This is a genomic window from Saccharothrix syringae (genome assembly GCF_009498035.1).
Lineage (GTDB): Bacteria > Actinomycetota > Actinomycetes > Mycobacteriales > Pseudonocardiaceae > Actinosynnema > Actinosynnema syringae.
The window spans coordinates 7279561-7337231 of record NZ_CP034550.1; the positions used below are offsets into that span (position 1 = coordinate 7279561).

The 57671-nt window shown below is 73.8% G+C and carries 48 protein-coding genes (2 of these 48 only partly in view); 21 read left to right on the forward strand and 27 right to left on the reverse strand.

Annotated features, from left to right (window positions below):
• On the forward strand, positions 1–1114 hold the 3' end of the coding sequence (locus tag EKG83_RS30770; RefSeq protein ID WP_153278557.1) for a non-ribosomal peptide synthetase. It extends 7790 nt beyond the left edge of the window; the window shows 1114 of its 8904 coding nt (coding positions 7791–8904); its start codon lies off the left edge, out of view; it ends in the stop codon at positions 1112–1114.
• Between the two features lie 40 nt (positions 1115–1154).
• Here the strand turns inward: EKG83_RS30770 and EKG83_RS30775 are convergent, their stop codons facing one another.
• Positions 1155–1712, reverse strand: coding sequence for a TetR/AcrR family transcriptional regulator (locus tag EKG83_RS30775; protein WP_033432029.1), 558 nt, complete (start codon positions 1710–1712; stop codon positions 1155–1157).
• Between the two features lie 111 nt (positions 1713–1823).
• On the opposite strand from EKG83_RS30775, the gene EKG83_RS30780 reads away from it, so the two are divergent.
• Positions 1824–2555 carry an MBL fold metallo-hydrolase gene (locus EKG83_RS30780; RefSeq protein ID WP_033432030.1) on the forward strand — a complete coding sequence of 244 codons (732 nt, stop codon included), beginning with the start codon at positions 1824–1826 and terminating at the stop codon, positions 2553–2555.
• A 30-nt stretch (positions 2556–2585) separates the two neighbouring features.
• On the opposite strand, the gene EKG83_RS30785 is transcribed toward EKG83_RS30780, so the two are convergent.
• The 12 genes from EKG83_RS30785 to pabB all read right to left on the reverse strand — a co-directional run bounded on the left by EKG83_RS30785 (position 2586) and on the right by pabB (position 17489).
• Entirely contained in the window at positions 2586–3596 is a 1011-nt protein-coding gene (locus EKG83_RS30785; RefSeq protein ID WP_033432031.1) for a 3-oxoacyl-ACP synthase III family protein, read from the reverse strand.
• A gap of 15 nt (positions 3597–3611) precedes the next feature.
• On the reverse strand, positions 3612–5708 hold the full coding sequence (locus tag EKG83_RS30790; RefSeq protein ID WP_033432032.1) for a 2-oxo acid dehydrogenase subunit E2: 2097 nt from the start codon (positions 5706–5708) through the stop codon (positions 3612–3614).
• Positions 5705–5935 carry an acyl carrier protein gene (locus tag EKG83_RS30795; RefSeq protein ID WP_033432033.1) on the reverse strand — a complete coding sequence of 77 codons (231 nt, stop codon included), beginning with the start codon at positions 5933–5935 and terminating at the stop codon, positions 5705–5707. The genes EKG83_RS30790 and EKG83_RS30795 overlap by 4 nt, the downstream gene beginning before the upstream one ends.
• Positions 5932–6843 (reverse strand): thiamine pyrophosphate-dependent dehydrogenase E1 component subunit alpha, encoded by a 912-nt coding sequence (locus EKG83_RS30800; RefSeq protein ID WP_051766178.1) that lies wholly within the window; start codon positions 6841–6843, stop codon positions 5932–5934. The genes EKG83_RS30795 and EKG83_RS30800 overlap by 4 nt, the downstream gene beginning before the upstream one ends.
• Positions 6844–6845: 2 nt before the next feature.
• Positions 6846–7664: a DUF5602 domain-containing protein gene (locus EKG83_RS30805; protein ID WP_033432034.1), complete on the reverse strand. Its 819-nt coding sequence runs from the start codon at positions 7662–7664 to the stop codon at positions 6846–6848.
• A 17-nt stretch (positions 7665–7681) separates the two neighbouring features.
• Positions 7682–8371 carry a class I SAM-dependent methyltransferase gene (locus EKG83_RS30810; RefSeq protein WP_194282952.1) on the reverse strand — a complete coding sequence of 230 codons (690 nt, stop codon included), beginning with the start codon at positions 8369–8371 and terminating at the stop codon, positions 7682–7684.
• Between the two features lie 109 nt (positions 8372–8480).
• A complete protein-coding gene (locus tag EKG83_RS30815; protein WP_211269147.1) occupies positions 8481–9935 on the reverse strand; it encodes an FAD-dependent monooxygenase in 1455 nt (484 codons plus the stop codon).
• Between the two features lie 5 nt (positions 9936–9940).
• Positions 9941–11758 (reverse strand): ABC transporter ATP-binding protein, encoded by a 1818-nt coding sequence (locus EKG83_RS30820; RefSeq protein ID WP_084716607.1) that lies wholly within the window; start codon positions 11756–11758, stop codon positions 9941–9943.
• Positions 11755–13509 carry an ABC transporter ATP-binding protein gene (locus EKG83_RS30825; RefSeq protein ID WP_051766181.1) on the reverse strand — a complete coding sequence of 585 codons (1755 nt, stop codon included), beginning with the start codon at positions 13507–13509 and terminating at the stop codon, positions 11755–11757. Before EKG83_RS30825 ends, EKG83_RS30820 begins: the two co-directional genes overlap by 4 nt.
• Entirely contained in the window at positions 13506–13913 is a 408-nt protein-coding gene (locus EKG83_RS30830) for a hypothetical protein (protein ID WP_051766182.1), read from the reverse strand. The genes EKG83_RS30825 and EKG83_RS30830 overlap by 4 nt, the downstream gene beginning before the upstream one ends.
• A gap of 40 nt (positions 13914–13953) precedes the next feature.
• On the reverse strand, positions 13954–15420 hold the full coding sequence (locus EKG83_RS30835; RefSeq protein WP_033432036.1) for a 4-hydroxyphenylacetate 3-hydroxylase family protein: 1467 nt from the start codon (positions 15418–15420) through the stop codon (positions 13954–13956).
• A complete protein-coding gene (pabB, locus tag EKG83_RS30840) occupies positions 15417–17489 on the reverse strand; it encodes an aminodeoxychorismate synthase component I (RefSeq protein ID WP_051766183.1) in 2073 nt (690 codons plus the stop codon). The genes EKG83_RS30835 and pabB overlap by 4 nt, the downstream gene beginning before the upstream one ends.
• Before the next feature lie 188 nt (positions 17490–17677).
• On the opposite strand from pabB, the gene EKG83_RS30845 reads away from it, so the two are divergent.
• The 3 genes from EKG83_RS30845 (at position 17678) to EKG83_RS30855 (ending at position 21661) form a co-directional block, all read left to right on the forward strand.
• Positions 17678–18370, forward strand: a complete 693-nt coding sequence (locus EKG83_RS30845; protein WP_033432037.1) for a GPR1/FUN34/YaaH family transporter — start codon at positions 17678–17680, stop codon at positions 18368–18370.
• A gap of 142 nt (positions 18371–18512) precedes the next feature.
• Positions 18513–20105 (forward strand): FAD-binding oxidoreductase, encoded by a 1593-nt coding sequence (locus EKG83_RS30850; RefSeq protein WP_033432038.1) that lies wholly within the window; start codon positions 18513–18515, stop codon positions 20103–20105.
• Positions 20106–20158: 53 nt separating this feature from the next.
• Positions 20159–21661 carry an MFS transporter gene (locus tag EKG83_RS30855; protein WP_033432039.1) on the forward strand — a complete coding sequence of 501 codons (1503 nt, stop codon included), beginning with the start codon at positions 20159–20161 and terminating at the stop codon, positions 21659–21661.
• Between the two features lie 95 nt (positions 21662–21756).
• On the opposite strand, the gene EKG83_RS49860 is transcribed toward EKG83_RS30855, so the two are convergent.
• Positions 21757–24240, reverse strand: a complete 2484-nt coding sequence (locus EKG83_RS49860) for a tetratricopeptide repeat protein (protein WP_033432040.1) — start codon at positions 24238–24240, stop codon at positions 21757–21759.
• 84 nt (positions 24241–24324) lie between these two features.
• Between EKG83_RS49860 and EKG83_RS30865 the strand changes: the two genes are divergently transcribed.
• Complete coding sequence (locus tag EKG83_RS30865) at positions 24325–25014, forward strand: hypothetical protein (protein WP_033432041.1); 690 nt, start codon at positions 24325–24327, stop codon at positions 25012–25014.
• Here EKG83_RS30865 and EKG83_RS30870 read toward each other — a convergent pair.
• Positions 24994–25350: an ester cyclase gene (locus tag EKG83_RS30870; RefSeq protein ID WP_033432042.1), complete on the reverse strand. Its 357-nt coding sequence runs from the start codon at positions 25348–25350 to the stop codon at positions 24994–24996. The genes EKG83_RS30865 and EKG83_RS30870 overlap by 21 nt on opposite strands.
• Positions 25351–25772: 422 nt before the next feature.
• Positions 25773–26561, reverse strand: a complete 789-nt coding sequence (locus EKG83_RS30875) for an arylamine N-acetyltransferase family protein (protein WP_033432043.1) — start codon at positions 26559–26561, stop codon at positions 25773–25775.
• 91 nt (positions 26562–26652) lie between these two features.
• On the opposite strand from EKG83_RS30875, the gene EKG83_RS30880 reads away from it, so the two are divergent.
• From EKG83_RS30880 to EKG83_RS30895, 4 genes are all read left to right on the forward strand, one after another.
• Positions 26653–27564, forward strand: a complete 912-nt coding sequence (locus EKG83_RS30880) for an SDR family oxidoreductase (protein WP_033432044.1) — start codon at positions 26653–26655, stop codon at positions 27562–27564.
• Between the two features lie 315 nt (positions 27565–27879).
• On the forward strand, positions 27880–28710 hold the full coding sequence (locus EKG83_RS30885; protein WP_170191868.1) for an aminotransferase class I/II-fold pyridoxal phosphate-dependent enzyme: 831 nt from the start codon (positions 27880–27882) through the stop codon (positions 28708–28710).
• Positions 28707–30296 carry a methylmalonyl-CoA mutase family protein gene (locus tag EKG83_RS30890; RefSeq protein ID WP_051766185.1) on the forward strand — a complete coding sequence of 530 codons (1590 nt, stop codon included), beginning with the start codon at positions 28707–28709 and terminating at the stop codon, positions 30294–30296. The genes EKG83_RS30885 and EKG83_RS30890 overlap by 4 nt, the downstream gene beginning before the upstream one ends.
• Positions 30275–30706: a cobalamin B12-binding domain-containing protein gene (locus EKG83_RS30895; protein WP_051766186.1), complete on the forward strand. Its 432-nt coding sequence runs from the start codon at positions 30275–30277 to the stop codon at positions 30704–30706. The genes EKG83_RS30890 and EKG83_RS30895 overlap by 22 nt, the downstream gene beginning before the upstream one ends.
• Here EKG83_RS30895 and EKG83_RS30900 read toward each other — a convergent pair.
• The 7 genes from EKG83_RS30900 to EKG83_RS30930 are packed head-to-tail and all read right to left on the reverse strand — an operon-like array spanning position 30681 to position 38920.
• Entirely contained in the window at positions 30681–32948 is a 2268-nt protein-coding gene (locus tag EKG83_RS30900) for an ATP-binding cassette domain-containing protein (protein ID WP_407690795.1), read from the reverse strand. The two genes, EKG83_RS30895 and EKG83_RS30900, sit on opposite strands and share 26 nt — an antisense overlap.
• On the reverse strand, positions 32948–33715 hold the full coding sequence (locus tag EKG83_RS30905; protein ID WP_033432047.1) for a cyclase family protein: 768 nt from the start codon (positions 33713–33715) through the stop codon (positions 32948–32950). Before EKG83_RS30905 ends, EKG83_RS30900 begins: the two co-directional genes overlap by 1 nt.
• 2 nt (positions 33716–33717) lie before the next feature.
• Entirely contained in the window at positions 33718–34125 is a 408-nt protein-coding gene (locus EKG83_RS30910; RefSeq protein WP_033432048.1) for a Rieske (2Fe-2S) protein, read from the reverse strand.
• A gap of 28 nt (positions 34126–34153) precedes the next feature.
• Positions 34154–35767, reverse strand: coding sequence for an FAD-dependent monooxygenase (locus tag EKG83_RS30915; RefSeq protein WP_051766187.1), 1614 nt, complete (start codon positions 35765–35767; stop codon positions 34154–34156).
• On the reverse strand, positions 35764–37035 hold the full coding sequence (locus EKG83_RS30920) for a tryptophan 2,3-dioxygenase (protein WP_063741361.1): 1272 nt from the start codon (positions 37033–37035) through the stop codon (positions 35764–35766). Before EKG83_RS30920 ends, EKG83_RS30915 begins: the two co-directional genes overlap by 4 nt.
• Before the next feature lie 2 nt (positions 37036–37037).
• Positions 37038–38207, reverse strand: a complete 1170-nt coding sequence (locus EKG83_RS30925) for an aminotransferase class V-fold PLP-dependent enzyme (protein ID WP_051766188.1) — start codon at positions 38205–38207, stop codon at positions 37038–37040.
• A complete protein-coding gene (locus EKG83_RS30930) occupies positions 38204–38920 on the reverse strand; it encodes a tryptophan 2,3-dioxygenase family protein (protein WP_033432049.1) in 717 nt (238 codons plus the stop codon). The genes EKG83_RS30925 and EKG83_RS30930 overlap by 4 nt, the downstream gene beginning before the upstream one ends.
• Positions 38921–39091: 171 nt before the next feature.
• Between EKG83_RS30930 and EKG83_RS30935 the strand changes: the two genes are divergently transcribed.
• From EKG83_RS30935 to EKG83_RS30945, 3 genes are all read left to right on the forward strand, one after another.
• Positions 39092–40159 (forward strand): glycerophosphodiester phosphodiesterase family protein, encoded by a 1068-nt coding sequence (locus tag EKG83_RS30935; RefSeq protein WP_051766207.1) that lies wholly within the window; start codon positions 39092–39094, stop codon positions 40157–40159.
• 151 nt (positions 40160–40310) lie between these two features.
• A complete protein-coding gene (locus tag EKG83_RS30940; protein WP_033432127.1) occupies positions 40311–43061 on the forward strand; it encodes an alpha/beta fold hydrolase in 2751 nt (916 codons plus the stop codon).
• Entirely contained in the window at positions 43058–43918 is an 861-nt protein-coding gene (locus tag EKG83_RS30945; RefSeq protein ID WP_051766189.1) for an ABC transporter permease, read from the forward strand. The genes EKG83_RS30940 and EKG83_RS30945 overlap by 4 nt, the downstream gene beginning before the upstream one ends.
• Positions 43919–43953: 35 nt before the next feature.
• Here the strand turns inward: EKG83_RS30945 and EKG83_RS30950 are convergent, their stop codons facing one another.
• Positions 43954–44463 (reverse strand): flavin reductase family protein, encoded by a 510-nt coding sequence (locus EKG83_RS30950; RefSeq protein ID WP_033432050.1) that lies wholly within the window; start codon positions 44461–44463, stop codon positions 43954–43956.
• A gap of 137 nt (positions 44464–44600) precedes the next feature.
• On the opposite strand from EKG83_RS30950, the gene EKG83_RS30955 reads away from it, so the two are divergent.
• The 4 genes from EKG83_RS30955 to EKG83_RS30970 all read left to right on the forward strand — a co-directional run bounded on the left by EKG83_RS30955 (position 44601) and on the right by EKG83_RS30970 (position 48977).
• Positions 44601–45671 carry a GNAT family N-acetyltransferase gene (locus EKG83_RS30955; RefSeq protein ID WP_033432051.1) on the forward strand — a complete coding sequence of 357 codons (1071 nt, stop codon included), beginning with the start codon at positions 44601–44603 and terminating at the stop codon, positions 45669–45671.
• Entirely contained in the window at positions 45671–46963 is a 1293-nt protein-coding gene (locus EKG83_RS30960; protein ID WP_051766190.1) for an MFS transporter, read from the forward strand. The genes EKG83_RS30955 and EKG83_RS30960 overlap by 1 nt, the downstream gene beginning before the upstream one ends.
• Entirely contained in the window at positions 46960–47967 is a 1008-nt protein-coding gene (locus EKG83_RS30965; protein WP_051766191.1) for an aspartyl/asparaginyl beta-hydroxylase domain-containing protein, read from the forward strand. The genes EKG83_RS30960 and EKG83_RS30965 overlap by 4 nt, the downstream gene beginning before the upstream one ends.
• 74 nt (positions 47968–48041) lie before the next feature.
• Entirely contained in the window at positions 48042–48977 is a 936-nt protein-coding gene (locus tag EKG83_RS30970) for a GNAT family N-acetyltransferase (protein WP_051766192.1), read from the forward strand.
• A gap of 47 nt (positions 48978–49024) precedes the next feature.
• Here the strand turns inward: EKG83_RS30970 and EKG83_RS30975 are convergent, their stop codons facing one another.
• Entirely contained in the window at positions 49025–49810 is a 786-nt protein-coding gene (locus EKG83_RS30975) for a S1 family peptidase (protein ID WP_153278559.1), read from the reverse strand.
• A 288-nt stretch (positions 49811–50098) separates the two neighbouring features.
• On the opposite strand from EKG83_RS30975, the gene EKG83_RS30980 reads away from it, so the two are divergent.
• Positions 50099–51328 (forward strand): glycosyltransferase, encoded by a 1230-nt coding sequence (locus EKG83_RS30980; RefSeq protein WP_033432053.1) that lies wholly within the window; start codon positions 50099–50101, stop codon positions 51326–51328.
• Between the two features lie 57 nt (positions 51329–51385).
• Complete coding sequence (locus EKG83_RS49220; RefSeq protein ID WP_033432054.1) at positions 51386–54271, forward strand: ATP-binding protein; 2886 nt, start codon at positions 51386–51388, stop codon at positions 54269–54271.
• 27 nt (positions 54272–54298) lie between these two features.
• On the opposite strand, the gene EKG83_RS30990 is transcribed toward EKG83_RS49220, so the two are convergent.
• Positions 54299–55087 carry an MOSC domain-containing protein gene (locus tag EKG83_RS30990; protein ID WP_033432055.1) on the reverse strand — a complete coding sequence of 263 codons (789 nt, stop codon included), beginning with the start codon at positions 55085–55087 and terminating at the stop codon, positions 54299–54301.
• A gap of 97 nt (positions 55088–55184) precedes the next feature.
• On the opposite strand from EKG83_RS30990, the gene EKG83_RS30995 reads away from it, so the two are divergent.
• Positions 55185–56321: an FAD-dependent monooxygenase gene (locus tag EKG83_RS30995; protein WP_033432132.1), complete on the forward strand. Its 1137-nt coding sequence runs from the start codon at positions 55185–55187 to the stop codon at positions 56319–56321.
• Between the two features lie 66 nt (positions 56322–56387).
• A complete protein-coding gene (locus tag EKG83_RS31000; protein WP_033432056.1) occupies positions 56388–57470 on the forward strand; it encodes an alpha-hydroxy acid oxidase in 1083 nt (360 codons plus the stop codon).
• Here EKG83_RS31000 and EKG83_RS31005 read toward each other — a convergent pair.
• Positions 57454–57671 carry the end of an alpha/beta hydrolase gene (locus EKG83_RS31005; protein WP_033432133.1) on the reverse strand. It continues 727 nt past the right edge of the window, so only the last 218 of its 945 coding nucleotides appear in the window; its start codon lies beyond the right edge, outside the window; it ends in the stop codon at positions 57454–57456. The genes EKG83_RS31000 and EKG83_RS31005 overlap by 17 nt on opposite strands.

Consider the following 57671-nt stretch of genomic DNA (forward strand, 5'->3'; position numbering starts at 1 on the left):
CACCCTCGCCCCGAACAACGCGCTGGACCTCATCCCCTCCCCGACCGACTTCCAGCACATCACGCTGATCAACACCGTCCCCTCGGTCGCCCGCGAACTACTCGCCGCCGACGCCATCCCACCCCACGCCCACACGATCAACCTCGCCGGCGAACCGCTACCGCCACCCCTGGTGCGCGAGCTGTACGCACACCCGACCATCACCACCCTGCACAACCTCTACGGCCCCAGCGAGGACACCACCTACAGCACCCACGCCATCACCAACCCCACCGACGACCGCACCCCCATCGGCCGCCCGGTCCACGGCACCCAAGCCCTCATCCTCGACAGCGAACTGCGCCCCGTACCGCTCGGCACCATCGGCGAGCTGTACCTGACCGGCCTGGGCATCACCCGCGGCTACCACAACCGCCCCGCCACCACCGCCGAACGCTACCTACCCAACCCCCACGGCCCCGGCCGCCTCTACCGCACCGGCGACCTCGCCCGCTGGCGACCCGACGGACAACTCGACTACCACGGCCGCACCGACAACCAACTCAAACTCCACGGCCACCGCATCGAACCCGGCGAAATCGAGACCACCCTCCGCCGGCACCCGGCGGTCACCGACGCGGTCGTCGCCGCCGTCAACGGGCGGCTCATCGGCTACGTCGTCGGCGCCGCGGACCTGGACGACGTCACCGCCCACGTCCGCAAGTCCCTCCCCGAGCACATGGTCCCCAAGCAGCTCGTCCCCCTCGACGAACTGCCCCTCACCCCCAACGGCAAGGTCGACCGCAACGCCCTGCCGACCCCGACCCCCGCCGCGGCCACCCGCCACGAACCGCCCAGCACCCCGACCGAGAAGCTGCTGGGCGAGATCTGGACCGAGCTGCTGGGCCACGGCGAGATCGGCGTGCACGACGACTTCTTCGCCCTGGGCGGCCACTCGCTGCTGGCCAGCCGCATGGTGAGCCGGGTGGCCACCCGCACCGGGGTGGCGCTGGACCTGCGCCTGGTCTTCGACCGCCCGACCATCGCCGAACTGGCCCGCAGCCTCCCGGAGCTGCCGGAGCACACCGAGCAGAAGCCGATCCCCCGCCTCCGCCGCACGCTCGGGAGGTCGTGACCGGGCGCTGTCGTGACCGGGCGCTGTCGTGACCGGGCGCTCACCCCTTCGCCAGCGAGTCCGCGATCCGGGCGATCCCGTACTCGAAGGCGCGCTCGACGTCCCCGCCCAGGTTGAACGCGTCCGCCAGCTCCATGCTGACGAAGCCGTGCGCCCAGGCGGTGATCGTGCGCGCCGCCTCCAGGGCCTCCTCGGGGCCGGCCAGCTCCGCCGCGACCCGCAGGACGGGGGCCGCCGCCATGGCGAACAAGCCGACATCCGGCTTGCCCGCCCCGGAGTCGGCGAAGACCAGGCGGTAGCCGGCCGGGTGCGCGTGCGCGAACGCCCGGAACTCCCGGCACAGCTCCCGCAGGTCCGCGCGGGCGTCCCCGCCGACCGGCACCGCGTCGAACCGCTCGCCCAGGTCGCGGATGGCGGCCTCGGTGACCAGCCGGACGAGGTCGTCGCGGTTGCGCACCCGCTTGTAGAGCGACGGCGCCCGCACGCCGACGCGCGCGGCGACCGCCTGCATGGTCAGGTTCGCGAGCCCTTCGCGCTCCAGGATGTCCCGGGCCGCGGCGACGATCTCCGCGAGCGAGGTCCGTTCGGGCGTCGGCATCCGCACTCCTCCGGTCGGCGATGGTGTCATCCCATCATAGCTATGGACATTAGCCATGATGGCTATGTACCGTAGCCATCACCACCGCCCCACCGAGGAAGAGGCACCGTCGTGAAGCTCGGCAGCCACCTGCACCGCATCGGCAACGACATCGTCGCGGTCCACCTGGTCGTGACCGACGAGGGCGTCACCGTCATCGACGCCGGGCTGCCCGGCCACTGGCGCGAGCTGACCGCCGAGCTGGCCGCGCTGGGCCGTGCCACCGGCGACATCCGCGGTGTCGTGCTCACCCACGGCGACAGCGACCACCTCGGCTTCGCCGAACGCCTGCGCCGCGACCACGGCGTCCCGGTGTACGTCCACGCCGCCGACGCCGCCCGCGCCCGGGGCGAGACGAAGAGCAGGGCCTCCGGGGGCCCCGTGAAGCTGGGCGCGACGGCCCGCTTCCTCGGGTACGCGGCCCGCAAGGGCGGCCTGCGCACCACCTACCTCACCGAGGTGGTCGAGGTGGCGGACGGCGACGTGCTCGACCTGCCGGGCGCGCCCCGCGTCATCGGGATGCCCGGCCACTCGCCCGGCAGCATCGCCGTCCACGTCCCCGCCGCCGACGCCGTCTTCGCGGGCGACGCCCTGACCACCCGCCACGTGCTGACCGGCAGGCTCGGCCCGCAGCCGGCCCCGTTCACCGACGACCCGGAGCAGGCCCTCGCCTCGCTCGACCGGCTGGCCGACGTCGACGCGACCTGGCTGCTCCCCGGCCACGGCACCCCGTGGGACGGCGGCCTCGACGAAGCGGTCCGCCGGATCAGGGCGACGGCCGCCACCGAACCGAAGGCCCGCTGAGCAGGCCCCCGAGCGCCGCGGGCCTGCCGGCTACCAGGACAGCAGCGCCGAGGCCCAGTGCATCCCCCGCCCGTTCGCGGCCAGCGCGACCAGGTCGCCGGCGGCGGGCTCGCCGGACTCGTGCAGGGCGGCCAGCACGAACAGGTGGTCCGCGGCGCCGAAGTGCCCGTGCCGGGTGGCCCAGTCCAGGTTCGTCCGCTCCGCCGGCACCCCGACCAGGTCGGCCTGCTCGGTCAGCACGCGCGGGTTGTCGTTGAGCAGCACCAGCCAGCCCAGGTCGTCCTCGGTGACGCCGGCCCGCTTGCACGCCCGGTGCACGGCGCGCGCGGTCCGGTCGTTGATCTCCTGGGCGAAGGCGCTGAAGCGCTCGGTGTCGTACTCGAAGTGCTGCATGACGTCCCACGCGTCGCGCGTGGTGGGCGGCTCGGCGCCGGCGGTGAAGGGCGCCGCGGCGCCGCCCACGTCCATGCGGAAGAAGTCGGCGTAGCGGCCGTCGGTCTCGGCGTGCGAGGCGAGCCAGCGCAGCGAACCGGCGTGGCGGGTGGCGACCGCCGCGGCGGCGCCGTCGGAGAACAGCAGCGAGTTGGTGTCCAGTCGGTTCCAGTAGGTCTCGGCGGTGCGGTTGGCGCCGATCACCAGCGCCGTCCGGTGGTCGGGGTGGGTGGCGAAGCGGCCCGCCACCGTGTCGAACGCGGTGACGCCGCCGACGCACCCCTGGTCCACCAGCACCGCCTCGGCGCGGCGCAGGCCCAGGCGGTGCGCCACGGCGGCCGCCGCGTCCCAGTACAGGTACTCGGTGATGTCGGTGACCGCCAGGACCAGCAGGTCGACGTCCCGCGCGGCCACGCCCGCGCCGGCCAGGGCCGCGCGCCCGGCCTCGGCGGCCAGGTCGGTCAGGCCGACGCCGGCCGGTGCGCGGTGGATGTGGTCGTAGCCGTAGCCGAGCACGCGCTCGACGTCCTCCGTGTACTCGGCGACGACGTCCTTGACGGCGACCTCCTCGCCGAACGCCGTGCCGAACGCGACCATGCCGTACGCCACCGAGACCTCCCGGGCTCACCCGACCAGCTTCTCCAGGCGGTCCGGCCTGCGCAGGCCGTCCGCGACGAACTTCAGGAAACCGACCGCGTCGGTGCCGTTGACCACGCGGTGGTCGTAGGCCAGGCCGAGCACGACGACGGTGGCGGCGACCGGCGCGCCGTCCTCCAGCACCACCCGCTCGCGCAGGCCGCCGACGGAGAGCATGCACAGCTGCGGCCACATCACGATCGGCTGGACCAGCAGCACGTCGTCGTCCGTGTTGAGCGACACCGTGATCGCGCCGCCGGTCAGCTCGGACGAGGTGAACTCCGCGCGCCACGCCTTCATCCGGAAGTCCATCATGTCGTCGGCGACGTCCGCGATGGACCGGCCGGCGCAGTCGCGGACCACCGGGGTGAACAGGCCGCGCCCGGCGTCCAGGGTCACGGCCACGTCGGCGGTGTCGACCAGCGCGACCGTGCGGTCGTCGACGAGGCTGCCGAACAGGTGCGGGAAGTCGGCGTGCGCCGAGCCGACGGCCTTGACCACGACCTCGGCCAGCCCCACGTCGGCGCCGGTCTCCTCGGACAGCCGGCGCAGCCGCTCCAGCAGCTGGTCGACCCGGACCTCGACGGCGGTGAACGCGGCGGGCACCTCGCGGTGGGCGCGGCTGACGACGGCGGCCGTGCCCTGCTGGACCCGGTCGAGCGCGTACGTGCGGGGCGCGGGGACCGCGGCGACCGGGGCCCGGGGAGCGAGCACCCGCGGGACGGGCTCGCGGGGCGCGGGCACGGCGGGCATGACGGGCGCGGCGGGCACTGCCCGCGCGGCACCCGGGGCCACCACCTCGGCGATCAGCGCGCCCACCTCGACCTCGGCCCCGGACGGCACGACGATCCGCAGCACCCCGCCGTGCTCGGCCTCGATCTCCTCGATCGCCTTCGACGTCTCCAGCTCCACCAGCGGCGTTCCGGGCTCGACCACCGCGCCGTCCTCGACCAGCCAGGCCGCCACCAGGTACGTCGCGTCGTTGTTGTTCAGCTTCGGCGCGGTGACGGGCACCCCGGCCAGCGGCGCCGCGCCGGGCACGACGGCCTCCGGCGCGGCAGCGCCCTCCCCGCGCACCTCCAGCGCGGCCACCACGGCGTCGACGATGTGCCGCTCCCCCAGCAGCACCCGCTCCTCCAGGTGCCGGGCCGTGGGGATGATCGAGTCCGCGGACGACAGCCTCAGCACGGGCGCGGCCAGGCGCGACCACAGCCGCTCGTGCAGCACGGCCGCGACGTCCGCGCCCCACGTGCCGCCGGCCGTGCTCTCCTCCGCCACCACCACGAGCCCGGCCGCGGCCACCAGCTCCAGCACCGGCGCCACGTCCAGCGGGTACAGCAGCGCGGGCACCAGCAGGTGCGCGGTCACGCCGCGCTCGCGCAGGGCGTGTGCCGCGGCGAGCGCGCGGTGCGCGACCCCGCCCGGGCACAGCAGCACCACGTCGGCGGGCGCGCCGTCGACGGGCGTCACGTGCGCCCAGCCCGGTGCCGCCCCGACCAGGGAGAAGCGGTACGACGCGTCGACCACGCCGTCCCGGTGGAGCCGCCGCGTGTAGAGGACCTTGTCCTCGAACAGCATCGCGGGCCCGTGGTCCAGCGCGTGCGCCACGAGCGGGTACGCGTCGTGGAACGGGGTGGTCTCGTAGAGCGAGAGGTTGGGGATGCCGAGGAAGTGCTTCTGCACGCTCTGGCTGTGCGTGGGGCCGTAACCCCGGTTGCCGCCCACCGGGCAGCGGAACAGCACGCGCATCGGCTTGCGCTTGCCGTACATGGTCACGGACTTCGACACCAGGTTGAGCACCTGGTCGAACATGAGCGAGGCGAAGTCGCCGAACATCGCCTCCACCACGACCTGGTCGCCGGCCAGCGCGAGGCCGCCCGCGACCCCGGCGATCCCGGCCTCGCTCAGCGGCGTGGCCAGCACCCGGTCGGGGTGCGCGGTCGACAGGCCCTTGGTGACCTTGAACGCGCCGCCGTACGGGTCGAGCACGTCCTCGCCGAGCAGGTACAGGTCGGGGCGCTCGGCGAACAGCCTGCGCAGCGCCGAGTTCAGGTTCTCCACCACGCGGGGCGGGAGGGCGGTCACGGCGTGACCCCCTTGCCCACCAGGACGTCGCGCAGCGCCCGCACGGACCGGCAGGACCGGGCCTCGCGCGGGGTGAGGCGGACGCCGTAGGTCTTCTCGACGCCGACCACGATCTCCATGTGCCGCAGGCTGCTCCACGCGGACGTGGTCGCGCTGCCCGTCTCGTCGTCGACCTCGTCCGCCGGGACCCGCAGCACCGCCGCCACCAGGCTGACCAACTCGCTCACCGCGACACCCCCGCCTCGACCAGGTCCGCCCACTCCGCGGGCGGACGCGCCTCCACCTCCGCCACCACCCGCTCGACCTCGGCCCGCACCCGCTCGTCGACGGCCCGGAACCGCTCGCCGAGCGAGGCGGCCAGCTCGCCGTACCAGTCGGCCGCCCGCAGCGCCTCGACCTCCTCGGGCGACCGCGTGTCGTCACCCTTGCTGTGCGGGCCGAGCCGGCGGGTGGTGAACTGCACGACCGCGGGCCGGTGCTCGTGGCGCACCCGCGCCACCACCGGGGCGAGCACCGACCGGATGGCGGGCACGTCGTGCGTGGTGATCTCGACGAAGTCCACGCCGAACGCCCGCGCCCGGTCCCCGATGGTGCCGGCCAGCTGCGCGCCGGTCGGCGTGGACTGGGCGATGCCGTTGTGCTCGACCACCACGAGCACCGGCACCCGCCACAGCGAGGCCATGTTCAGCGCCTCGTACACCGAGCCCTCGCCCCAGGTGCCGTCGCCGATGTAGGCGGCGGCCACCCGGTTCGCGCCGGTGCGCTTGTAGTGCAGGGCCAGCCCGACGGCCAGGGGCAGGCTCTGCCCCTGCACGCCGGTGGACAGGAACCCGTCCCGGTGGACGTGCTGGCTGCCGCCGACGCCCGAGCACACGGCGCCCGCCCGGCCGGTGATCTCCGCGAGCAGGCCGGCCGGGTCGCGGAAGCTCGCCAGGTAGTGCCCGTGCCCGCGGTGGTTGCTGAGCACGAAGTCACCGTCGAGCAGCGGTGCCAGCGCCACCGGGACGTACTCCTGCCCCAGGCAGGTGTGCGTGGTCCCGTTGACCTTGCCCTCGCCGAACACGCGCAGCAGGGCCAGCTCGAAGTGCCGGATGCCGACCAGCAGCTCCACGTCCTCGTCCGACAGGGCGTTCATGGTCAGGACGCCTGCCGCAGGACCATGTCGCCGATGGAGATCACGTACTCGTCGGTCGGCTCGTCGTAGCGGATGGTGTACTCGGTCGGGTAGTAGCCGCCCTTCTGGTACGCCTTGGGCTGCTTGACCGGCGCGACCACGTTCGGCTTGGTCAGCAGGAACTTCCGGGTGGCCAGCGGCTCCAGGAAGATGTGCTTGCCGTCCCACGAGCCGTTGACGAAGACCTCGGTGAACTCCGGCTTGCCGGGCCCGAACTCGCGGGTCTTGTCCAGCCAGTGCAGGCCCATCTTGGCCACGGTCTTCTCCACCGGGTCGCCGGGCTCGGGGATGTAGTCCTCGGCGACGTACTTGTCGTCCAGCAGGTGGGTGGCCTTGGCGGGCTCGGCCTTGGGGTCGATGGTCATCGCCTCGTTGGCGTCGACGGTGTAGAAGTGGAACGCGATCTGCGGCTCGCCGAAGATCTCGGCGGGCTTGCGGCCCTTGGGGTACCAGTTGACCATCGCGTTCTCCACGACGGTCGGCCCGGCCTCCTCGGGGAAGGTCACCATCCAGTGCGTCGGGGTCTCGCCCTGCGGCAGGCCGTTGAGCGCCGCGGCGGTGACCCGGATGCCGACCTCGGTGGGCTTGCCCTCCTTGTCGACGGTGACGTAGGGCTTCATCATGCCCAGGCCCATCGCCACGGTGTCGCCCAGGACGGTCAGGTTGCCGTCGCCGTCGGTGCTGGCGCGGCTGGGCGCGCACGCGGCGATCCCGGCCGCGGCGGTGCCCGCCGCGAGGACCAGGGCGAGGCCGCGGCGGGCTCGTCTGCGTGAGGTGGTCATGGGAGCCTTCCCCTCTTTCAGTTGGTGCCGTAGACGGAGATGTGCCGGAGGTCGCCCGGCGTGTAGTCGGCCTTGCGCCAGTCCGAGTAGCGCTCCAGCAGCCGCAGGCCGGCCTGGTCGGCCATCTCGTCCAGCTCGGCCGCGGTGTAGTAGCGGAACTTCACCGGGTACAGCTGGATGCCGTGCTGGCTGAGCAGGACGTTCTGGATGCTCAGCAACTGCTGCTCGGGCTCGCGGATCGCCGCGCTGAGCACCACGTGGGTGACGTCGAGCAGCGACGTGGTGACGTACTGGTCGTGGGTGAAGCGGGAGTCGTCGACCTCCATCGTCTCCACGACCAGCCGGCCGCCGTCGGCGAGCTGCTTGCGCGCCGACTTGAGGAACTGCCGCTGCGCGTCGGCCTCCAGGAGGGCGCCGAACGTGCCCTGGGCGAGGTAGACCAGCGAGAACTCCCGGCCGAAGTCGACGTCGTTCATGTCGCCGACGGCGACGGTGATCTTGTCGGCGCCCGGCTTGGCCAGCAGCTGGTCCACCATGTCCTGGCTGATGTCGACGCCGTAGAGCTCGACCCCGGAGGCGGCCAGCGGGAGGCCGATGCGGCCGGTGCCGATGCCCGCCTCCAGCACCGGGCCGTCCCCGGCGACGCCGCGCAGGAAGTCCACGATGCCCGCCACCTCGACCGGGTCGTCGTTGACGATGTCGAACACCGCAGCGATGGCCTCACCGTACGATTCCGCGGAATAGTGCTGCATGCTGCGTCCCCTTACGTTCTCGGTGGCCCTGCGCTTCCCCTCCGAAGTGTTCGCGCGGGGAGTCTCAGACGTCTCTCGACGCGTACCGCCGCGCGGGCTCGCCGCACCACCGGCGCAGCGCGTCCGCCAGCTCCGGGCCCGCCTCGGGGCCGGCCCAGGCGACGTAGCCGTCCGGGCGCACCAGCACGACCGCCGGGCAGCGGCGGGCGATCGGCTCGACCAACTGGGCCTCGCGGACGCGGTCCGACCACTCCCCGGCGGATGCGCCGATCAGCACGAACCGGCCGTCCCGGAAGCACTCGTGCAGCCGGCCGCCGACCACGGGCCGGTCGGGCACCCGGCGGCCAGCCCACGCGCCGCCGTCGCCGCGGGGGTAGGACAGCGTCAGCCCGGCCAGGTGGGCGAGGTTGAGCCGCTGCAGGGCCTTCACCCGGACGAGCTTGGTCACCACCCAGCGCACCAGCCGGGCGCCGACGCCGTTGGACGTCTCGAAGCGGAACGACAGGTCGGTCTTGCGCAGGGTCTCCGCCGCGATCGGGTAGCGCTCGGCCTCGTAGCTGTCGAGCAGGCCGGGCGGCGCCCAGCCCTCGATCTCGGCGCGCAGCTTCCAGCCGAGGTTGATCGCGTCCTGGATGCCGGTCTGCAGGCCCTGGCCGCCCGACGGGATGTGGGTGTGCGCGGCGTCGCCGGCGAGCAGCACGCGGCCCACCCGGTAGCGCTTGGCGTGCCGCTGGGAGCTGCGGAACCTCGACAGCCACACGGGGTCGTGCGGTTCGACGTCCACGCCGAGGATGGCGGTGCAGCTCTCGCGCAGGTCCTCCAGCGACAGCGGCAGGTCGGCGGGCAGCTTCATCTTCTCGTGGTCGAAGACGATGACCCGGTAGGTGTCGTCGCGGAACGGGAACACCGCGACCATGCCGCGCCTGGTGATGCGCGCGTACGCCGGTGGCGAGGGCGGGTTGCGCAGCCGGCAGTCGCCCATGATCACGGAGTCGTCGTAGTTCCAGCCGTCGAAGTCGACGCCGACGGCGGCGCGGACGGTGCTGTTGACCCCGTCGCAGCCGACGAGGTAGTCGGCGCGCTCGGACGTGGTGGTGCCGTCGGGGCCGCGCACGTCGACCTCCACCCCGGTGTCGTCCTGGCGCAGCGCGACCACCTCGACGCCGGGGCGGATCACCGCGCCCGCGCGTTCGGCGGCCTCCTGGAGCACGCCCTCCGTCCGGTGCTGCGGGATGATGAGGCTGAACGGGAACGGCGTGTCCAGCAGGCCGTAGTCGAGGTACGTCCCGTCGCCGACGGGCGGGTTCGGGCACGGCCTGCCGTGCTCCAGCAGGCCGTGCGCGCGGCCCCGCAGGTCCAGCAGCTCCATGGTCCGGGGCTCCATCGTGAACGCCCGGGACAGCTCGGCGCGCCGGGAGCGCTTCTCCAGGACGTGGCACTCGATGCCCGCCTCGGCCAGTTCCGCGGCCAGCGCGAGGCCGGTGGGCCCCGCGCCGACGACGATCACCCTCGGTGCCAACGCGATCACTCCTCAGTCGGTGGGGTCCGGTAGTGCAGCCGCATGTCCGCGGACGTCTCCAGGAGCCGGGCGAGCGGTCCCGCCGCGATGACGCGGCCGTCCTTGAGCAGCAGCACCTGGTCGGCGCGTTCGAGCACCGCGGGCCGGTGCGACACGGCCAGGCACGTGGTCGAGGTGGCGAAGATGCGCCGCCACAGCTCCTGCTCGGTCTCCACGTCGAGCGCACTCGACAGGTCGTCCATCACCAGCAGCGCGGGTTCCCGCGCGAACATGCGGGCGGCGGCGGTGCGCTGGACCTGGCCGCCGGACAGCCGCACGCCGCGCACGCCGATCTCGGTGTCCAGCCCCGCGTCCAGCCGGGCCAGGTCCGGTGCGAGCACGGCGGTGTGCACGGCCCGCTCGACCCGCCCGTCGTCCGGCAGGCCCAGCAGGACGTTCTCCCGGACCGAACCGGACAGCAGGACCGGGGTCTGCGGGGTGTAGGCCACCCGGGGCGGCACCATGAAGTCGCCGGGGTCCTCGACGCGCTCGCCGTTCCAGCGGATCTCGCCGCCCTGCGGCGCGTACAGGCCGAGCACGGCGCGCAGCAGGGTGGTCTTGCCCGAGCCGACCTCGCCGGTCACCACGGTCACCGTGCCCGGCTTGATGGTCAGCGACACGTCCCGCACGCCGCGGGTGGTGCCGGGGAAGACGTGGGTCAGCGACCGGACCTCCAGTTCCCGCAGCGGTTCGGCCCGGGGCACCGGGGCGGGCGGCGGCGGTTCGGCCTTCAGGTGCAGCGGGTGGTGGTCGACCAGCGTCATCGGCCGGGCGCCCTGGAGCAGTTCCGCCGCGCGCACGAACGACACCCCGGACTGCTGGTAGGTCCGGACCAGGTAGCCCATGAAGTACGTGTACTCGGCGACCTGCATGAGGTAGGTGGCGAACAGCACGAAGTCGCCGGTGGTGAACTCCCCGGAGCGCATCCGGGCGCCCGCGACGAGCAGCACGAGCCCCGCGCCCAGGCTGGCGGTGCTGTTGAACACCGAGTCGATGGCCAGGCTCTGCACCCGGTCGCGGATCATGGCGCCCTTGCGCACCCGGTTGTCCGCGCGGAGCCGGTCGACGACCTCCTCCCGCTTGTCGGCGGCCTTGATCGCGCGCACCGCGGTGACGATCTCGCCGATGGTGCCGGTGACCCGGGCGGTCGCCTCGCGGCTCTGCTCGCGGACCCGGTAGGCCCTGGCCCGCGCCAGCTGCGCCAGCGCCAGCACGACGGCCAGCGGCACCATCACGATGACGGTGGTCCGCACGTCGACGCTGAGCAGGATGGCCAGCCCGCCGACCGCGAAGGTGATGCCCGACAGCATGTCGAAGCCCCAGCCGCCCATCAGCGCGATGGCGTCGCTGTCGTCGCGGACCGTGGACAGGCTCTCGCCGACGGTCTTGGGCATCGCCTGCGCGCCGGGCAGCCGGAACACCCGGTCGAGCAGGTTGCGCTGCACCAGCCCGCGGGCCCGCAGGTACCAGCCGGCCCACGCCGCGGTGGCGCCGACGATGGCGGTGCACCGGGCGAGGCCGCCCGCGACCACGATCGCCACGACCGTCCACACCGTCAGCCCCGGCGCCGCCCGGCCCTCCAGCACGTCGAACAGCAGCTTGCCCAGCACGCCGGGCAGCAGCGGCCACAGGTGGAACACCGCCCAGCCGGCCGCGGCCAGCAGGTAGCGCCACGGGCTGTAGGTGATCAGCCGCCACAGGAACGCCAGCGTCGGCGGCACCGCGCCCGCCTGCCCCGACCGCGACGCGGCCGGCCGTTCGTCCACTTGGCCCGGCGCGCTCATCGCAGCACCTTCCCGATCCGGTGCAGCTCGGCCAACCGCGATCCCGGGTCGCCGAGCAGGTCCGAGGTGGCGCCGCTCTCCACGACGGCGCCGCCGTCCAGCACGAGCACCCGGTCCGCGCGCAGGATGGTGTCGAGCCGGTGCGCGATGACGATCGCGGTCCGGCCCGCCAGCATCCGGTCGAGCGCCCGCTCCACCATCGCCTCGGTGACCAGGTCCAGCCTGCTCGACGGCTCGTCCAGGATCACCAGGCCCGGGTCCCGGAGGAACACCCGCGCCAGCGCCAGCAGCTGCGCCTGCCCGGCGGACAGCGTGCCCGGCGCGATCCGCGAGTCCAGCCCGGCGGGCAGCGTGGCCAGCCACGGCCCCAGCTCCAGCTCGTCGAGCACGGCCAGCAACCGCTCGTCGGTCACCGCGCCGTCGAAGAAGGTCAGGTTGTCCCGCAGGGACGCGTCGAAGACCTGCACGTCCTGCGTCACCAGGCCGACCTGCGCCCGCAGCGACGCCAGCGTCGCCTCCCGGGTGTCGACCCCGCCCAGCAGCACCCGGCCCCGCCCCGGGTCGTACATCCGGGACAGCAGGTGCGCGATCGTGCTCTTGCCCGCGCCGGTGCGCCCGACCAGGCCGAGCACCTGGCCCGCGGGCACCTCGAACGACAGCTCCTCCATGATCGTCTTGCGCTCGCCGCCGTCGCCCGCGTACTCGAAGCCCACCCGCTCGAACCGCACCGACAGCGCGCCGGGCGGCAGCGGCCGCGAGCCGTCCAGCACGGTGGACCGCTCGCCGAACAGCTCGGCGATCCGGCGGATCGCGGCACCGGCCTGCTGGAGCTTCTGCACCTGGAGCCGCAGCACCTCGATGGGGGTGGTGAGCATGGTGGCGTAGGCGACGACCAGGTAGGCGCCGGAGAACGACACGGTCCCGTTCTGGTAGAACACCCCGGCGTAGCCGAAGGCGAACGCCATGCCGGCGGTGAAGACCAGCGACAGCACCACCCAGATCGCGCTGCCCCACGTCTCGGCGCGCACCTTCACCGGCAGCCACGCCCGCAGCCGCCGGTGGAACCCGGCCATCGCGTGCCCGGTGGCGCCCGCCGAGCGCAGGTCCTCGGTGGCCCGCAGCGACTCGCTGACGTAGCCGAAGAACCGGGCGCTCTGCTCGCGGTCGTCCTCCCACTTGACCGTGGCGATCGCGGCGACCCTGGTCAGCGCGACCAGGCCGACCAGGGTGATCGCGGCGAAGGTCAGCCCGATGCGCCAGTCCAGCACGGTCAGCGCGGTCAGGATGCCCAGCACCAGCAGCACGCTGCCGACCAGGTGCACGATGAGGCTGGAGAAGAACTCGGCCACCTCGTTGACGTCGCCGTCGATCCGCTCGATCAGCTCACCGGGCGACCGCGACTCGTGGAAGCCCAGGTCCAGGTCGAGCACGTGCGCGGTGAGGTCCTCCCGGGCCGCGTTGGTCGCCGTCCAGGAGACGCGCTCGCTCGCGTAGGCCGCGACGACCCGGCCGACCTGCCGCCCCGCGGCCACGCCCAGGAACAGCAGCGCGATGCCCACCAGGGTGCCCTCCGCCGCGCCCAGCCGCACGGACTCGATGAAGTGCGCCACGATCCGCGGCTCGGCGACCTCCAGGAGGATGGAGACCAGCAGCAGCACCACCATGACCACCACGCTCGCCCGCTGCGGCCCGAGGTAGGCGCGCAGCAGGCTGCCGTGGGTGACGGGCCCCTCCCCCGGCCGCGCGCTCACGGTCGCCCGCGGCGCCGCAGCACCGGGTCGAGCGCGAGCGCGCCGGGCCCGAACAGGGCCAGCAGCAGGAACGTCCAGCCGAACACGGGCGTCAGCTCGGCGCCGTCGGGCACCGGGACGTCGGCCGGGAAGCTCACCGCGAGGTGGGAGTACGCCATGGAGGCCGCGGCCACCAGCGCGGCGGTGCGGGTGCGCAGGCCCAGCAGCACGAGCACGCCGGCGGCCACCGCGACCACCGACGCGCCCAGCCACGGCCAGGCCGGGCCTGCGGTGCCGGAGAGCGCGCCGACCAGGCCCGCACCCCCGTGCAGGACGAGCAGGGACGACATGACGACCCGGAACGCGGCCAGGGTCGCGGCCCGCGCCCCCGGTCTGCTGCCCGGCGGTGCTCCGATGGCGGTCATCTCTGAAGTCCTCTCGGGTGTGGGCGTTCGGGGTGGGGGTTCAGGCGTCGTCGAGCCCGTAGCCGTCCAGGCACCGGCGGGCCAGCGCCGCGTACGCGTCCGGGTCGCCCTCCCGCACCAGCGCGGGCAGGTACACGTGCGGCGACCCGTGGTAGAACCGCTCGTACTGGTCGTGCCGCCCGGCGAACTCGCTGCCCAGCGCGTCCCAGGCGAGCTTGAGCAGCTTGATGCGGGCCTCGGCGTCGTGCCCGGGCGACCGGACGTACTTGCCCAGCAGGGCCGACACCTCCGGGTGCCGCAGGTCCCGGACGGACGCCGGGAGCTGGATCAGCCCGCCACCGGCGAGCAGCTTGACCTCGTTGAGCACCTTCGGGTACAGGTCGGGCCCGATGGCGAGCTGCGCGCAGGACATCTCCCGGTTGGGCATCACCGCACCGCTCCCGCCGGGCACCGCCTCGGCGCCGTCCTCGATCGCGACCGCGACGGCCTTGGCGGTGTTGACCCAGGCCATCAGCTTGCCGATCTGCATCCGCACCGGCGGCAGGTCGTAGGTGTTGTTGGCCCGCGCCACCAGCACGGCCACGCCGGCCAGGAACTCCAGCTTCGTCCACAGCCGGATCGCGCCGTGGTGGACGAAGCTCACGAACGCGGGCGTCCGCCAGAACTGCTGGTGGCACACCTCGGGCTCGCGGTAGGCGAAGACCCGGTCCCAGGGCACGAACACGTTCTCGAAGACCACCAGCGCGTCGTTCTCGTCGAACCGGCTCGACAGCGGGTAGTCGAAGACGCTGGTGGCGCGCCCCTCGTAGGAGGTGCGGCTGACGAACTTCACGCCGGGCGCGGACACCGGCACCGAGAAGCTGACCGCGTAGTCGGCCTCGGCCGGCGCCATCCGCTGGGTGACGCCGACCAGGATCTCGTCGGCGAACGCGGCGGCCGTGCCGATCATCTTCGCGCCGCGCACCACGATCCCGTCACCGCGCTCGGCCACCACCCGCAGGCACAGGTCGTCCTCCTCCTGCTCCGACGGCGGCCTGGTCCGGTCGATCTGCGGGTTGACCAGGGTGTGCGCCTGGTACAGGTCGTCCTGGGCCATCCGCCGCCAGTGCGCGAGCACGTTGGCCGAACCGTCGAACTCCCCGGCCGAGAAGACCTCCGGCACGGTGGCGAACCCGGCCACGGCGGAGGCCATGTAGTCCGGGGAGCGGCCGAAGAACCCGAAGGTGGCCTCCGACCAGAGCTTGAAGGCACGCCCCTTGGCGCGCAGCTCCTCCTTGCTCCGCGGGATCTGGTGCGCCCGCAGCACGCGCCCCTCGCCGTCCGGGCCGGGCACGGTCAGCGCGTCGGCGTGCGCCGGGTCGTGCGTCATGTCGTACAGGTCCGCGATCGAGCCCACCGAACGCCGGAACGCGGGGTGGGTCGTCACGTCGTCGACCAGCTCGCCGTCCAGCCAGATCACCCGGCCGTCGCGCAGCGATTCCAGGTACTCCTTGCCGGTGCGCGTCATCGCGGTGCCTCCAGCAGGCTCAGAGGGGGTGCGGCGGGGACCAGGCCCTGCATCGGCGCGCGGGCCTTGAGCAGCATCTCGTCGAACTCGTCGACCGGGTCGGAGTCGAGCACGATCGCGCCGCCCGCCCCGATGCAGAGGCGGCCGCCCTCGGCGACGGCCGTGCGGATGACGATGTTGAGGTCGGCGGTGCCGTTGCGGTCGAGGAAGCCGATCGAGCCGGAGAAGATGCCGCGCGGGGTGTCCTCCAGCCGGTCGATGATCTCCATGGTGCGCAGCTTCGGCGCCCCGGTCATCGAGCCGCCCGGGAAGCACGCCCGCACGCAGGCGATCGCGTCCACGTCCCCGCGCAGCGTGCCGCGCACGGTGGACACGAGCTGGTGCACGGTCGCGTAGCTCTCCACGGCCATGTACCGGGGCACGTGCACCGAGCCGACCTCGCACACCCGGCCCAGGTCGTTGCGCAGCAGGTCGACGATCATCAGGTTCTCCGCGCGCACCTTCGGGTCCTCGGTGAGCCGGGCGCGCAGCACCTCGTCCTCGACCGGGTCTGCGCCGCGCGGCGAGGTGCCCTTGATGGGCTTGGACTCCACCGTCCGGTCGCGCGTCACGCGCAGGAACCGCTCGGGCGAGGAGCACAGCACCGAGACCTCGCCCAGGCGCAGGAACGCGGCCTGCGGCGCGGGGTTCGCGCGGCGCTGCACCAGGTACAGCTCCAGCGGGTCCATGTCCAGCGGCAGGGTCGTCCTGGTGGTCAGGCAGATCTCGTAGCTCTCGCCGGCGTGCAGCTGGCGGCGGCACGCCTCGACGTCGTCGAGGTAGGACTGCCGCTGCCGCACCAGGCCCGGCCCGGGGTCGTAGCCGGGTACCGGGGCCCGCCGGGACTCCGGCAGCGGGACCAGGTCGGCGAGCACGCGCTCGGTCTCGTCCAGCCACCGGTCCGCGGCGGGGTCGTCGGCCGAGCGGGTCAGCGCGACCAGGTGCGTGCGGTGCAGCTCGTGGTCGACGACGACCAGCCGGGTGGTCGACATCCACACCGCGTCGGGCGTCGCGGCGCGGTGCCGGTTGGGCGAGCCCAGCTCGCCCTTGAGCTCGTAGCCGAAGTAGCCCACGTAGCCGGCGGCGAGGTCGAAGGGCAGGTCGGGGGCGTCCGCGACGGGTTCGGCGAGGCGGGCGCGCAGCACGTCGAACACCGAGTCCTGGCCGTCGTCGACGCGGTGGGTCAGCACCTCGCCGTGCGGCCCCTCCGGCGCGCCCAGGAACGAGAAGCGCGACAGGCCCGGCTCGACCCGGCTGCTGTCCAGCCAGAACGCGTGGTCGAGGTGGGCGAACAGGGCGGTGAAGGCGGCGGCCGCGTCGACCTGGCGGCCCAGCTCGCGGTGGCGCACCCGCCACGGCGGCGCCGCGGGCACGACCGGGGCCGGCGCCACCGCGCGCGGCGCGGGCACCACGACCGGGGCGCCGAGCGCCCGGCCCTGCTCGGCCAGCGTCTTGGCCGCGACCCGGCCGAAGTTCTCGATCAGCGCGGCGCCGTGCTCGGAGGCGATGGACTCGGGGTGGAACTGCACGCCCCACATCGGCCGCTCCCGGTGCCGCAGCCCCATCAGCACGCCGTCCTCGGCCCACGCGGTCGGCTCCAGCACCGGCGGCAGCCCGTCGGCGGGCACGCACAGCGAGTGGTAGCGCACCGCCACGAAGTCCTGCGGCAGCCCGTCGAACAGGCCCGAGCCGTTGTGCCGCACGCGCGTCAGGTGCCCGTGCCGGGGCCGGGGCGCGCCCACCACGTCGGCACCGGCGAGCAGCGCGATCGCCTGGTGCCCGAGGCACACGCCCAGCAGCGGCACGCTGGTGCGCCGCAGCACGTCGCGCACGGCGCCCAGGTCCCGGTCCCGGGCCGGGTGCCCCGGACCGGGCGAGACGACGATCGCGTCGAAGTCCTCGACCGCCAGCCCGTCCCACCGCTCGTCGTCGTTGGTCACCACCACCGGCGGCGTGCCGTAAACCTCGGCCATCAACTGGAAGAGGTTGTAGGTGTACGAATCGTGGTTGTCGATGAGCAGTGTGCGCATACAACCCCCATTTCGGCCGGAATGTCTGGTGCCCCTCGTCGCAGTAAATGGGACCTGTTCTGCGCGAACAAGACCGCAAGAGCGGGCTGAGAGCGGTCGAAGACTATTTCGACGGCGCGCGATTACTAAAGTGATAACGGCGGCGGCTAGCTTTCGGTTCGCCAGATGTCGAGCAACCGGAGAGTCTCATGACCACAACGGCAATTCCCTCCCAGAGCACGAACGGCCACCCGGTCGGCCAGGCGACCGCTCCCGCCACCGCCGAGGTGCCCGTCTCCCTGAGCGCGAGCCCCGCCCTGCTGGGCTTCCCCGCGTTCGCGATCTCGGCGCTGTCCCTCGCGCTGTTCCTCACCGGCTTCAACCAGACCACGATCCCCAGCACGCTCGCCGCGCCGCTGCCGATCATGGTCCTGGCCGGCCTGCTGCTGCTGGCCTCCGCCGCCTGGGCGGTCCGCCGGAACGAGGGCGTGTACGCCTCGATCTTCGGCCTGTTCGGCACCTTCTGGCTCAGCTTCTCGGGGCTGGTCCTGGGTCTGCTGAACGACTGGTTCGGCAAGCTCCCCGAGCCCGCCCAGCGCGGTGCGCAGGCCAACTTCCTGCTGATCTGGTTCGTGACCATGGTCGTGCTGACCTTCGCCACGCTGCGCCTGCAGAAGGTCTACACGATCCTGTTCGTGCTGATCGACTTCTCGTTGATCACGCTGTTCTCCGCCGTGAGCATCGCCCGGCCGGGCGCGGGTGGCGACCCGTTCATCCTGCACCCCGGTGTCGCGGCGCTGTTCATCATGCCGGTCGTCGGCATGTACCTGTTCGCCAGCGCGGTGAACTCGGCCCTGGGCGGCAAGCCCTTCCCCATGGGAAAGCCCTTCGTGAAGCGCTGACCCGATCAGTGCACCACAGGTCTGAGAAAGCTGCACCGGTCGTCTTGCTCGGTCCCGGCGGCGGAGGACCCGCCGCCGGGACCGAGGGGGATCGAATCCCCTGAAGTGCCAAGCCGAAGCACACGTGATCCAGAGGTGGAAGATGAACGGACTGACCCGTCGAGGATTCCTGGCCGGTACGGCCGCCGGCGGAGCGAGCCTGGTGGCGGGGACGTCGGTCGCGGCCGCGGGCCCGACCGCCTACGGCGCGTGCGGTTTCGGCCCCGCCACGATCCCCGCGGGCGACCCGCGGTACAAGAGCATCCAGCAGGCCCACAACACCCGCTTCACCGGCACCCCCGACTACGCCAAGGTGGTCGGCACGCCGCAGCAGGTCGTCGACGCGGTCGGCGAGGCCGTCGCGGCGGGCAAGCGCATCGCCGTCCGGTCCGGCGGGCACTGCATGGAGAACTTCACCACCACGCCGGACATCAAGGCGCTGATCGACCTGTCGCAGCTCGACGAGGTCTACTACGACGAGTCGCGGCGCGCCTTCGCGGTCGAGCCGGGCGCCACCATCGGCAAGGTCGCCGAGACGCTGTTCAAGGGCTGGGGCCTGATGATCCCCGGCACGGGCTGCGCGGCCGTCGGCGTCGGCGGGCACATCCCCGGCGGCGGGTACGGCTTCTACTCCCGCCGGTACGGCATCACCGTCGACCACCTGCACGCCGTGGAGGTCGTCACGGTCGACTCGGGCGGCACGCCCAGGCTGGTCACCGCCACGCGCGAGCCCAACGACCCGAACCGCGACCTGTGGTGGGCGCACACCGGCGGCGGTGGCGGCAACTTCGGCGTGGTCACCCGCTACTGGTTCCGCACGCCGGGCGTCACCTCCACCGACCCCACCAGGCTGCTCCCCAGGACCGGCAACCAGCGCGCCCGCATGGTCATGTGGTCCTGGGACTCGATGTCGGAGCAGGCGTTCATCCGGCTGATCCGCAACTACTGCAACTGGTTCGAGCAGAACAGCGGGCCGAACTCGCCCAACAACAAGATCTGGGGCACCCTGTTCGCCAACCACGCCTCGGCCGGGACCATCGGCCTGCTCGCGGGCATCGAGGACACCGTCCCCGACGCCGAGGCGATGCTCAACGCGCACTTCGACGCGATCACCACCGGCGTCGGCGTCCCCCCGATGTCGGACTTCGGCGAGGTCACCTCCTGGCTGGACCCGCGCAACTGGGTCAGCGACCCGTCGGGCAGGCAGAAGAACAAGACCGCGGACCTCCGCAAGGGCTACACCGACCAGCAGATCTCCACGATCTACCGGTACCTCACCGACACGAACTACTCGAACCCCAACGCGCTGGTGAACATCACCGGGTTCGGCGGCCGGATCAACGCCGTGGCACCCGACGCGACCGCCGCCGTGCACCGCGACTCCATCCTGCGGGTCTACTTCACCGCGGGCGGCTGGACCGGCGAGTGGGAGGACGAGACCCACATGACGTGGGTGCGCAACCTCTACCGCGACGTCTACGCCGACACCGGCGGCGTCCCCGTGCCCAACGCCATCAACGGCGGCGCGTTCATCAACTACGCCGACAGCGACCTGCTCGACCCGGCCTGGAACACGTCCGGGGTCCCGTGGCACGCCCTGTACTACGGCGCCAACTACCCGCGCCTCCAGCGGATCAAGAAGCGCTACGACCCGCGCCACGTGTTCAAGCACGGCATGTCCATCGTGCCCGCCTGAGCCGCGCCCACCTGAACCTGCACCACGGGAGTCCCAACGCACAAGGAGCCGCCATGTCCGAAACACAGCCCGTCGCAGGCCGGGCCGACCGCATCAGGGGCCGCACCGCGGTCGCGCTGGCCGTCGTGGTCAGCTTCTGGGGGCTCATCCTGGTCGACGAGATGGTCGTCAACATCTCGTTGGCGCAGATCGCCGAGGCGTTGCAGCTGACCCAGACCGAGCTGGGCTGGGTGGTCAACGCCTACCTGCTGCCGTTCGGCGGCCTGCTGCTGCTCGGCGGGCGGCTCGGCGACATCCTGGGCAAGCGCCGGGTGTTCCTGGTCGGGATGGCGCTGTACTCGGTGGGCTGCCTGGCCCGGGCGGTGGCGCCCGACGCGTGGCCGCTCATCGCGGCCAGGGCGGTGCAGGGCACGGGTGCGGCGCTGGCCACCCCGTGCGTGCTCGCGCTGATCCTGAACACGTTCGCGGACGGCCCGCTGCGGCGGCGGGCGATCGGCGTCTACACCATCGCGGGCGGCACGGGCGCGGCGGTCGGCCTGCTGGTCGCGGGCGCGCTCGGCGCGCTCGGGTCGTGGCAGCTGCAGATGCTGCTGGCCGGCGGGATCGGCCTGGTGCTGCTGGCCGTGACGCCCGCGGTGGTCGCCGAGACGCCGCGGCAGTCGGGGCGGTTCGACTTCCCCGGCGCGCTGGTCTCCACGATCGGCCTGGTGGCGCTGGTCTACGCGTTGGCCAACTCGCAGAGCGGCGGCTGGCGGACCGGTCCGGTGATCGGCTGCTTCGTCGGTGCCGCCGTCCTGCTCGGGCTGTTCGTGGTGATCACCAGGCGGACCAGGGACCCGCTGCTCGACCTGGGCCTGTTCACCGAGCGGCGCCGGGTCGGCGCCTACCTGGCGCTGCTGCTGATGCCGGGCGCGCAGATCGGCATCTTCTTCTTCCTGGGCCAGTACTTCCAGATGGTGCTCGGCTACACCCCGATGACCGTCGCGCTGGCGTTCCTGCTGGTGTCGGTCGGCATGGTGGGCGCGGCGGGCCTGGCCGCCCGGTTGGAGCCGAGGCTGGGCGCCCGGACCGTCATCGTGCTCGGCGCGCTGATGCTGCTCGGCGCCAACCTGTGGCTGACCAGGCTGGGTGCGGGCGACAGCTTCTGGACCGCGGTCCTGCCGTCGCTGCTGCTCGTGGGCGCCGGCCTGGCGTTCACCACCATCCCGGCGACCATCCGCGCCACCGCGGGCGTGGACGACGAGGGCTCGGGTTCGGCGTCCAGCGTGGTGAGCGCGGTGCAGAACGTCGGCTCCTCGCTCTCGCTGGCGATCATCGTGGCGGTCGCGACCACGGCCGGCGCGGCCGCGGCCGCCAACCCACCCGCCGACGTGCCCGCGGAGGCCGTGGAGGGGTTGGTGTTCGAGGCGTCGATGACGGCGAGCTTCGCCACGGGTGCGGCGTTCTCCCTCGCCATCGCCCTGGTGTCGCTCCTCGTGGGCGGGCGCAACCGCGCCGCCGCCCCGCCGGCCGCCGCGCCGGCACCCGGGCGCGAGGTGACGCACACGACCGCGTGACCCGGTTGCGGGCACGGCCCCGGCGGCGCCTCCCCGCCGCCGGGGCCGTGCTCGTGCGCGTCGGCGGGGGGACCGCGGCCGCGGGGAGCCGCGGCTCAGCCGCCTCCGCGAGGGCGGCGTCGCCGCCGCTCGTGCCGGGACGGGGGCCGCGATCGGTGCGGCGGCAGCGGCCGGCTCAGGACCTCCTCGGCCGCCCGCACCAGGGGGTGCCCCCCGCCGAGGACCGGGCGGGCGGCGGCGAGGAAGTCGCGCATCCCCTGGCGCCCACCGGGGTCGCCGCGGTCCGCCAGGTCCAGGTACGCCAGCTCGAACACCGTCTGGAGCGTGTCGGGGTGGGTTTCGCCGCACACCCGGCGCTGGACGGCGAGGGCCTTGGCCAGTTCCGACCTCCCCTGGTCGACGTCGCCCAGCTCCACCAGGGCGCCGGCGAGGTTGCACCGGCAGACCAGCATGCCGGGGTGCGCTTCGCCGTAGACCGGGAGCCCGAGGTCGAGGATCGCGCGGTAGTGGTCCGCGGCCTCGGCGCACCTGCCCGAGCGGCGCAGGGCCACGGCCAGACCGCTGCGGACGGCCAGCGTGGTCTCGCCCCTCTCGCCCCACATGCGCTCACCGGCGCGCAGCATGGGCCGGAACTCCCGGACCGCCGCGGCGGCCTTTCCCTTCGCGGCGAGCACGTCGGCGTACCCCTGCCAGACCACGAACGTGCCGTTGTGCTCCGCGCCGAGCACCCGGCGGAAGGCGCCGAGCGCCTCCCGGTACTCGGCTTCGGCCTCGTCCAGGCGCCCCTGGAAGAAGAGGGTCTGGGCGATGCCCTGCCAACAGGCCAACGCGCTCTCGTCGTCCGGCCCGTGCTCCCGGAGGGCGACCTCCCTCGTCTCCCGGTACACCCGCTCGGCCCTGGACCAGTGCCGCTGGTCGGCGATCCGGCCGGCCAGCGCCTGTCCGGTGCGCAGCGTTTCCAGGTGGCCCTCGCCGAGCACCCGCCGCTGGAGCTCCAGCAGTTCCAGCAGCTCCGCCTCGGCCCGGGCGGGCGATCCCCGGTGGCCGCGCACGGTCACCAGGTCGACCTTGGCGGCGAGCGTGTCGGGGTGGTGCTCCCCCTGGACCTCCTCCAGCACCTCCACGACCACGCGGGAGTCGGCGGCGGCCTGGTCCAGGTCGCCGACGGCCCGGCGGAAGAGGATCGCCGCCCTGGCCGCCCCGATCGCGCACCGCACCGCATCGGCGGGGACCCGGTCGAGGTGGGCCCGGCAGAGGTCCAGCGCCGCCTCGGCGTGCGTGGCCAGCGCGGACCACCGGGACCAGTTCGCCGAGTTGAGGGACAGCCCGGAGGCCGCGTCGACCAACCGGGCCAGGGCGGCGGCGTGCTGCTCGGCACCGGGTTCGGCGCCGACGTGCCGGCGGTTGGTCTCCCGGATCAGGCGGTGCAGGCCCACCGCCTGGTCGCCGCGGTCGACCAGGCCCAGGTCGAGCAGCGCCCGCAGCAGCCGCGCCAGCGCGTCCGGGGTGATCGACGCCCACATCGGCACGGTGGCCAGCAGCGCCGCGTCGAGCAGGTCCACCGGGATGGGGGCCGGGCCGAAGCAGGACAGCAACCGCAGCAGCGGGCGGGCGAGGTCGTGGCCGCGGCTCGCCAGCAGGTCGAGCGACAGCTCCCAGGTGCGGGTGATCAGCTCGCGCTCGTCGCGCTCGTCGTCGTGGTCGCCCGGCGGTGCGTCGAGCAGGGCCGGCCGCTCGTCCAGGGCCGCCAGGTAGTCGGTGAACGTCCGGGGCGCGGTGGTGCCCGGCACGCGGAGCACGTCGTCGCTCATCGCCAGGTAGCTGCCCGCCAGCCGCAACGCCAGCGGCAGGCCGCCGAGCCGGTCGCCGAGCCGCTCGGCGTCCGGCGCGCCACCCGCCCCGGGGCCGGCCAGGTCGATCAGCACGCGACCGGCGGCCGGGACGTCGAGCGGGGCCAGGCCGCGCAGGTCGCTGCCGCGCGGCCAGGCCGACGGGTTGCCCTGCCTGCTCGTGACGACCACCAGCCCGCCGCCGGGGGCGGGGTGCCTCAGCCAGCCGGTGCCGTCCGCCACGCGACCCCCGCCGGCCAGGGAGCGCACGTCGTCCGCGTTGTCCACCACCAGCAGCCACCGGCCGTCGCGGGCGTTGAGCACGCGCCACAGCAGGTCCGGCGCGCTGCCCCGGTTCGCCCACGCCATCTCGACCTCGCCGAGGTCCGCGCCGGACCGGAGCGCCACCTCGCGGAGACCGTCGGCCAGGGCCTGCCCGTGGTGGGCCGACACCCACCACACCGGCACGCCCCGGTCGTCGGCGTGACAGGCCAGCCACAGCGCGAGGGTGCTCTTGCCGTACCCGCCCGCGCCGTGCAGCACGACCAGCCGGCCGGGCGGGTCGTCCAGCAGGCCCGCCAGGTCGGCCGAGAGCGCGTCCCGGCCGCGCAGGTGCCCCGGCAGCCGCGCCCGCGGCGGCGTCACCGAGACCACGCCGGCCCCGCGCCCCTCGGGCAGCTGGAAGTTGTACAGGTCGCGGCCGGCTTGCTGGACCTTGCCCCCCGAATACGCCCATGCCGACTGCGACACCGATGGCCACCCGGCGTCAGCCACGCGCACCCCCTCACCGCCAACGCCATCCAACCACCGGCGGTGCCAATAAGGTGTCGCCGCATGGGGTTCGACATCATCGCGGCGGTGCGGCGGGCATCGGTGGACCGGGACGGCGCCTGGCGGTTCGTGCGGGAGTACGCCGAGCACTTCGTGACGCCGCTCGGCGAGGGCGACGGGTGCGCGGTCGACGAGGCCGAGGAACGGCTGGGCCTGCGGCTGCCCGCGGCGGTGCGGGAGGCGTACGCGCTGTTCGGGCGGCGGGCCGATTTGACCAGCATCCAGGACGAGCTGCTGGCGCCCGAACAGTTGCGGGTGTGGGACGACGTGCTCGTGCACCGGGTGGAGAACCAGGGGTGCGCGCATTGGGGCGTGGCGCTGTCGGGCGACGACCCGCCGGTGTTCCTGCGGCCCGACCTGGCCGACAAGCGGGTGGAGCGGTGGGAGCCGTTCCTCGACCGGTTCTCGCTCGCGTGCGTGGAGATGGTGCTGGCCGAGTCGCTCATGCTGGAGGACGGGCTGACCGACTGCCGCGAGCTGGGGGACGACGAGGTCGAGCGGGTCGGGCGCGCGTTCACGCCGCTGGTCGTGCCCGATGTGGGTGGCTCGCGCTGGTACGCGGGCGACGACGCGGTGGTCCGCCTCGTCGAGGGCGGGTTCCTCATGGTGCGCGGCCGGACGCCGGCGGCGCTGGGGGCGGTGGTGGAGGCGTTCCCCGGCGAGTGGCAGTGGTCAGAGGACGTCGAGGGGTAGGCCCTGCCCCAGTCCCCACGCCTCCGCGAAGCGGCCGTCCTCGACCCGGAAGATCTCGATCAGCACCGGCCGCACGCCGCGGTCCGGGACACCCTCGACGGACGAGCGGACGGCGACCCGGTCGCGGTCGACCAGGACGTCCTCGACGACGATGCGGTAGTCGGGGAAGTGGGCGACCAGGGTGCGCCAGGCCCGCTTGCCCGCCTCGAACCCGGTGGTGCCCAGCGGGTGGCTGAAGAAGTCGGGGGCGAACAACGCGTCGGCCTCGTCGAACCGGCGGGTGTTGAAGCACTCCACCATCCGTCGCACCAGGTCACCGGGTTCGCGCGTGGTCATCGGCGCGCCCTCCTCGTCTCGGGGCCAACCGGGGTGGCACCCCGGTTACCCGACCGACTGTACGGGGTGGCCCTCCGTTTGCCTCGGGCCGGTCAGGACGCACCCGGAGGCGTCCACGGCCGGCGCGACGGCGGTGTTGGTGGCGGTGTTGGTGGCGAACACGGACTGGGCGCGCAGCTGGCGCGGGTTGCGGAGAAGCGCGTCCTCGACACCGCCGTCACCGTCATCGCGACCCCGGTGGCGGTGAGGGCGGTGGCGGCGAGGGCGGTGGCGGCGAGGGCGGTGGCACCCACCGCCCGCATCAACTGCTCGACCAGGCGGTCCGGGTCGGGTTCCCGACCGGGCGCCTCCCCCGGCTCTGGCGTTGCACGACCACCCCGGCGACCGCCCCGTCCGGGGCAGCCCCCGGGCCGCCGAACCCCTCAGCCCGCCACCGCGACGGCCCGCCGGAACGCCGACGGCGGCCGGTCCAGGTCGATGCCGAACGTGCCGCGGTAGACGTCGACCACCTCGTCGTCGTCCAGCAGCCGCTCGCTCGTCGTGCCGGCCTCGGTGGTGATCAGCCTGTTCCCGTGCAGCGTCACCCGACCCGCGGGGGTCTTCAGCGAGCACAGGTCCATCGTGTTCCAGAACGACTCCGGCGACGCGTGGTGCCAGTCCCACGACGGCTGGAAGTCGCACCACCGCCTCGGGTGCGCCTCCACCCGGTACTTCGGCGCCCCGTCGAACAGCACGTCGACGTCGCCGTGGTCGGCGGGCACCACCCGGAACTCCCCCGCCGGGTCGTGCTGCGGCTCGTCGGTGTCCATGGCCAGCGGGAACACGTAGCCCTGGCCGAAACCCACGTCGAGCATCCAGGGGCGGTCGAGGTCGACCCGGAGCACGAGGTGGTCCAGGGCGAACATCGGCTCGCCGTCCGGCTTGAACGGCGCGGCCGCCAGCAGCGTCACCCGGTAGCCCAACGCGCGCAGCAGGGCGGCGAAGGCGCCGTTCAGCTCGTAGCAGCCACCGCCGCGGCGCAGCCGGACGACCTTGTCGACGAACACGTCCTCGTCCAGCCCGACCGGCGTGCCCATGCGGGTGTAGATGTTCTCGAACGGCACCGTCAGCAGGTGCCTCTCGTGCAGTGCGCGCAGGGCTCCGAGGTCGGCCGCGCGCGGCATCGGCGCACCGATGCGCTCCAGGTAGTCCCGCACCATCCGCTGGTCCATGACACCCGATGGTGCCAATCCGCGGCCCCGCGCCCGCGCCGTCGAGACCGGCTCAAGTGCACCTTGAGAGGGCCCCGATACAGTCCGCCGCATGACTCAACCGTTGGCAGGCAAGGTCGCCCTGGTGGCAGGCGGCACGCGCGGCGCCGGGCGCGGCATCGCGGTCCAGCTGGGCGCGGCCGGCGCCACCGTGTACGTCACCGGCCGCTCGACCCGGTCGCAGAAGTCGGAGATGAACCGGCCCGAGACCATCGAGGAGACCGCCGAGCAGGTCACCGCCGCGGGCGGGCGGGGCATCGCGGTCCAGGTCGACCACCTCGTGCCCGAGCAGGTGCGCGACCTGGTGGAGCGCGTCGACGAGGAGCAGGGCGCGCTGCACGTCCTGGTCAACGACATCTGGGGCACCACCGCGGTCGAGTGGCAGAAGCCGGTGTGGGAGTCGGACCTGGACAAGGGCCTGCACACGCTGCGGCTGGCCGTCGACACGCACGTCATCACCAGCCACTTCGCCCTCCCGCTGCTGCTGCGCTCCCCCGGCGGCCTGGTCGTCGAGGTCACCGACGGCACCAACGAGTACAACGCGGTCAACTACCGGAACTCCTTCTTCTACGACCTGGCCAAGGGCGCGGTCAGCCGCATCGCGTTCGCGCTGGCCCACGAGGTGGAGCCGCACGGCGCCACGGCCGTCCTGCTCACCCCGGGTTGGCTGCGCTCGGAGTTCATGCTGGGCGAGTTCGGCGTGACCGAGGAGAACTGGCGCGACGCGACGAAGTTCCAGCCGCACTTCGCGATCTCGGAGAGCCCGGCCTACGTGGGCCGCGCGGTGGCGGCGCTGGCCGCCGACCCGGACGTGTCCCGGTGGCACGGCCAGTCGCTGTCCAGCGGGCAGTTGGCGCAGGTCTACGGCTTCACCGACCTCGACGGCAGCCGGCCCGACGCGTGGCGGTACATGGTCGAGGTCCAGGACCCCGGCAAGCCCGCCGACACCACCGGCTACCGCTGACCGGGAGCCGGACCGCCCGCGCCTCGTCCGCGCCCGCACCCGACCGCGCCGCACCCGACCGGCACCGCACCGGCAGCCACGCCGGCACCACACCCGCGCCGGCACCGCAGCCACGCCGGCACCACACCCGCGCCGGCACCGCAGCCACGCCGGCACCACACCCGCGCCGGCACCGCAGCCACGCCAGCGCCACACCCACGCCGGCACCGGCGCCAGCGCCACACCGCGCCCGCACCACACCGGCCGCCCCCTCACCGGCCCCCAACCCCCTGTCGGCAAGACCGGCCTGAGAGCCACCGGCGCTACTTTCGGCTGGTGAGGAGCCTAAGAGAGAGCATCGCGGCCCACCACTTCGTGGGCCCGGACCGGGTCGTCGCGGCCGGCGGGACCGACGAGCTCGTCCTCCGGCTGGCCGCGCACGGCGGTCCGGTCGTGGTCGACCGCCACACCTCGCACGCGCGCCGCCTGCGCGCGGCCGGCATCGCCGTCGACGAGCTGCCCCTCCTCGACGACTACCGGGTCGCCGTGGCCGAGCTGTGCCTGCGCTTCGAGCGCGGCGCCCGCACCGCCTTCGTCGGCAACCCCCACGAGACCACCGGCAGCGTGCTCAGCGCGGAGTCCGTGCCCAGGCTGTGCGCGTCGGCCCGCCGCCACGGCGCGCTGGTCGTGTTCGACGAGACCAGCGCCGAGTACGCGCTGGGCCCCGGCTTCACCTCCGCCCGCTGGTGGGCCGCGCACGGCCGCAACGTCTGCGTGCTGCGCTCCTTCCCCGGCGTCGAGGTCGGCTACCTCGTCGGCGACCCGGCGGCGGTGGCGCGCGTCGACGCCGGCCCCGTGGCCCCGGAGGCCGAGGCCGCGGCGCGCCACGCGCTGGCCCACCCCGAGGTGCTGGACCGGGCCAGGGCGGACAACCGCGCCGCCCGCGCCCTGCTGTGCCGCGGCCTGACCGAGCTGGGCGTGCCGTTCCAGCCGTCCGCCGCCGACTTCGTGCTGGCCCGGCTGCCCGCCGGCGTACCCGGTCCCCGCCGGGCGCACGACCTGGAGGACGTGGGCCTGGCCGGTCACGTGCGCATCCCGGTCGGCCGCCCGGACGAGGTGGCCGAGGTGCTGGACGAGCTGCGCCGGCTCACGGGGGTGCCGGCGTGAACCGGGAGACGACCAGCGCCAGCGGCGTCCCGCTGCCCGTTTGCGCGGGCCCCGAGCTGGTGGCGCCCGGCCTCGACGAGCGGGTCGGCCGGCCCGGCGAGTTCCCGTTCACCAGGGGCGTGCGCGCCGGCATGTACCGCGAGCGCCCGTGGACCATCCGGCAGCTCGCCGGGTTCGGCACGGCGCAGGACACCAACGCCCGCTACCGGATGCTGCTCGACGGCGGCTCCACCGGCATCAACGGCGTGTTCGACTACCCCAGCCTGCGGGCGTTCGACTCCGACGAGCCGCGGGCGCGGGCCGACGTGGGCCGCGGCGGGGTGGCGGTGGACGTGCGCGACGACTTCGACGTGCTGTTCAAGGCCATCCCGCTGGACCGGGTCAGCGTGTCGCTGGTGTCGTCGCAGCCGATCGGCGCGGTGGCGCACCTGGCCATGTTCGTGCGGTCGGCCGAGCAGCAGGGCTTCGACCGGCGCTCGCTGTCGGGCACCAGCCAGAACGACTTCCTGATGGAGACGGCCATCACCATCGCGCCCGAGGCGCTGCCGCCGGCGGGTTCCTTCCGGCTGGCGTGCGACCTGGCGGACTTCGCGCTGCGCGAGCTGCCGCGGTGGAACCCGGTCAGCGTCAGCGGCTACAACTACCGCGAGGCGGGCGCCGACGCGGTGCTGGAGATGGCGCTGTGCCTGGCCCACGGCCGGGCCGTGGCGCGCGAGCTGGTGCGCCGCGGCCACCGCCCCGAGGCCGTGCTGGCCCGGGTCTCGTTCTTCCTCAGCGCGCACAACGACTTCTTCGAGGAGGTCGCGAAGTACCGGGCGCTGCGGCGGATGTGGGCGCGCTGGGTGCGCGACGAGTTCGGCGTCACCGACCCGCGCGCCCAGCTGTTCCGCTACCACGTGCAGACCTCGGGCGTGACCAACTCCGCCCGGCACGCGCACGTCAACATCGCCCGCAGCGCCCTCCAGGGCCTGGCCGCGGTGTGCGGCGGCACGCAGTCGCTGCACCTCAACGGCTACGACGAGGCGGTCTGCATCCCCAGCGAGCACGCCGCCATGACCGCGCTGCGCACGCAGTACGTGCTGCTGCACGAGACCGGGGTGGCCAAGGTCGCCGACCCGCTGGGCGGCAGCCACCTCGTCGAGTACCTGACCGACGAGCTGGAGGAGCGCGCGGCCCGCGTGGTGCGGAAGATCGACGACCTGGGCGGCGTGGTGGCCGCCACGGAGAGCGGCTGGGTGCACTCCGAGCTGGCCGGCACCGCCTACGCCGACCAGTTGGCGATCGAGACCGGCGAGGCGCTGGTGGTCGGCGTCAACACGCACCTCGACGGCGACGACGAGCAGCCCGCGCTGTTCGAGCTGCCCGACGGCAGCCTGGAGCGGCAGACCGCGCGGCTGGCCGCGGTGCGCGCCCGGCGGGACCGCGCCGCCGCGGCCGCCGCCCTGGACGCGGTCGCGCGGGCCTGCCGCGACGGGTCGAACACGATGCCCGCGGTGCTCGCCGCGGTCGACGCCGACGTCACCCTGGGCGAGCTGGGCCGGGTGTTCCGCGACGAGCTGGGACGATGGGAGTTTCCGCTGTGGTAGCCGCGCTGCGCGGTCGCAAGGCGATCGTGACCAAGCTGGGGATGGACGCGCACTGGCGCGGTGCCATCGTGGTGGCCAACGCGCTGCGCGACGCCGGGATGGACGTGGTCTACCTCGGCCACACCGTCGCCGCCGAGCTGGCCGCGGTCGCCGTGCAGGAGGACCCGGTGCTGGTGGGCCTGTCCACCCTGTCCGGCAACCACCTCACCGAGTGCGCCTCGGTGATGGCGGCGTTCCGCGAGGCCGGGCTGGACGACGTGGTGGTCGTCGCGGGCGGCACGATCCCGCCCGCGGACCGGGCGAAGCTGCTGGCGCTGGGCGTGGACCAGGTGTTCGGCGTCGGCAGCCCGCTGACCTCGATCGTCGACGAGGTCGCCGCGCTGGTCACGTCGCGGACAGGTACTCCCTGAAGTGCACGGCGGTGGTCGTGTCGGCGGCGGCCAGCTCGGCGGGCGTGCCGGTGAACACGACCCGGCCACCGTCGTGGCCCGCGCCCGGACCGACGTCGACCACCCAGTCGGCGTGCGCCAGCACGGCCTGGTGGTGCTCGACCACGACCACGGTGCTGCCCGCGTCCACCAGGCGGTCCAGCAGCCCCAGCAGGTGCTCGACGTCGGCCGGGTGCAGGCCCGCCGTGGGCTCGTCCAGCACGTAGGTCCGCTGCTCCTCGGCCAGGTGGACGGCCAGCTTGAGCCGCTGCCGCTCGCCGCCGGACAGGGTGGTCAGCGGCTGGCCCAGGCGCAGGTAGCCCAGGCCCGCGTCGGCGAGCCGGTCGAGCACCGGGCGGACCCCGCCGGTCGGGAAGAACTCGCGCGCCTGCGCGACGGGCATGTCCAGGACCTCGCTGATGTCCTTGCCGCGCAGCTTGTAGGTCAGCACCTCGGGCGTGTACCGCCTGCCCTCGCACGCCTCGCACTCCAGCGACACGCCCGCCATCACGGCCAGGTCGGTGTAGACCACGCCGAGGCCCTTGCAGGTCGGGCAGGCGCCCTCGGAGTTCGCGCTGAACAGGGCCGCCTTGACCTTGTTGGCCCGGGCGAACGCGGCCCTGACGTGGTCCAGCGCCCCGGTGTAGGTGGCCGGGTTGCCGCGCCGGGAGCCGCGGATCGGGGCCTGGTCGACGAGCACCACGCCGTCGCGGCCGACCAGCGAGCCGTGCACCAGCGACGACTTGCCCGCGCCCGACACGCCGGTGACGACGGTCAGCACGCCCACGGGGATGTCGACGGACACGTCGCGCAGGTTGTGCAGCGAGGCGCCGGTGATCTCCAGCTTCCCGCGCGGTGCGCGCGGTCGGTCGCGCAGCGGCACCCGGTGGTCCAGGTAGCGCCCGGTGGCCGTGCCGGAGGCGCGCAGGCCGGCCACGTCGCCGGTGTAGCAGACGTGCCCGCCCGCCGCGCCCGCGCCGGGGCCCAGGTCCACCACGTGGTCGGCGATGGCGATGGTGCCGGGGTCGTGCTCGACGACCAGGACCGTGTTGCCCCGGTCGCGCACGCCCAGCAGCAGCCCGTTGACCCGCCGCACGTCGTGCGGGTGCAGGCCCGCGGTCGGCTCGTCGAACACGTAGGTGATGTCGCTGAGCGCGGAGCCCAGGTACCGCACCAGCTTGACCCGCTGCGCCTCGCCGCCGGACAGCGAGGCGGCGTCGCGGTCCAGGCTGAGGTAGCCCAGCCCGACGTGCGCCAGCGACGCCAGCGCGCCCGACAGCGCGGCGGCGGCCGGGCCGACCGACGAGGTGTCCAGGTCGCGCACGAACGCGGCCAGGTCGTCCACCTGCATGGCCGAGCACTCGACGATGGTGCGGCCGGCGACCTTCGACGCCAGGGCCGCCGGGTTGAGCCGGGTGCCGCCGCAGGTGCGGCAGGGCGCGGTGGTGGAGATCGAGTCCGCGTAGGCGGCCAGGTCCGGGCGCATGGCCGCCCGGTCGCGGCTGAAGAAGATGCGGCGCAGCTTCACCAGCAGGCCCTCGTAGGTGAAGGTGCTGGCGCCCTTCTTGAACTTCGTGGCCGGCCGCTCCAGCAGGTCGTGCCACTGCTCGGGCGTGAAGTCCCGCAGCTTGACGTCGGGGTCGAAGTAGCCCGAGGCGACGGTGACCTGCCAGTAGTGCGAGCCGACGTCGCTGTGCGGGGCGTTGATCGCGCCCTCGTTGAGCGACCGGTCCCGGTCCAGCACCCGGTCCAGGTCGATGTCGGAGACCTGGCCGTGCCCGTCGCACGCCGGGCAGGCGCCCTCGGCGGTGTTCGGGCTGAACGCGCCCGGCGGGCCGGCGTGCGGGGTGCCCAGCCTGCTGAACAGCACCCGCAGCGCCGGCTGCGCGTCGGTGACGGTGCCGACCGTGGACCGGGCGTTGGCGCCGATCCGCTCCTGGTCGACCACCACGGCCACGCTGAGGTTGCGCAGCGCGTCGACCTCGGGCCGGCTCATCCTGGGCAGCCTGCCCTGGACGTAGGCGGTGTAGGTCTCGTTGAGCAGCCGGCGCGACTCGGCCGCGATCGTGCCGAACACCAGCGAGGACTTCCCCGAGCCGGACACGCCGGTGAACACGGTCAGCCTGCGCTTGGGGATGTCCAGGGAGACGTCGCGCAGGTTGTTGTGCCGGGCGCCGCGCACCTCGATCGCGCCGTGGGCGTCGGGATGATCCATGCCGGACATCATGGCCGTCGGTCGACCAGCGCCAGGACCCGGGTCGGGCTGCCGGAACCGCGCACGATCGGCAGCGGGGAGGCCACCAGCACGGCGCCGGTGGTCGGCAGCCGGGCGAGGTTGCGCAGCTGGGTGAGGCCGTACTTGCCCGCGCCGTGGAAGAACCAGTGGCACGGGTACGGGCGCTCGAACCCGCCCGCCAGCCCGGCGTCGGTGCCGACGGTCTCCACCCCGATGCCGATCACCGGCGTGCGCTCGGCGAGCCAGCGGGCGCAGTCGGGGTCGACGCCCGGGGTGTGGCCGTCGTTGAGGAACCGGGCCGGGTCGTTGCCCCGGGCGTCCCAGCCGGTGCGGTAGAGCAGCCACCCGCGGTCGGGCAGCGGGCCGTGCTCGTCCTGCCACCGCTCCACGTGCTCGCGGCGCAGCAGGAAGTCCGGGTCCGCGGCGGCCTCGGCGGAGAAGTCGAGCACGACCGCGGGGCCGACCAGGTCGGCGGGCGGCACCTCGGACACGTCGGGGCCGCCCTTGCCCGACAGCCAGTGCGCCGGGGCGTCGAAGTGGGTGCCGGTGTGCTCGGACAGCCTGATGTTGTTCCAGTAGACGGTGGGTCCGGCCACGTCGAAGTCGCTGATCACCTCGCGGGAGAACGGCCACGGCTGGCCGCGCTCGGGCGGCAGCGCGATGATCGGCGTCTGCTCGGACAGCGGGGCCGTGAGGTCGACGACCTCGACGGCCCCGGTGCGCAGTGCGGCCATCAGGCCCGTGAGCGCGCTCACGGCTACACCGCCCGGATGTCGTCGCCGTCGAGTTCCAGCTTGAACTCGGGCAGCGGCTGCTCGGCCGGTCCGTCGGTGACCGACCCGTCGGTCATCGAGAAAACGCTGTGGTGGCAGTCGCAGACGATCTGCCCGCTCCCGACGCTGGTCACCGCGCAGCCGCGGTGCGTGCAGATCGAGGAGAACGCCTTGAACACGCCCTCCTGCGGCTGGCAGACGACCACCCCGGCCTCGGCCAGGATCTGCCCGCCGCCGACCGGGATGCTCGACGCGGTGCCCAGCGCGGTGCCCGGCGGCGGTGGTTCCGCGGTGCGGACGACCTCGCCGCACCCGGCGACCAGCGCGCCACCGCCCACGACCGCGGCGCCGGTCCCGATGATCAGGGTGCGCCTGCTGCACGTGCTGCCCATGTGTGCCTCCCCATCCGTTCGTCCGCGGTCATGACCGCTCGGCCGTCCTGTCCACCAGCCCGGCACCGACGATGCCGGCGGCCGCCTGGAGCCCACTCGCGAACCGTTCGCCGCGCTCGTCGCGCGCGGCCAGGTGCCCGTCGGGGCGGACCAGCCACCACCCGGTGCCGTAGGTCCGCGCGAGCGCGTCGTCCACCGCGACGGCCGCGGTGACCTCCGCGGGCAGCCCGTCCGTCGCGGCACCCGGCGGCAGGACCGCCACCAGCCGGGCCGGTACGTCCCACTGCCGGGTCCACGCGGCCTCGGCCAGCCCGGCCGCCTCCCGCGCGTCGCGGGCGACCAGCAGGCCGACGAAGCCGGCGCCGAGCAGCCTGCGCAGCCGGGTGCGGGCGCCGTCGACCAGCACCTCCCCGTCGGGCGCGAACGCGCCCAGCAGCGGGTGGCCGGTGCGCACCAGCGGCGAGTCGGTGTAGTGGTGGGGCTCGGCCATCCGGCCGCTGTTGACGTGCTTGCGCGCCAGGCCCAGCGACCGGGACAGCCGCAGCAGCACCGCCCTGGTCCAGCGGCGCAGCCGGGTCGGCGGCACCATGAACCGGATCGTCGCCTCGGTGACCCGCAGGTTCTCCAGCGCCGCCGCGTACCGCTCGGTGTGGTAGGTCTCCAGCAGCTCCTGGCCGGCCCGGCCCGAGCGCACCAGCGCGATCTTCCACGCCAGGTTGTCGGCGTCCTGGATGCCGCTGTTCATGCCCCGCGAGCCGTACGGCGGCAGGGCGTGCGCGGCGTCGCCCGCGAACAGCACCCGGCCCACCCGCAGCCGGTCGACGACCCGCTGGTGGAACCGGTAGGTGCTGACCCAGTCGACCTCGTAGGGGATCTCGCCGATGACCGCGCGGACCCGCCGGTCGAACCGGCCGTCGGCGCGCTCGGCCTCGATGTCCGCGTCCGGCGGCAGCTGCCAGTCGATGCGCCAGATGTCGTCGGGCTGCGGGTGCATCACCAGCTGCCGGCCCGGGTTGAACACCGGGTCGTAGTGGAAGTGCCGCTCCTTGGCCAGCGGCAGGCGGGCGCGGATGTCGGTGATGAGGAACCGGTCCTTGTGGGTGTAGCCGGTCCACTCGACGCCGATCATCTCGCGCAGCGCGCTGCGCACCCCGTCGCAGGCGACCAGGTGGGAGAAGGTCATCTCCCGCTCGCCGTCGGCGGTGAGCACGCGCGCGGTGACCGAGGCGGAGTCCTGCCAGACACCGGTCACCCTGTGGCCCCACCGCACGTCGCACAGCGGTTCCGCCTCGGCCGCCGCGGCCAGCACCTGCTCGATGCGGTACTGGGAGATGTTGACGAACGGGCCGAAGCCCGCGCCGCGCGGGTACTCGGCCGCCCGGATCTCCTGGTTGCGCACGTAGGTCCGGGCGACGGTCCAGGTCACGCCCTCGTCGGCGATGGGCTGGGCGCAGCCGAACTTGTCCAGCACCTCCAGCACGTCGCCCTGGATGAGGCACGCCTTGGAGCCCTGCTTGATCAACTCGGGGTCGGCCTCCAGCACCACGGTCGGCACGCCCAGGCCGGCCAGCCGCAGCGCGGCGACCAGGCCGACCGGGCCCGCCCCGACGATCCCGACGGGTGCTTCGCTGCTGGTGGTCACGGTGCCCCCGTCGTCTCGTGGTCGTCCGCCGTCTCGTGGTCCGCTCCGTCCTCCACCCGCACCGAGTGGAAGACCGGGATGTCGCGCACGGCGCGCAGGTAGGGCGTGCCCTCGGTGTAGCCGGTGCCGGGCACCTCGCCGAGCATCCGGACCGCGAGCCGGTAGTGCGTGCGGCGCCAGCGCAGCAGGGTGCGCGCGAACGAGTCCATGGCGTCGGCCAGGGGCTTGCGCGCGTCCTCGGCGACCACGTCGGACTCGCACATCGCCCGGTACGCCTCGTCGAGCGTGGGCTGGTCGCCCAGCACCCGCTCCCGCACGTCGGGCACCGACCGGTAGGCCGCCGACTCGACCCGGTCGGGGTCGGGCCGCCGGCACAGCGATTCGAGGAGCTTGTAGTTGCGGGACTGGATGGCGCTGGCGCCCTCGGTGAAGTCGCGGAACGTGCGGAACGACTCGACCTGCATGGTGGCCAGCATCGAGAACAGCGGTGACGACTCGCGCAGCGCGGTCTCCGAGCTGCCCATGAAGTGCACCGCCCGCTCGACCTCGCCCTCGCCCAGCGCCGCGATGGCGCCGCGGAGGTGGGTGGCGATCAGGGCGAAGGTGGTCTCGAACCCCTGGAGCACCCGCAGGAACAGGTACTCGTCGTGCATGGTGTAGACCGGCAGGATGCTCAGCCCCACGGCGCGCCGCTCGGCGTAGGACATGTCGCCGCGCACCGCGGCGCACGCCTGCCGGGCGAGGTCGACGGGCTCGGTGGCGGTGAGCCCGGCGTCCAGCGACATCCGCGCCAGCGCGGGCAGCAGCACCCGCAGCCCGTGCCGGAACCGCTTGCGCACCACCACGGCGTCGGGCCGGGCCTGCGGCAGCAGGGTGGTCCGGCCGTCCAGCGCGGCCAGCTCGAACGCCAGGGCGTCGGAGACGAGCTGGGCGGTCAGCCGGTCGCACCGGGTGCGCGCGAACGGCGCCTGCTCGACCGGGTCGTCCGGCGCGGGGAGCTGGAGCAGCGGCAGCGCCAGGTAGGTCGGGTAGTCGTAGCGCTTGTCCGGCTTGTCCAGCGCGGTGGTCAGGAAGGCCGCGAGCGCCTGCACGTGGGGCCAGGGCCCGCGCAGCCCCGGCAGCAGCTCGCGCACGGTGGCCAGCAACTCCAGCAGCTCGGGGGCCACGAAGTGCTTGCCGGCGCTGTGGTACTCGCGCACCACCGCGCCGTAGGGGAACCTCTTCACGTCCGGCGAACGCAGCCAGGACCTCAGCTCGGCGGTGGACACGGCTACCGCCCTCTTCCGGCGGCCGGGCTCTCGACGGCAAGGCTCCCGGCGGCCGAGCGGACGTCCGCGACGGCTTCGCACAGCGCCACCACGTCGTCGAGGTTGTTGTAGTAGTGGAAGGACAGCCGCACGACGTCGCCGCGCGGGCTGACCGACACGTCGCGCTCCGCGAGCGCGCGCGCCAGGGCGCCGGGGTCCCGGTCGACCAGGCCGATGTGCGCGCCGCGCCGGGCCGCCGGCAGCGCGCGCACCTGTTCCCCCCTGCCGGTCAGCAGGTCCGCGGCCAGTTCAGTCAGTTGCCGCACGTGCATACGCACCTCCGCGAGGTCGAGGGCTCCGATCAGACCTAGGGCGGCGTTCGCCGCGTAGCACGCGGGGATCGCCGGGGTGCCGGTCTCGAACCTGGTCGCCGCCCCGGGGAAGTCCAGGGCGGTCGGGTCGAACGCGAACGGGTCGACCCGGCCGAACCAGCCCGTCAGCCTGGGGAGGCGGTCGGTGAGCTCCGGCGACCGCACGTAGAGGAAGGCCAACCCGGGCAGGCCGGGCAGGTACTTCATGGCGCCGGCGACGAGGAAGTCGCAGTCCAGGTCGGACACCTCCACCGGGTGCACGCCGACCGCCTGGTAGGCGTCGACGAACACCGCGGCACCCGCCTCGCGCGCGAGCCGCGCGACGTCCTCGACCGGCATCCGCCGGCCGTGCTGGTAGGTCACCAGCGGCACCGAGACCAGGCGGGTGCGCCGGTCGACCAGGCGCTCGTAGTCCTCGGCGGTGGCGGCGTGCACGACCTCGGCGCCGCGGGGCCGTTGTGCCAGCCACACGTGCGAGACGGACGGGAACTCGTCGAAGGTGCTGACGACCTTCGGTCTCCTGGTGAAGTCCACAGTGGATACGATTTGGTAAGCGCCGGTGGAGGCGTTGGGCACGAGGGCGACCTGGTCGACCTCGGCGCCGATCAGCGCGGCGAAACCCGCGCGGGCGCGGTGGACCTCGTGCTCGAACGCCTCCCACGCGCCACCGCCCGCGGTCATGTCCTCGACCATGCGGTGCAGGGCGTCGTCCAGGTCCAGCGAGCGCGCGCCGAGGCTGCAACTGGACAGGTGCGTCTTGCGCCGCAGCACGGGGAACCGCTCGCGGAAGACGGTGGACGTGAGGGTCGTGGTGACGGTCATGTCCGCCCCGTGGGCTGTTCGGCCATCGGGCCGGTGAGGGTCAGCTCGGTGCGGACCTGCCACAGCTCGGGGAAGAACTTGTGCGAGATCAGCTTCGCCAGCACGTCCACCGGCGTGCCCTGGGTGCCCACGACCTGGTGGCCGATGACCCGGGTCGCCATCTTGTAGTGCCGCACCCGCCACAGCGAGATCCGCTCGTCCCACTCGATCATCGCCTCGGCCAGGCGCTGCTCCGCGCTGTCCACCTTGCTGCGGTACAGCTCCGCGAGGTCGATGCCGCGGCGGCGCACCAGCTCGTCGAAGACCCGGCCCAGGTGGCGGCTGTGCCGCTGCACCGAGCGCCATCCCGGCGAGTCGGCGCCGGAACCGTGGCCCAGCACGGTCCGGATGGTCTGGAAGTCCCACGGGGACAGGTGGCCCATCATCTCCAGCTGGTTCGTCACCAGGTCGATGCCGAGCGCGGCCCGGCCCAGCAGCCGGATCGCGGTGTCCAGGTCGTCGGTGGTGATGCGGTCCGCCGCCTCGGCCACCTCGGCGCAGGCGAGCTTCAGCCACAGTTCGGTGGACTGGTGCACCACCTGGAACAGCAGCTCGTCGCGGTGCACCACCTCCTCCGGACGCCGTTGCAGGGACAGCAACGCGTCGGTGCGCATGTACCTGGCGTAGTCGTCCCTGCCCTCGCCTGCCAACACCTGTCGGGAGTAGTCCTTCATGCAGCGACCCCCACTGTCGCGTCGCCGGGTTGGCGATCACCACGGCGACGCTACGGAGCGCGCCTATCAGAAGGGTCTTCACCCGGCTCTCATCCGATTGCCCCGTCGCGGTGCGCGACTTGAGGATTGCCGCGACCGCACGTGTACCGCCGCCTCCTGGAGGAGAGCCCCATGACGAGGATCGCAACACCGGCCCGGCTCGCTGCGGCGGCCGTGCTGCTGCTCCAGCTCGGCGCGGTGCCGCCGGCTGCCGCTCATCCGGGTCCGGAAGTCGCCGCCGGGCACGGCAGGCCGCTCGTCATCGGGCACCGCGGCGCGTCCGGTTACCGGCCCGAGCACACCGCGGGCGCCTACGAGCTGGCCGCCCGGATGGGTGCGGACTACCTGGAGCCCGACCTGGTGTCCACGAAGGACGGGGTGCTGGTCGCGCGGCACGAGAACGAGATCGGTGGTAGTACGGACGTGGCCGCGCACCCGGAGTTCGCTTCCCGTCGGACTACCAAGGTGGTTGACGGTTGGGAGATGACGGGGTGGTTCACCGAGGACTTCACGCTGGCCGAGCTGAAGACCCTGCGGGCGCGCGAGCCGCGGCCCTCGTTGCGGCCCGGGAGCGCGGCGTACGACGGTCGGTACAGCGTGTTGACCTTTCAGGAGGTCATTGCGCTGGCTCGGCGGTTGTCTCGGGAGCTGGGTCGTCCCATCGGGCTGTACCCGGAGACCAAGCACCCGTCGTACTTCGCCGGCCTGGGGCTGCCGCTCGAACCGGCGCTCGTGCGCACGTTGAACGCGAACGGGCTGAACCACCGGGGGGCGCGGGTGTTCGTGCAGTCGTTCGAGTCGGACAACCTGCGGTGGTTGGACGGTCGGCTGCGCGTGCCGCTGGTGCAACTGGTGTGGGCGCCGGAGCAGGTGACGGTTGAGGCGCTGGCTGCGATGGCTGGTTACGCCGATGTCGTGGGGGTTGACCAGACCATGGTGATCCCTTGGGAGGAGGACGGCACTCTTGGGAAGCCGACGGGGTTGGTGCGGCAGGCGCATCGGGTGGGGTTGGCCGTGCACGCCTACACGTTCTCCGCGGAGAACGAGCTGCTGCCCGGGGCTTACCGGTCTTCGGCGGATGGTGCTGGGCGCGGGCGGATGGCTGATCTGTTGGAGGAGTACTTCGAGGTGGGGTTGGACGGGGCGTTCACCGATCACGTTGATTTGGGGGTGACGGCTCGGCGGCAGGCTCGGCGGTGAGGTCAGCTGCACGCTCAGCCGGGCTTCACGAGCTGCCCAGCCCCGAAGAGCACCCCCCACAGTCCCACCCAAAGCCCCCACAGCTCAGAGCGCCGACCGCTCCGGCAAGACCCGGCTGATACGCCGCCGTCCTAGCGTCGGACCGGTGAAGATGCGGTGGCAGGTGACACGGTCGCGCGGCACCCTGGTCGCGCTAGGCGCTGTCGTCGCGGTGCTCCTTGCCGCGACCGGGGTGTGGGTCTCCCGCGATGGTCCGACGACCCCCTCGGTGAAGGTCGAGGAGGGCTTTGTCGAGGTGGCCGGCGGGGTGTCGCTGGAGACCAGCCTGTTCCTACCCGAGCGGACCCCTGCGCCCGCCGTGCTGTTGGCGCACGGCTTTGGCGGTGACAAGCACAGCGTGGACACCGATGCGCGGGAGCTGGCCGAGGCCGGGTTCATCGTGCAGACGTACTCCGCTCGGGGGTTCGGGCGCAGCACTGGTCGGATCGGGTTGAACGATCCCGGGGCCGAGGTCGCCGACGCCCGGTACCTCGTCGACCGGCTGGCCGCGCGGCCGGACGTCGTGCTGGACGGGCCCGGTGATCCGCGCATCGCCGTGTCCGGCGCGTCTTACGGTGGTTCTCTGTCCCTGCTGTTGGCGGGCACCGACCGGCGGATCGACGCACTGGTCCCGGTGATCACTTACAACGACCTCGTGCAGGGGCTGTTGCCCAATGCGGCCTCCGAACGGCCGAGTGGGGGCACTACGCCGGCTTCCGGTGCCTTTGCCGCCAACGGGGTGTTCAAGAGTTCCTGGGCCGGGTTCCTCTACTCCATGGGCGTGGACTCCGTGGTGCCCTCCGAGGGCACCACGGAACCGGCGTCGCTCCAGGTCGGTGCCGACCTGGCCGCGGTATGCGGGCGCTTCACCGAGGCGGTCTGCCGGGCCTGGACCGAGCTGGCCACGACCGGGGCGATGGGCGAGGACACCCTGCGCCTGCTGCGCACCCTCTCCCCCGCGTCGGTGACCTCCTCGATCACCGCGCCGACCCTGCTGGTGCAGGGTGAGCAGGACACCCTGTTCGGGCTCGACCAGGCCGACGCCAACGCGCGGCAGATCACGGCTGCCGGCGGTGACGTGCAGGTGGTGTGGTTCGCGGGCGGGCACGACGGGGCGTACCCCGACGAGAAGTTGCGCGCCCGCATCGTCGACTGGCTGGAGTTCCGGCTCATGGGCACGGGCGCCAATCCTTTTGGTGCCTTCGAGTACGACGTGCAGGGTGGGATCACGCCGGAGGGCGCGCCGTCCACCCGGACGGTGCGGGCCGACTCTTACCCGGGGTTGCGCGGCGGTGCCACCGAGCGCCGGCGGCTGGAGCTGGCCGGTGGCGAGCAGGTGGTCATCACGCCGCCCGGTGGGCTGCCCGCCGCGATCAGCGGGATGCCCGCGTTGAACGGCCGGTTGGCGCAGTCGCCCCTGGCGTCGCTGTTCGGCATGGACCTGCCGGGGCAGCAGGCCACCTTCACGTCCGCGCCGCTGGACGGCCAGTTGCTGGCCGCGGGCTCCGCCTCGATCCGGCTGCGGGTCTCGGCCGTGGGGCCGCCCGGTGAGGGCGTGCTGTTCGTCAAGGTCTTCGACCGCGATCCCAACGGCACCCGCGCGCTGCCCGGCAACGCGGTCGCACCGGTCCGGCTGCCACCGCTGCCCGCGGACGGTTCGCCGGTCGAGGTGACCGTATCCCTCGCGGGCATCGTGCGTCCCTTCGACAGCGGTCACGAGCTGCAGGTCTCGGTGGCCACCACCGACCAGACCTACCGCACGCCCACCGTGCCCGCGTCCTACCGGGTGTCGCTGGCAGGGTCGGTGGAGGTGCCGGTGGTGGCGGCCGTGCCGATCGAGTCGTCCGCGCCGGTGGCGCAGTTGCTCGGCATCGCCGGGGTGCTCGGCGCGGCGCTGTTGCTCGCGCTCGTGGTCGGCTTCCGGCGCAGGCGCGTGCAGGACTTCGACCCCGCGCTGGCCGGCACGCCGCTGGTGATCTCCGACCTGTCCAAGTCCTACACGAGCGGCTTCAAGGCCGTCGACGGGCTGTCGTTCCGGGTCGAGCGCGGCCAGGTGCTCGGGCTGCTCGGCCCCAACGGCGCGGGCAAGACGACCACGCTGCGCATGCTGATGGGCCTGATCACGCCGACCGGCGGGACGATCCGGGTGTTCGGCCGCCTGGTGACGCCGGGCGCGCCGGTGCTGGCCCGGATCGGGTCGTTCGTGGAGAGCGCCGGGTTCCTGCCGCACCTGTCCGGCCTGGAGAACCTGCGCGCCCACTGGGCGGCGACCGGCAGGCCCGCCGAGCAGGCGCACCTGGAGGAGGCGCTGGAGATCGCCGGGCTCGGCGACGCGGTGCACCGCCCGGCGCGCACCTACAGCCAGGGCATGCGGCAGCGGCTGGCCATCGCGCAGGCCATGCTGGGCCTGCCGGACCTGCTGGTGCTCGACGAGCCGGCCAACGGGCTGGACCCGCCGCAGATCCACGCGATGCGCGAGGTGCTGCGCCGGTACGCCGCGACCGGCCGGACCGTGCTGGTGTCCTCGCACCTGCTGGCCGAGGTGGAGCAGACCGCGTCGCACGTCGTCGTGGTGCACCACGGCCGGGTGATCGCGTCCGGCGCGGTGGACGAGATCGCCGCGGCGGGCGGTGCGGCGAGCTTCGCGGTCGACCGCCCCGAGGTCGCCGCCCTCGCCCTGGGCGCGATCCCCGGCGTGTCCGACGTGGTCGTCGACGGCGACGAGGTGCACGCGAACCTCAACGGCGTGCCGTGCGGGGACGCGGTGGCCGCGCTGGTGGGCGCGGGCGTCTCGGTCGGGCGGGCCGGTCCCCGGCGCCGGCTGGAAGACGCGTTCCTGCAACTGGTCGGAGAGGGATCATGAGCGAAGTCCTGGACCTCGACGCGGAGCACGGGTTCCGGCCCTCCCGCACGCTCCGGCTCGGCGTGGAGCTGCGCAGGCAGTTGCGCCGCAAGCGGACGAAGCTGCTGCTGGGCCTGGTCGCGCTGCTGCCCGTGGTGCTGGTGGTCGCCTTCGGCGTGGGCGGCGACCCGGACCCGGAGCAGCGCGGCAGCACGTTCGCCGACCTGGCGGTGGTCAGCGCGCCCAACTTCGCGGTGTTCGGCCTGTACGTGGCGGGCTCGTTCCTGCTGCCGCTGGTGGTCGCCTCGTTCTTCGGCGACGCGGTCGCGGGCGAGGCGTCCTGGTCGACGCTGAAGTACCTGCTGGCCATCCCGGTGCCGCGGCCGCGGCTGCTGCGGCAGAAGGCGCTGGCCGCCGGTGTGCTGTCGACGGGCGCGCTGCTGCTGTTCCCGGCGATGTCGCTGCTGGTGGGCGTGGTCCGGTACGGCGCGGGTGACGCGACCAGCCCGGCGGGTGACGCGGTGCCGTTCGGCGAGAGCGTGCTCGCGCTGGCCATCACCGGCGCCTACATCGTGGTGCAACTGGCGTGGATGGCCGGGCTCGCGCTGCTGCTGTCGGTGGTGTTCGACTCGCCGCTGGCGGCCGTGGGCGGCGGGGTGCTGGCGGCGGTGCTGTCGCAGATCCTGGACGCGATCACCGCGCTGGGCGCCGCGCGGGAGTACCTGCCGACGCACTACGCGTTCGCCTGGATCGACGTGTTCTCCGCGTCGGTGGACTGGACGAACATGGCCAACGGCACGCTGCTGTCGCTGGTCTACGCCACCGCGCTCGGCGTGCTGGCGGCCCGCCGGTTCAGCCGCAAGGACATCACCAGCTGACCGGTGCGCCGGGTGTCCCGCGTCCCGGAAGGGGTTCAGGACACCCGGCGCACGGCGTTGGCGGGACCGCGGCGGTGCCACACCAGGCCGCCGCCGTCGTTGTCCTCGGGGCTCGCCACCTCCACCACCCGGCCGAGCAGGATGGTGTGGTCGCCGCCGTCGCGGACGCCGTCCGGGGTGCAGACGATCCGCACCCGCACGTCGGTCAGCTCGGGCGCGGCGCCGTGGCGCACGCGCTGCCCGGAGAAGCGGTCGACCGGCGACGCGAACCGGGTGGCGAGGTCCTGCTGACCCGGTTCGAGCACGTGCAGGCAGAAACCGGCGGCGTTGACCACGAGGTCGTGGCTGTAGTTCGCCCGGTTCAGGCAGACCAGCACCAGCGGCGGTGACGCGGACAGCGAGCACACCGCGTTGACGGTCAGCCCGACCATCGCCCCGTCCGGCCCGTAGCAGGTCAGGACGGTCAGCGGGGCGGGCAGTTGGGCCATGGCCCGGCGGAACGTGGCCGCGTCCACCGAAGGCCGGTGCGAGTGCGCGAAAATCATTTCAGGTTCCACCGGAATCACGCTAACCGCACCCCGTATCAGCCATCTCTCAAAAATTGCGTGAAATATCCCGATAATGATCTGAGACCGAGGTGAGAGCGGCCCTGCATAGCTTCCTGAGCAGGGAGGTGTGCGGCATGACTGTCACACATACCGGCCAGGGGACGGGCTGGTTGCGGTCCGATCGACTGCCGGAGCAGGTGGTCCCCAGCAGCCTTTACGACTCCGCGGGCTGGCTGCGGACGTGGGAGACCAACAGCATCGAGCAACGCACGCGCCACACCTACATCAGCGCGGAGCTGGCCGGCGGGGTGTCGGTCGTGCCGCTCTACGAGACCACCTCGTCGCCGTTCTGGCACGGCTACGAGGTCCAGTGCGACCTGGTCGGCCGGTTCGGCAACCCCATCGTGTTCGCGGGGTCGCCCTACTCCATGTACACCAAGCGCGGTCACGTCCCCGCCGAGCTGGTCCGGGGCGCGCACGCGACCGCCATGGAGTGGATCGGGACCGGTGACGCCGAGGTGCTCGTCGTGCCCAACCTGACCGGCGAGGGCGTCGAGGACTGGCTGCGGGTGGCCGGCCCGCCCGTCGGCCGGGTGCTGCTGGAGCGCACCTACAGCGTCGACGTGGTCGGCAGCTTCGAGGAGCACCTGGTGGCCAGGCTCCCGAACAAGATCAAGCGGGACGTGGAGCGGCGGCTGCGCCGGTCCGAGGAGCGCGGGCTGACCGTGCGCATGGTCGAGGGGCCGGAGGCGCACTCGCTGGTCCGCCACGCCTACCCGCTCACCGTGGACACCAGCGACAAGAACGACTGGCCCGCGCTGTTCAGCGAGGACTCGCTGAACTCCATGCTGACCGTGCCCGGCGGCATGATGCTCGCCGCCGAGGTCGACGGCCGGCTGGTCGGCGCCTTCTTCGCGTTCCGCCACGGCGACGAGGTCACCTACATGTGCGGCGGCGTCGAGTACGCGGGCCTCAAGGAGCTGAGCACGTACATCGCCCTGATGTACCGCGGCACGCAGTGGGCCTACGACAACGGCATGCGCCGGATCGAGTGGGGCCGCGACAACTACAGGTTCAAGGAGAAGCACGGATTGACCGGCACCGACCTCTGGGCGCTCGTGTACGCCCCGCACCCGCGACCCGACCTGGCCGCGGCGCTCGAAGGCATGCACGGCGTGCTGTCCGCCTACATCGAGGGCACCTGATGGGGCCGGGCCAGCGCCGCGCCGCGCTGCTGCTGATCGCCGTGATCAGCGTCAACGCGTCGTACACCGTGCTGATCCCCTTCGTACCCGACCTGGAGGAACGGGTGGGCGCGGGGCCCACCGTCATCGCGCTGATGTTCGCGCTGTTCGCGGCGACCAAGACGCTCTTCCAGCCGGTCGGCGGCTGGTGGGTCGACCGGTGGGACGCCAAGAACGTCGCCTTCGTGTCGCTGCTGATCGCCGCCGCGGGCATCGTGGTCACCGCGTTCGCCGGCGACTCGGCGACGATGCTCGCCGGGCGGGCGCTGTGGGGCGTGGGCGAAGGGCTCGTGTCCCCCGCGCTCTACGCGGGCATGGCGTCGCTGTGCAGGCACTACGAGATCTCGACCAGCCGGATGATGGGCAACTTCGGCTCCGCCGCGGTGGCCGGGTTCCTGCTCGGGCCGCTGATCGCGGGCGTGGCCACGCCGCTGGGCCTGGAGGCGTTGTTCGTGCTGGGCGCCGCGATCACCGCGGCCACGGCGTTCGGCCTGCTCAAGGCCATCCCGGCGGCCCGGCCCGACCCGGTCGCGGCGGAGCCGGAACCGACCGGGTCGGCGGGCGGGCCGGTCGCGGACGCCTCGGCGAAGCCCGCGCGCAGCTGGTGGACGTGGGTGCTCGTGCTGGGCGGGCTGGACATGTTCACCGCCTTCATCTACTCCTCGCTCGAACCCGTGCTGCCGCTGTACCTGAGCACGGAGCAGGACAGCTCGGCCCGGTCCGCCATCTCCGTCGTGTTCGTCGCGGGCCTGGCCACCTCCGGGCTGGCCATGTGGGTGCTCGGCCGCTACGCCGAGCGGCTGCGGCTCGTCACCATGATCCGGATCGGCCTCGCGCTCGCCGGCGTCGGCCTCGCCGGGATCACGATCAACGCGGGCGTGCTGCCGGTCGCGGCGTGCTTCGTGGTGTTCATGGGCGGCTACGCGGCGCTGTTCCTGAGCGCGCGGCGCGGCATCGTCGAGCTGAAGTCGGCGGCGGGCAGCCAGGGCAAGGCATTCGGGGTGTTCGGGTTCATCTCGGACGTCGGCAACATCGTCGGTCCCCTCGTCGGCGTCGTGCTGTACGAGACGACCGGCCGGATGTCGTTCGTGCTGCTGGGCGCGATGAGCGGCCTCCTGCTCGCCGTGCTGGCCCTCGCGGCGGGGCGCTTCCCGCCGGGCGGCAGGCGGGGGGCGACCGCCGGGCCCGAGCTGGTACCGACCGCGAACGCCGTGGCGGGAGAAGCGAAAGACAGGAGACAACCAACACCATGACGACCCCTCCCTACCGACTCTGCGAAGCCCACGTCGGCTCCCACCCGTCCGCGGTCAGGCTGCTGCCCACGTTCGACCTCCAGCGGCTGCTCGCGGACCTCAAGACGCTCGACGGCCACCAGTGGGCGTTGCAGCAGACGTTCGAGACCGACGGCCCGGCCGAGGAGGCCGACTTCGACTGGCGCGCGCTGCCGCTGCGCAGCCCGACGGGCAGCGAGCTGCGCACCGACCCCGGCGGCGCGGGCCTGGACGACTTCGCCGACACCAAGTGGCTGGCCGAGGCCCCCTACCTGGCCGAGGTCCTGGCGTCGATCCCGGCGCCGCTGCGCTGCGTGCGGCTGCTGGCGCTGGGCCCGGGCGCCCAGAGCGAGCTGCACTTCGACACCAAGATCGGTTTCCCGTGGGGCAACCTGCGCCTGCACGTGCCGCTGGTCACCAACCCCGGCGCCACCCTGCTGATGGACGGCGACGTGCACGTGTGGGAGCCGGGCACGTTCTGGTTCGGCGACTTCTGCCGGCTGCACCAGGTGGAGAACACCGGCACCCGCAAGCGGGTCCACATGGTCATCGACACCACGCTCACCCCCGAGGTGCTGTCGCTGTTCCCGGCGGAGTTCCTGGAGGCGCTCGACGCCGACGAGGTGCTGTTCAACCGCCCCGCGGTGCCCTGCGACGACCTGGCCCGCCACCAGTGCGAGTTCGAGGTCCCGCTGTCCTTCCTGGACTTCGAGGAGGCGGAGGGCGAGTTCACCAAGCCCCAGGAGCACCTGCCGGCGAGCGTGCGCATCGACGGCGACCGGCTCGTGCTCGCCGTCTCGGGCGAGCCGCGGTTCGGCCTGGTCCACGTGGGCGACGGCGAGTTCCGCTTCTCCGGCTGGACCGACGAGCGCACCGTGCAGGTCCTGCCGGGCGGCGACCGCGCGACCGTGGTCCTGCGCACCCGCCAGGGCACGCGGGAGCAGCGCCTGGACGTGCCCGCGGTGGTCGGCGCCCCCGCGGTCTGACGCCACCCCACCCCTCGACCCCCACCGGGCGGCCACGAGCCGCCCGGTGGGACCCGCATGTCTAGGAGGCACGCATGGAGGTCGCGGTCGCGCTCGGCCTGAGGGCCGGCCTGATCACCGTCGACGAGGCGCTGGCCGGCGACTGGCGCGGCACGCCCGGCCTGGACCTGGTCAAGGTCGTGGACCCGCCGCCGGTGTCCTGGGCGCCGCTGACCGCCGCCGGCTTCCGCGTGCAGCCGGCGTGGATCACCTGGACCGCCCCGGTCGGCCCGTCCGAGGCGGAGTTCCTGACCCGGCTGCCCCGCAAGGAGCGCTACCACGTGCGCGCGGGCCAGAAGGCCGCCGCCGAGCAGGGCGTCCGGCTCAAGGTGGTCACGCCGCTGGACGCGCCGTCCTTCGACGAGTTCCTGGGCCTGTACGAACCACAGGTCGCGGCCATGCGGCACGGCGTGCCGTACGCCAGCATGGAGCGCGACGAGATCCTGGACCAGGGCGAGGACTACTTCGCGGTGCAGGCGTACGCGCCCGACGGGCTGGTCGGCTCGTGCGTGTGCCGCATCCGCCGGGACATCTCCACGGTGGTGATCCGGTTCGCCACCACGGCGCCGGGCGGCCGGCAGCAGGGCCTGGTGCGCGCGCTCTACATGCGCGTGTTCGAGGCGGCGCGGGAGATGGGCCACCGGGAGATCTCGCTGGGGTCCGACCCCGCCCTGTACGGCCACATGACCAAGCCGGGCCTGTTCGCGTTCAAGAGCGGTCTGCGCTTCACCCCGGTGCCCTCCAGGCTGTTCGGCTCGATGGACGACCCGGACGAGGCGACCCGCGTGGTGAGCCTGGAGCGGCTGACCGACCCGTCGTTGATGATCTCCTACCAGGTCGACGCGAACACCCGGGTGATCACCGCGGACACGCCGCTGCGCCTGGACTCGGTGACCGCCGACCCGACCGTCGAGCGGTCCGCCTACGACGCGCCGTTCGCCGTGGACACCGGCGTCATCCTGGTCCCCTGAAACGGGTGCGGGCCTTCCCCGTGCAGGGGGAAGGCCCGCGCGACCGCCTACCTCAACGACCGCACCGCCTGGTCGACCCACCTGGACTGCACGGCGACCGAGGTGAACGCCGCGTACCGCTTGCCGGGCACGTCGGAGAACAGCGACACCACGCCGACCTGCCGGTACCCGCCGTGCTCGGCCCGGACCAGCAGCGGGCCGCCCGAGTCGCCGTAGTTCACCACCGGCCCGCCCGCGGCGCAGATCGACGTGGGGCCGTAGGACGGCGGGTTCCACATGACGTCGGTCCCGCACGCGCCGTCCCGGTCGACGACCAGCCCGGCCGCCCGCAGCGAGTCGGGCGCGGTGCCGTAGCCGGGCGGCGCGTCCGTGTACCCCCACCCGGCGGTCACCACCCGCTCCCCCGGCCGCGGTTCGCGGTGCGCGAGCCGGACCGTTGGCGAGTGCTGGCGGGACGCCAGCCGGACGACGGCGATGTCGGCCCGGTTGTCGACCGACAGGTCGAACTCGGCGGGCACGCGGTGCGCGACGACCGGCACCGGGCGGGCCCGGTCCCAGCGGTCGGTGTCGGTGCCGACCACGGCCACCAGGCCGCCCTCGGGTATCCCGGCGACGCAGTGGGCGGCGGTCAGCACCACGTCGGGGGCGATCAGCGTGCCACCGCAGAAGTGCTCCGCGGGCGCCTCGGCGAACCTCAGCGAGACCATGAAGCGGAAGTGCTGGAACGGCGCGTCGTACCCGTCGTGGATGGCCTGGGCGGGTGGCGCGAGCAGGCCGCAGGCGAGGGCGGCGGCAGCCACCACCGCCGACGAGCGGCGGACGAGTGAACGCATCAAGACCTCCCGGTCGTGTGGGCAGGGCGGGCGCGCGTCGGACCGCCGGTTCCCGGCGGTGATCGCGCGCGTACCCACCACGGTCGCGTTGAGCGGTCTCCCGGGGCTCTCAGGGCTTGGCGCCGGCTCCCGGGGCGTTCGACGACCCGCCCGGAATGCGAAAAAAGGAGCCCACCGGCTCCTTCCCACTCTCAACTTATAGCGCACGGGGGATCTTGCGGCAAGCCCCCGGTCGTGCCGCACACTTCCCGCTCGAAGCCAAGACCTGCGAAAACATGGAGTCGCGTAGTGCGCGTGTTGTTGTCGACGTACGGGTCCCGCGGTGACGTCGAACCGCTGGTGGCGCTCGCGGTGCGGTTGCGGGCGCTGGACGCGGAGGTGCGGGTCTGCGCGCCGCCGGACGAGGAGTTCGGGCAGCGGCTGGCCGGTGTCGGCGTGCCGCTGGTGCCGGTCGGCCCGTCGGCACGCGCCCTGGCCACCTCGGCACCGCCGCCGACGTCCCTGCCCGAGCGCGCGGCCATGCTGATCGCCTCGCAGTTCGAGGCGATCCCCCCGGCGGCCGAGGGGTGCGACGCGGTGGTGGCGACCGGCGCGCTGCCGGCCGCGGCGGGAGCCCGGTCGGTGGCCGAGCTGCTGGGCATCCCCTCGGTGTCGGTGACCTTCCAGCAGCTCACCCTGCCGTCGCCGCACCACGCGCCGCTGGCGTACCCGGGTCGCCCCCTCCCGCCCGGGGTGACCGACAACCGGGCGCTGTGGGACCTGGACGCGCGGTACGTCAACGAGCTGTTCGGCGAGGCGCTGAACGCGAACCGGGCGTCGGTCGGCCTGCCGCCGGTGGCGGACGTCCGCGACCACGTCGTCGGCGACCGGCCGTGGCTGGCGACGGACCCGGCGCTGGACCCGTGGCGGGGACCGGCGGACTTCGAGGTCGTGCAGACCGGCGCCTGGGTCCTGCCCGACGAACGGCCCCTGCCGGTGGAGCTGGAGGCTTTCCTGGACGACGGCGCGCCGCCGGTGTACGTGGGCTTCGGCAGCATGAGGGTGCGGGAGGGCGTCGCCGACGCGGTCGTCTCGGCGGTCCGGGCGCGGGGGTACCGCGTGGTCGTGGCCCGGGGCTGGGCGGACCTGGGCGAGGACCTGGACGGCTGCTTCGTCGTGGGCGAGGTCAACCACCAGGCGCTGTTCCGCCGGGTGGCCGCCGTCGTGCACCACGGTGGCGCGGGCACGACGACGACCGCCGCGCGGGCCGGTGCGCCGCAGGTGGTGGTGCCGCAGCTCGCGGACCAGCCGTACTGGGCGGGTCGGGTGGCCGGGCTGGGCATCGGCGCGGCGCACGACGGGCCGGTGCCGACCGCCGGGTCGCTGTCGGCCGCGCTCGACACCGCCCTGGCCCCGGGGACCCGGGCGCGGGCGGCCGCCGTGGCCGGTGAGCTCCGGGGGGATGGGGCGGAGGTGGCGGCGGAGCTGCTGGTCGACCTGGTCGGCCGGGAGGGGTCCGCGGTGTCCACCCGCGACTGAACGCCGCGGGCCCGGGTGCCGCTGCTGGGCGTGCGCTGCGGCAGGGACAATTCCGCTGTGCGGATCGGCATCCTGGGGCCCCTGGAGGTGCGCGCCGACGACGGCGCGCCGGTCGCCGTCGGCGGTCCCCGGCCCCGCGCCCTGCTGGTGCTGCTCGCCCTGAACGCCAACCGCGTGGTCGGGACCGACTCGATCGTCGCGGCCCAGTACGGCGACACCCCGCCCGCCGACGCGGCCGGTGCCGTGCAGGCCCACGTGTCCCGCCTGCGCAGGGCCGTGGGCGGGGTGGTGTTCGAGGGCGGCGGCTACCGGCTGGTCGTCGACCCCGACGACGTGGACGCGCTCCGCTTCGAGCGACTGGCCGCCGACGGCCGCCGGCTGCTCGCGGCCGGTGCGCACGACCGGGCCGTGGGCGTGCTGCGGGAGGCGGTCGACCTGTGGCGCGGTCCCGCGCTGGTCGACCTGCCGCACGGCGCCGCCCGGGCCGCCCGGCTGGAGGAGCTGCGGCTCACCGCCCTGGAGGATTTGCACGACGCCGAGTCGGCGTTGCCGGGTGGCGCGCCGGTCGCGGAGCTGCGGGCGCTGGTCGCCGCCCACCCGCTGCGGGAGCGGCTGCGCGGCCTGCTGATGCGGGCGCTGCACGCGGCCGGTCGGCAGGCCGAGGCGCTGGCGGAGTTCTCCGACGTCCGCCGGTTGCTCGCGGACGAGCTGGGCGCCGACCCCTCGCCCGAGCTGTCCGCCGTCCACCTCGCGGTCCTGCGGGCCGACCAGGCGCCCCGCCCGGCCCGGCCGCCCGCCCAGCTGACCAGCTTCGTCGGCCGCGCGGCCGAGCTGGACCGGCTCGCCGGGCTGCGGGACCGGCGGTTGGTGACGATCGTCGGTCCCGGTGGTACGGGCAAGACCCGGCTGGCCGTCGAGGCGGTGGACGAGGCGTGCTTCGTCGACCTGTCCCCCGTCGACGACGGCGCCCTCGTGCCGCACGCGCTGCTCGGCGCGCTCGGCCTGCGGGAGACCGGGTTCGCGCCGACCGCCGGCGACCCGGTCCGGCGGCTCGTCGCCGCGCTCGACCGGCCCGCCCTGCTGGTGCTCGACAACTGCGAGCGGGTCGGTGGCGCGGTCGCCGCGCTGGTCCGGGTGCTGCTGGCCGAGTGCCCGGCGCTGACCGTGCTCGCCACGAGCCGGGAACCGCTCGGCCTCACCGGCGAGGTGCTGCTCCCCCTCGCCCCGCTCGACGACCCGGCGGACGCGGTGCGCCTGTTCGCCGACCGCGCCGCCGCCGTCCGCCCCGGCTTCGCGGTCACGGCGGACGACCGCGAGGCCGTAGCCGCGATCTGCGCGGCGGTCGACGGGCTGCCGCTCGCCATCGAGCTGGCCGCGGCGCGGCTGCGCCAGTTCACGGTGGGCGAGCTGGCCGCGCGACTGGCCGAGCACGGTCCGTTCCGGCTGCTCTCGCGCGGCGACCGCACCGCGGCCGCCCGGCACCGGACGCTGCGCGCCGTCGTCGCGTGGAGCTGGGACCTGCTCACCCCGGGCGAGCGGTCGGCCGCGGCCCGGTTCTCGGTGTTCGCGGGCGGCGCCCCACCGGCCGCGGCCGAGGCGGTGTGCGGGACCGAGGACGTGCTCGCCGACCTGGTCGACCGGTCGCTGCTCCTCGTCGACGGCCACCGCTACCGGATGCTCGACACGATCCGGTTGTTCTGCGCCGAACACCTGGAGGACGCCGACGACGCGCGCCGCGCGCACGCCCGGTACCACCTGGCGCTCGCCCGGCGGGCCGACCCGCACCTGCGGCGCGCGGAGCAGCTCGACTGGCTCGCGGTGCTCGGGGCCGAGCACGAGAACCTGGTGGCCGCGCTGCGCTGGTCCGTCGACGCCGACCCGGCGACCGGGTACCGGCTGGTGGCGGCGCTGACCGCGTACTGGTGGCTGTCCGGTCGGCACGGCCAGGCGCGCGAGGCGGCCGCCGCGCTGCTCGACCGGGACGTGCCGCCGGGGTGCGACGAGGAGTACGTGGCCTGCGTGGTGCACGCGGCCCCGGCGGAGGCGGCGCACTGGGTGCGGGCGGGCGAGGTCGTGCGCGGGCTCACCGGGCCGGTGCGGTACCCGTTCGTGATCGCGCTGTGGGGCATGACCACCGGTCCCCGGCGGTCGGGGGGTCCGCTGCTCGACGCCGACCCGTGGAACGCGGCACTCGGCCGGTTGAGCCTGGCGATCCTGCGGGTGCTGGACGGGGAGCCCGGTCGCGGTGAGGAGGAGTTGCGGGAGGTGCTGGCGGTGTTCCGCGGGCTCGGTGAGCGCTGGGGCGCGGCGCAGGCGCTCGACTGGCTCGGCGAGGTGGCCGGCTGGCGCGGTGAGTGGGGGCGGGCCGGGGAGCTGTGGGCGGAGTCGCTGGCGCACTACGAGCGGTTCGGTGCGCTGGAGGAGTGCGTCGACGTGCTGTGCCGGCGGGCGGACTGCCTGGTGCGGCAGGGAGACGTGGCGGGTGCCGGGGCGGATCTCCGGCGGGCGGGTGAGCTGGACCGGTTGGCCGGGCGGGCGGAGTCGCCGGGGGTGCTGCTGGGGCGGGCCGTTGCCGGTGGGCCGGAGCTGTGCTCGCGGGTTCTGGCCGTGGCGCGGGAGGACTTCGGCGGGACGCCGTGGCGGGTGCGCGCCCTGACCGCGTTGGGGCGGCACGAGGAGGCCGTCGCGGTGGCCCGGGGGTACCCGATGGTCGCGCCGTTGGCGGGGGCGGTGGAGGGGTTGGCCGGGGTGGTGGCGGCGGAGCGGGCAGCGTTCCTGCTGGGGACGGCGGTGGCGTTGCGGGGCATGGCGGTGGCGGGCGATCCGGTGGCGTCGGCCGCGGCGGCCAGGGCGACCGCGGCCCTGGGACCGGCCGCTTTCGCCGCGGCCTACGCCGATGGGGCTCGGCAGAGCCGTGAACAGGCGCTGGCCGCGCTCGGTTGATCGGTACCGCCACCACCACAGCCCGGCTCACCGCCACTCGGTGACGGTGACCTCGTCGCCGACAGCGATCTCCCCGGTCCCGAACACCGCCGCCTTCAACCCGAAGCTGACGCCCTCGGTCTCGCGGCGGTAGTCGGCCAGGGTGCGCAGCGGCTCGGGGCCGACGCGCACCCCGGTCACCTGGTCGACGAGCGTGACCGCGCAGCGGATGGCCGGCTCGCCGAAACCGATCTCGACGTCACCGACCGCCATCCGCGCCACCCGGTCCTCGGTGTGCGGCTCCGACCAGCCGCCGACCACGATGTTGGGCCGGAACCGGTCCATCGGCACCCGGGCGGCCCCCCGCTCCGCGATCCGCGCGTTCAGGTCGTCCAGCGTGGACAGCGACAGCACGTGCAGGGCGGTCGGGTCGATCCCGCTGCGGGCCCGGTTCTCCCGGGCCGGCTCGCGCACCAGGCGCACCGGCGTGCCGATCGCCTCCGACAGCCACTCGGCCGCCTCGTCGCCCTGGTCGACGCCGGCCCCCGGCCACTTCTCCACCTCGACCGGCCGGGCCGCCCCGTCCACCACCACGTCCACCACCAGCCCGCCCGCACCGGGTGCGCTCAGCTCCAGCTTCGCGCCGTCGTGCAGGACCCGGGCCCGGACCGCGGCCAGTTTCGGCGCCTCGCCCTGCCAGACGATCCCGCCGTCCGGCCCGACCGGCGCGAACAGCCGGTCGTGGAGCAGCCCGGTCGGGGTGACCTCGGCCCGTTCCACGGCGACGCCGGCGCAGCCCTTGATCGGGTAGAACGTCAGCGCGTGAACGGTTGCCATGCGGCCAAAATACCGCCACCACCGACACCCCTGTCAGCCACTTGTCAGCGGGGTGTCGGCCGCCCCGGCGAACCTCCCCGCCGTGAAGAACACCACCATGAAGAACACCACCGTCCTCATCTCCGGCGCCGGCATCGCCGGCCCGGCCCTGGCCCTCTGGCTGACCCGCTACGGCGCCACCACCACCATCGTCGAGAAGGCACCCGCCCCCCGCACCACCGGCCAAGCCGTCGACTTCAAGGGCGCCACCCACCGCACCGTCCTGACCAGGATGGGCATCCTCGACGACGTCCACCTCCGCCGGACCGGCGGCACCGACCAGACCGTCGTCGACGCGAACGGCCGCCCCCTCACCGTGATCCCCGGCGCGTTCACCGGTGGCGACGTCGAGATCCGCCGCGGCGACCTGGTCGAACTCCTGCACGACCGCACCCGGCAGGGCTGCGAGTACGTCTTCGGCGACTGGATCACCTCCCTCACCGACACCCCCGGCGGCGTGCACGTCACCTTCGCCCACGGCGCCCCGCGCACGTTCGACCTGGTCGTCGGCGCCGACGGCATCCACTCGAACGTCCGCCGCCTCGCGTTCGGCCCGGAGGAGGACCACGTCCGCTTCCTCGGCCACCACTACGCCCTGGCCGACCTGGACGTGGCGGGCGAGCACCTGGTCTACAACGAACCGGGCCGCATGGTCGCGCTCGGCGGTCCGAAGGCGCAGGCGTTCTTCGTCTTCGCCTCGCCCGAACCGCACCCCCACCGCGCCGACGTGACTACGCAGAAGGAACTGCTGGTCAACGCCTACCGGGGCGGCGGCTGGCGCATCCCGGAGATCCTGGCCGCGGTGCCGGCCGTGACGGGCTTCCACCTGGACTCGATCAGCCGCGTCGACCTGGACGACTACGCGCGGGGCCGCGTGGTGCTGCTGGGCGACGCCGCGTACGGCAACACCCTCGGCGGCTTCGGCACCGGTTTGGCGATCGTCGGCGCCCACGTGCTGGCCGGCGAGCTGCGCCGCGCCGACGGCGACCACACGACCGCGTTCCGCCGCTACACCGAGCTGTTCCGCGGCTACGCGGCGGTCGCGAAGAAGGGCAACGCCGGGCCGTTCCTCGCCCCCCGCACCGGGCTCGGCATCCGGTTGCGCAACCTGGTCTTCGAGCACAGCGCGCTGTTCGGCGCGATGATGCGGTTCACCGACCGGTTCGCCACCCGCATCGACCTGCCGGAGTACTGACCGGCGACCGCTGGTGCGCGACGCGCCCCGGTGGTGTGATGGGACCACCGCGGCGATGGGGGGCGCATGGCAGGCGAGGGGAACCTCCCGGACGTGTGGTCGGTGTCCGACGTGGAGCGGTTGGCCGCCGCGCGCCTGGCACCGCAGGTGCGGGACTACATCGCGGGCGGCAGCGGTGAGGAGGTCACCGTGGCCGCCAACCGGGCCGCGCTCGACCGGGTGGCCGTGGTGCCGCGCGCGTTGGTGGACGTCTCGGCCTGCGACACCGGGTGCGAGCTGTTCGGCGCGCGGTCGTCGTTGCCGGTCGCGGTGGCGCCGATGGCCTACCAGAAGCTGATCCACCCCGGCGGTGAACGGGCCGCGGCGAGGGCGGCCGGGTCGGCCGGCGTCCCCTACGTCATCAGCACCCTCAGCTCCGAACCGATCGACGCGGTGGCCGGCGCGGCCGGCGCGACGTGGTTCCAGCTGTACTGGCTGCGGGACCGCCGCACGGTCGTCGACCTGCTGCGCCGCGCCGAGGACGCGGGCTGCCGGGCCGTCGTGCTCACCGTGGACGTGCCCCTGCTCGGCCGGCGGCTGCGCGACCTGCGCAACGGCTTCGCCCTGCCCCCGGGCATCCGACCGGTCAACGTCGACGGCGACGTCGGCGAGCACGTGCCGGGCGACTCGGTGCTGGCCCGGCACACCGCGGCCGTGTTCGACCCGTCGCTGAGCTGGCGCGACCTGGACTGGCTGCGGGAGCACACCTCGCTCCCCGTCGTCCTCAAGGGCGTCCTCGACGCCGAGGACGCCGACCAGGCCGTCGACCGCGGCGTGGACGGCATCGTCGTCTCCAACCACGGTGGCCGGCAGCTCGACGGCGCCGTTCCCGCCGTCACCGCCCTGCCCGAGGTCGTGGCCGCGGTCGACGGCCGGTGCCCGGTGCTGCTGGACAGCGGCGTGCGCACCGGCGCGGACGTGCTGCGCGCCCTCGCCCTCGGCGCCACGGCCGTGCTGGTCGGCAGGCCCGTGCTGTGGGGGCTGGGCGCGGGCGGCGAGCGGGGCGTGGCAACGGTGCTGGACCTGCTCCGCGAGGAGCTGGAAACCGCGCTGCGCCTGGCCGGCTGCCCCGACCTCGCCTCGGCGCGCCGCCTCAGGACCAGGGGTTGAACCAGGACCTCAGGTAGTCGGCCGCCTCGCGCTGCGCCCGGTGGGCCGCGTCGAGCGCGCCGGTCATGGCGAAGAAGCCGTGCACCATGCCCGGGTAGCGGGACGCGACCACGGGCACGCCGGCCTCGCGCAGGCGTTCGGCGTACTGCTCGCCCTCGTCCCGCAGCGGGTCGTGCTCGGCGGTGATCACGAGCGCCGGCG

Excerpts from the sequence above, each read along its gene's own strand:
- EKG83_RS30775 (WP_033432029.1), bottom strand. The coding sequence starts at position 1,712 with ATGCCGACGCCCGAACGGACCTCGCTCGCGGAGATCGTCGCCGCGGCC.
- EKG83_RS30800 (WP_051766178.1), bottom strand. The coding sequence starts at position 6,843 with ATGAACGCCCTGTCGGACGAGGACGTGGAGCTGCTGGTCGGCATCCGG.
- EKG83_RS30805 (WP_033432034.1), bottom strand. The coding sequence starts at position 7,664 with ATGACCACCTCACGCAGACGAGCCCGCCGCGGCCTCGCCCTGGTCCTC.
- EKG83_RS30820 (WP_084716607.1), bottom strand. The coding sequence starts at position 11,758 with ATGAGCGCGCCGGGCCAAGTGGACGAACGGCCGGCCGCGTCGCGGTCG.
- EKG83_RS30830 (WP_051766182.1), bottom strand. The coding sequence starts at position 13,913 with ATGACCGCCATCGGAGCACCGCCGGGCAGCAGACCGGGGGCGCGGGCC.
- EKG83_RS30835 (WP_033432036.1), bottom strand. The coding sequence starts at position 15,420 with ATGACGCGCACCGGCAAGGAGTACCTGGAATCGCTGCGCGACGGCCGG.
- pabB (WP_051766183.1), bottom strand. The coding sequence starts at position 17,489 with ATGCGCACACTGCTCATCGACAACCACGATTCGTACACCTACAACCTC.
- EKG83_RS30845 (WP_033432037.1), top strand. The coding sequence starts at position 17,678 with ATGACCACAACGGCAATTCCCTCCCAGAGCACGAACGGCCACCCGGTC.
- EKG83_RS30850 (WP_033432038.1), top strand. The coding sequence starts at position 18,513 with ATGAACGGACTGACCCGTCGAGGATTCCTGGCCGGTACGGCCGCCGGC.
- EKG83_RS30855 (WP_033432039.1), top strand. The coding sequence starts at position 20,159 with ATGTCCGAAACACAGCCCGTCGCAGGCCGGGCCGACCGCATCAGGGGC.
- EKG83_RS30865 (WP_033432041.1), top strand. The coding sequence starts at position 24,325 with ATGGGGTTCGACATCATCGCGGCGGTGCGGCGGGCATCGGTGGACCGG.
- EKG83_RS30870 (WP_033432042.1), bottom strand. The coding sequence starts at position 25,350 with ATGACCACGCGCGAACCCGGTGACCTGGTGCGACGGATGGTGGAGTGC.
- EKG83_RS30875 (WP_033432043.1), bottom strand. The coding sequence starts at position 26,561 with ATGGACCAGCGGATGGTGCGGGACTACCTGGAGCGCATCGGTGCGCCG.
- EKG83_RS30880 (WP_033432044.1), top strand. The coding sequence starts at position 26,653 with ATGACTCAACCGTTGGCAGGCAAGGTCGCCCTGGTGGCAGGCGGCACG.
- EKG83_RS30895 (WP_051766186.1), top strand. The coding sequence starts at position 30,275 with ATGGGAGTTTCCGCTGTGGTAGCCGCGCTGCGCGGTCGCAAGGCGATC.
- EKG83_RS30900 (WP_407690795.1), bottom strand. The coding sequence starts at position 32,948 with ATGTCCGGCATGGATCATCCCGACGCCCACGGCGCGATCGAGGTGCGC.
- EKG83_RS30910 (WP_033432048.1), bottom strand. The coding sequence starts at position 34,125 with ATGGGCAGCACGTGCAGCAGGCGCACCCTGATCATCGGGACCGGCGCC.
- EKG83_RS30925 (WP_051766188.1), bottom strand. The coding sequence starts at position 38,207 with ATGACCGTCACCACGACCCTCACGTCCACCGTCTTCCGCGAGCGGTTC.
- EKG83_RS30930 (WP_033432049.1), bottom strand. The coding sequence starts at position 38,920 with ATGAAGGACTACTCCCGACAGGTGTTGGCAGGCGAGGGCAGGGACGAC.
- EKG83_RS30935 (WP_051766207.1), top strand. The coding sequence starts at position 39,092 with ATGACGAGGATCGCAACACCGGCCCGGCTCGCTGCGGCGGCCGTGCTG.
- EKG83_RS30940 (WP_033432127.1), top strand. The coding sequence starts at position 40,311 with ATGCGGTGGCAGGTGACACGGTCGCGCGGCACCCTGGTCGCGCTAGGC.
- EKG83_RS30945 (WP_051766189.1), top strand. The coding sequence starts at position 43,058 with ATGAGCGAAGTCCTGGACCTCGACGCGGAGCACGGGTTCCGGCCCTCC.
- EKG83_RS30950 (WP_033432050.1), bottom strand. The coding sequence starts at position 44,463 with ATGATTTTCGCGCACTCGCACCGGCCTTCGGTGGACGCGGCCACGTTC.
- EKG83_RS30955 (WP_033432051.1), top strand. The coding sequence starts at position 44,601 with ATGACTGTCACACATACCGGCCAGGGGACGGGCTGGTTGCGGTCCGAT.
- EKG83_RS30960 (WP_051766190.1), top strand. The coding sequence starts at position 45,671 with ATGGGGCCGGGCCAGCGCCGCGCCGCGCTGCTGCTGATCGCCGTGATC.
- EKG83_RS30965 (WP_051766191.1), top strand. The coding sequence starts at position 46,960 with ATGACGACCCCTCCCTACCGACTCTGCGAAGCCCACGTCGGCTCCCAC.
- EKG83_RS30970 (WP_051766192.1), top strand. The coding sequence starts at position 48,042 with ATGGAGGTCGCGGTCGCGCTCGGCCTGAGGGCCGGCCTGATCACCGTC.
- EKG83_RS30975 (WP_153278559.1), bottom strand. The coding sequence starts at position 49,810 with ATGCGTTCACTCGTCCGCCGCTCGTCGGCGGTGGTGGCTGCCGCCGCC.
- EKG83_RS30990 (WP_033432055.1), bottom strand. The coding sequence starts at position 55,087 with ATGGCAACCGTTCACGCGCTGACGTTCTACCCGATCAAGGGCTGCGCC.
- EKG83_RS30995 (WP_033432132.1), top strand. The coding sequence starts at position 55,185 with ATGAAGAACACCACCGTCCTCATCTCCGGCGCCGGCATCGCCGGCCCG.
- EKG83_RS31000 (WP_033432056.1), top strand. The coding sequence starts at position 56,388 with ATGGCAGGCGAGGGGAACCTCCCGGACGTGTGGTCGGTGTCCGACGTG.